Source organism: Chitinophaga sp., from assembly GCF_039596135.1.
GTDB lineage: Bacteria > Bacteroidota > Bacteroidia > Chitinophagales > Chitinophagaceae > Chitinophaga.
The window spans coordinates 1-52,348 of record NZ_JBCNKH010000047.1 but is presented as its reverse complement, the minus strand read 5'-3'; the positions used below and the strand labels follow the sequence as shown (position 1 = coordinate 52,348).

The following is a 52,348-nucleotide window of genomic DNA, read 5'->3' as shown; positions in this document are numbered from 1 at the left end:
CTCTCGCTGTACCACCGTCATCCCCTTCATCTCATCCGGCAATTCCTCCGTCTTAATAGACGCTACCGATACTGACTTGTCCCTGTAACTCTCCAGCAACTCCTTCTTCCCATAATAAGCACCCTTCCCGGCCTTGCTGGAATTATACTCCGCCCGCTGCGCCTTCACATTCGCACCCACATTGGTACTGATATACTTACTCTTGGATACCTTCGCTGAGTAAGCCTCTTTCTCCGCTTCATTACCATAATACATTCTGCCATCATCTAACTGGTCTGACAACTGCGCAATCTGGTTATCATACGGCGTATTCACCTGTATATCATTCGCATCCATATTCACCTGCGTATAACTCCCCTGGTTACACTGCGCTATATCCTTCCACACCCGCATTGCCCGAAAATCACTCCCCATCAAAATCGTATTCAATACAATATCCTTCTGCGTCGCCAGCTTACAACTCACCGGGTACTTCACATCATCCCTGTAATCCATATGCGGCGGACAATCTCCCACCAAAAACACCGTCTTGTAAGTGCTGGCCGCCGTATCCCATTTAAACTTCGTAATCGCCTCATTCAGCGCCTGGTTCACACTTTCCGGGCTATCCCCGCCACCGTCTGCACTCATCTGCATCAGCTTTTCATACACTTCATCCATATCACCTGACAATGCCACCCTTTTTGTAATAAACTGATCGCCCCTGTCCCTGTAAAATATCAACCCTATCTCAATCACTGGCGCAGGCTCCGCCTGTGCAAGACTCCCCGCAATAGACCATATTTTTTCTTTGGCAGCCCCGATCAAACCGGACATGCTACCAGTTGCATCCAATGCAAAAACTACCTGGATTTTAGATTGAGCGTGGGGAGAATCTGTAACGACTGAAGGAGGAGGAGGAGCGGATACCGCCGCAGAATGCTTATGCACAGTGCCCATCAGGAATAAGGCACAGAAAAAAGTGCCAACTGGGATAATGTACCTTGGACTCATGGAAAATGGATTTTCTTTCATGATTCCCGGAAAATCCATTTTCCATAAATATAAATGTTAAGAAAAACCTAAAGGTTGCGGACTGGCTACTTTATAAACCGGTGTTTTCAACGCCGCAGCTTCCCGCAGGGTGATCATGCGCTTTAACTGCGGATCCCAGATTTTAAGCTTTAAACAGGCCATGATTTCCCTGATCCGCAGACTGGTTGTCTTTGCATGTTGCAACTCAGGAATCCCGGCCATTGCCTGGGGCAACCGGTAAAATGGAATACGCGCATTCAGATGGTGAATGTGATGGTAGCCAATATTCGCTGTCACCCAGTTCATAAACGGCGACATCACCATAAAGCTGGAAGACAGCAACGCTGCCTCATGATAACACCAATCCTCATTATCATTGAAAGTTACGCCCGGAAAATTATGCTGTGCATAAAACAGGTATGCACCCATACAACAGGAAATAGAAAATGGAACCACGATAAACAGCGCCCATGCCTGCCACCCCAGGAAATAAATCACCGCTGCACTGCCGCAGAAATGCAATACCAGTGCCAGCAAACTATCCAGGTGCTTCTTCGGACTACTCAGGAATGACTGCAGGCACATGCCAATCATAAACATAGACAGGTACCCCGCCAGAATCGTTAACGGATGCCTGGTAAAGAGGTAAGACCTTCTTTCCTTACGGCTCATCTGCTCGAACTTCTGCCTGGTGGCAATAGGGTAGGAGCCAATACTGGCGCTGAACAATTTTGAATTATGCTTATGATGATAATCGTGAGATCTTTTCCAGATGCTGGCCGGCGCCAGGATATAAATCCCGAAAACCGTCATGATGGCATCCGCCAGCCTGGAATTATGCAATATCGTATGGTGCTGATGATCATGATAGATCACGAACGTTCGCACAATCAGTAACCCTGCAAAAATGCTGGCCGTCAGCCTCGCTATAAAATAGGGCAATACCAGCGTACCGCTCAATGCCAGTATCAGCAAACCCAAAGTAGTAATGAGATGGAACCAGCTCCTGGACCTGATTTCATTGGCATATGGTTTTGTAGCCAGGATAAGGTCTTTCCCTTCGCGCATAGGATAGATAATTTTAACGTTGTGGTATAATTGAAATTATATGGTTGGTACCGCTTGCGGTTGTGGTTGGCGTTTGTGTTTCCATCTTCTGTGCGACCAGAGCCAGGTGGCCGGTTGCGCAATAATATCCCGCTCCAGCTGTTGGGTATGAATCTCTGTGATTGCGCCTTCTGCCTCGTTAGTGGGCGTTTCGATCAGCATAGAAGCTTCTACTGAATAATACCCCCTTTTCACCTTGTGCACAGATACATACACTACCGGGTAATTCATTTTTTGAGCGATCTTTTCGGTTCCTTTAAAAACAGGCGTGTCCTGGTGTAAGAACGTCATCCAGTGAGCTGTAGCCGGCTGTGGTGACTGATCGGCAATGAATGCCGTAGCGTTTATTTCTTTCCTGTTCTTCACCATTTCGCGAAATGTATCCTGCATGGCAATCAACTTCGTGCCGAAACGGGTCCGCATTTTATACATCAGGGCATCCAGGTGCTTGTTAGACAGTGGATGATAAATCACGTACAATTGCTGTTTGAGCAGGATGCTGAACGAATTGCCAGCCCATTCCCAGTTACCTTTGTGCCCCATTACCAGGATCACACTCTTTTCCTCCGCTGCCAGCTGGTTAAAGAGGGCGATGGTCTCCGGCGTAAATGCACAGCGCTTTATCATGGCCGCCTTGCTGATGGTAAGCGTCTTGAATGTTTCCAGGAACATGTCGCAGAGATAGTGATAAAACTCCCCGCAGATTTTTTTCAGTTCCTTTTCCGACTTGTCAGGGAAAGAAGCACGAAGATTACTCATAACTACCTTTTTCCGGTAGGAAAGAACATGGTACAGCAGCACGTACACAACGTCAGAAAGCAGGTACAATACGCTAAATGGCAATAGTGCTACTCCGTAAGTAACAAATTGTAGGAGGTAATAGGTAAAGGACAATTTCTTCTAAAGTTTATGGGGGTAAATGTATGTTAATTTATTAGTATTTAATAATTTCTGAGAATAAATATAAAAAGGTGAGCAAACGATTTTCGTTTACTCACCTAAGTTGACTATTTCCTGGATCCTTTTTAACCGGGTTTCCGGTCGTTTTGCTAGTACCAGTCGTTGCAGGTAGCTTTTTTGCACCGATCTGCTTAAAGTTGTAAAATGAGCTTTTGAACCGCGTTTGGATTTAAAAGCTTGCTCCAGGTCTTTGGGGATCTTTAGTGCTTCTACTTCGTCGAGTATAGACCAGGAGCCATTTTTCCTGGCCAGGCTAATGCATTGACGGCCAGCAGGCATCATCAAACCAGCGGCTGTGAGGCGCCTGATTTTTTCCTTGTTTATTTTTGACCAGACACTGGTGGGCTTTCTTTTTGTGAAGAATTGCATAAATTTTTCTTCATCAATGGGTCTTGCCGTACTATCTATCCAGCCAAAACAAAGCGCTTCGTCCACGGCTTCGCTCCAGGTAAGGGTCGGGCGGTTTGCCCGCTTTTTGTAGTACACGAGCCAGATAGATTGAGCACTGGCATGGTTTTCCTGTAGCCACTGCCGCCATTCCTGGCGGTTGGCCGGGCAAAATGTTTCCATTATTTCATTGCGTATTGACTGATCATTATATAAGTTTATACCACAAAGCTATAAACCGGTTATGACAACCCTATGTCAGTAGTAGATATCATCTTTGCAGAAATGCCTGCTTTGAAAGTTATAATTTTCACTTTGAATAGTTAAATTCTCCCTATATCCCTCAGGCTAACTTTGGTCTGTTAAAACAAATCATATGATTGCTGCCAAAGGATACGCTGCATTACAAGCAGGCGCTGAACTAACACCATGGACCTTTGAAAGAAGGCCCCTGACCGCTCATGATGTACTCATCGAAATTTTATATTGCGGGGTCTGCCACACCGACCTCCATCAGATCCGGAATGACTGGTTTCCCGGCATCTTTCCAATGATCCCCGGCCATGAGATTGTAGGACGAATCATAGAAGCCGGTGCGCATGTCACCAAATTCAAAGCAGGCGATATAGGCGGCGTAGGCGTAATGGTAGACGCCTGTATGGAATGCGAAGACTGCCGCAATGACCAGGAACAGTTTTGCCAGGTAAGCCCGGTGCAAACCTATAATAACCTCCAGCAAGATGGTACGCCTGCCTACGGCGGTTACTCCAACCTCATTGTAGTCCGGGAAGAATTCGTTTACCGCATTGCAGATACCCTGCCGTTAGAAGGCGTTGCACCACTGTTATGTGCAGGTATTACCACTTACTCTCCACTGCGCAACTGGCAGGTAGGCAAGGGGCATAAAGTAGCAGTAGTAGGCTTAGGTGGTCTTGGGCATATGGCAGTGAAATTTGCCGTTGCATTTGGTGCAGAAGTTACCGTACTCAGTACCTCTGCAGGGAAGCAGGAAGCTGCTTTAAAACTGGGTGCGCATCATTTTGTAGTCACCACCGATGAAGAACAGTTCAAAGCAGTACAGCGGTCATTTAATTTTATTATCGACACTGTCGCTGCAGATCATGATATCAATCCCTACATCGCCGCACTAAAAACAAATGGCGTTTATATCAACGTCGGAATACCTGCAAAACCCTGGTCCATTCCTTCCTTCAGCCTGGCCGCCGGCAATAAAGTCGTAGCAGGATCAGGTGCTGGTGGTCTGGCACAGACCCAGGAAATGCTGGATTACTGTGCGGAACATAATATTGTTGCCGATGTGGAAGTGATTAAAATACAGGATATACAAACTGCTTTTAACCGGTTGGAGAAAGGAGATGTGCTGTATCGTTTTGTGATCGATATGAGTACTTTATAATAATGAGAAGGCTGCATGAGCAGCCTTCTCATTGTTTCTTTAACTTGCTCGCAAAAAATGCATTTCCATCTTTCACCCACTGCTGCGTCTGTACTGTAAAATGATCCCCCGGGTAATATTCAAATATAACACCCGCTTTCAGCGCCTTCATTTTCTCTTCCATCAGTCTTACAGGATAATTCAATAAAAAATTATCCTGGTTTCCCACCGTAATTCTTATCTTCCCATCCAGCTTCCCTTTTATCTGCTCCCAGTTTTGCACGAGGTAGGCAGATATATCATACTTCTTCCAATGATTAAACACAGCAGTATCTATCTCGCCTGTATACGGCTCCACCAACTGTAACGGACTCCCATCAGCTCCCTTCGGCCCAAATACCGCATCAAATGAATGCATCTGTTCCCCCCTGTAAATCACTCTTTCCATCTGGTACGCATTCCGCATATAAATCCAGGGTATCTGCCCTGCAACTGTACCTAAGGGCTGTAATGTACTATCCTTGTCATAAAACATATTCTTATCCCTATACAAATCTACCTTCTGAAACCTGTGAAAATCTACCGGGTCAGGAGAACTGGACCAGCAGGCGGTAAACTGATCAGGGTACTGTGTCTGTAACCATAACACACTCCAGCCACCACTACTATGCCCGTGCAGGAACCGCACCCCATTACAACGATAAGCCTTTTCCAGTTGTGGAATAAACTCTTTAATGAGTGCATCGGCCCAGGGTCCATTGTTGTCACTATTCGCATATACGCTATGCCCCAACGGACAATTTCCATCCAGGTACACGCCTATGCACGGAGTCGTATCTATTGGTTCCATCGGATTCGGATACCCGGAGAAATAATGATAATTCCCGGTAAAACCAAATACCACAAACTTTAGGGGAAATTTCCGCTTAGGCGATGTATAATATTCCTTCGGCAGCCGGATAGCTGCATCGATGGAATAAGGTGTATGATGAAAATCACTCAGCAATTGAGAAGGCACCTTTAGCTCCCTGATGTATTGTGTTTCTTTAAAAGTATACGCCGGGATAATATTATCCGCTTTAATTGTAAAGGAACTGGAATTATGATCGAGTAGTATCTTTTGCGAAGAGCTGTATAAATTGCCAGGCGATTGCCCAATAAATTGTCCGCCCAGGTTACGATCCCATACTACCTGTACATAATATTGTCCCCGTTCCAGGTCAGCCAGTGCTACGGGAAAAGCGGGTGCATTTGCCCTGATCAGTACCGGTTCGCCAGGATGAATATTTTCAACATTCACCCTCACACAAGGTGCATTTTCCAGCAGCGACGATACCAACCTGGGCTCCTTCGAATTTTTGGAAAGATATACGAGAATGCTGCCGGTAAATGGGGTGGAAAGCAGGCTGTCTGGAAAACTGACGCTGAACTGCTGGGCGAAAGAATGAATGCAAAAGAGCATTGAGCAAACAAAAACGGAAAATGATTTCATATTAGAATGGGTGTCTTCAACCTAAATTAAAGAGAATTTCTATATCTTTTGCAATATTTAAAGTGCAGGACATGAGATTTGCAGTAATAGACCTTGGTACCAATACATTTCATTTGCTGATTGCAGAAGGAGTAGATCGTATTTTATATAAAACCACCGTACCAGTATTGTTAGGGCAGGGGCGGATCAATCAAAATATAATTATCCCCGAGGCGATGGAAAGGGGCATTCGCACGCTCACCCAGTTCAAAGCGACAATTGATAACTACCAGGTAGATGTCATCAAAGCAGTAGCTACATCTGCAGTACGCAGTGCGGAAAATGGACATGAGTTTGTGGCCGGAGCCGCAGCAATAGGCATTCATATAGAAATGATTACCGGTGAGGCAGAAGCAGGGTATATATTCAGGGGGGTAATGGCTACGGGCCTGATCCAACAAACGAGCCTTGTAATGGATATAGGTGGTGGTAGTACGGAGTTCATTATTTGTAATCCCGAAAAAGCGCTCTGGCAGAAGAGCTATAACATAGGTGCCGCCCGGTTAATGCAGGCTTATTTTCATTCAGATCCGCTTAGCAATACCGAACATCAATCCATTATTCATCACCTTGACAATACATTAGCGGATTTAAAAACTGCCTGTGCGCAATACAAACCTTCTCTGTTAGTAGGTTCTGCAGGTGCTTTTGAATCCTTTGCCGCCTTATTGAATGATGGGAACGAGATAGGAGAGGTAGCTGCGGCAAGTCTTGATATAGATAAATACAAAATAATCTCCCGCCGTTTAATGAATTCTACACACAATGAAAGAGCAAACATGAAAGGTTTAATTTCACTGCGTGTAGATATGATAGTGATTGCTGCTATTATTACCGACTATGTATTGGAGCAATTTAATTTACAGCAACTGAGCCTTTCTGCTTATGATCTTAAAATGGGTGTTTTAGCCAGCCTTCGGGAAGAAATACAGGAGTAACCAGACCCTTACTCCTGTATGCTTTAATCTCAATCCTCCGTGCAAATCCCATTCGTCCCATTCCCTGCAAACGTATTTCCCCACTGTCCAAAATTCGTGACCAGTGCCGGATGCCGCTCACTAATTGCACAACCCGTATTATTCGTAATTGTATTATTATAAATCTGACAACCGTCATCCACCACATTCAGATTATTCTGAAACCTGATCCCATGCCCATTGGTTAAATCTATCGTACAATCATGAATCTGTGCACCATTAGATGCATCTATACCAATACCACCTACACCTCTTGACCCGGTATTATTCTTATAAATCCAGATATTGCTCACGTTGCAATTATGAGAAAATACATCAATCGTCAATCCTTCCGCACCATTTTCGTACAACTGACTATTAATAATATCATTGTCTGAACAACCGGACTGAGAGATGCCACACATGTAATTGTAATAACACTTCACGCCCTCTACCCACAAATTATTCGCCTGGTGCAACAATAAACCGGTATTGCCACTATTCCTGAAATGGCTGTTGTAAATTTTGGTATAATTACCAAACACCCGCATGCAAGGTTCTGGCAGATTCCCACCATCAATATAGATCCAGTCTATATTTGTATTAATCACCCCGGCATCCACATCCAGCACAGACACGCCTGAACCTGAGCTGGTAGGCGCTTTTCGCATGTAATTAGTAGGAGCCGTAGTACTGTGCTCGCCGGCAATATACAGGCCGCTTTTGTTAATATGGACCGTACTCTTAAAATAATGATTCCCTGCCTGTACAATGATCTGATCACCGCTGGAAGATTGATCAATCAGGCTTTGAAAAGCAGTCGTTTCGTCCGCACCGTTCAGTGCCGGCAAATACCGGGTAGTAGCGGCCTGTGTGGCTGCCAATGTAGACAGATCTGTAGGTAGTTTTTCGGTAGACTTCTGACAGGAAAACAAAGAAATAGCTAGTGCTAAAAAGACGGGTCTTTTCATAATGATAATTTTGAGTTTTAACGTGAAATATGCGCTCTCGTAATAATAGGGTCGTATAAAGATAAAAAACTCCGGCAGAGATTTATCTGCCGGAGTAAAAAACTATTCACCATATTTTAATAAGAATTCAGGATTGATGGCTTTAAAGGTCACCCTGTTATGCACAAAGTGATCGTTGTACAGCTCTATCCTTTCTTTGACAGGACGGATCACAATTCCCTCTGCCCATGCATCAGGACAGATAGTACTCCTGATAGTTGCCTTCCTCACCAGTTCCTCAATGTCATTTTCCAGCACGTAGTCAGTAGTCAACACAGGTACGGTGCTCAGTTCCAATGAAGACATCAGTGTGGTAAACCCTTCAAAATCCAGGTATGCGGAGTTGTCAATGTCAAATACATTGAAAAAGCGGATATGCTGTCCGCGCAACTTCATCTTATTGCTTTGTATACCTTCGCCAACCAGTTCGCCCTGGAATGCAAAATTACCATTCAACGATCGCAGTTTGTTTTCGATATCCTGTTCCCGGGCCACTTTCCACATGCTATTCCCCTCATCTTCCAGCAATTCCAGGTTACGGCTGCATACCCCGAATTCACCGTTGTTGATGAAGTAAGTAGTAGAACTACCATCCAGCTTTTCAGTGATGTAGCAGGTCTCGCCCACATATTTGTCAAGAATGTCCTGTAATACCTGTACCCTGGTTTCATCAGTTTTGGGAATGAAGCCGGGAAAAGCGCCTTTTGCCACTCCATTCAAACAGGCAGGCATAGGCGGGTCGTATTTCGTAATGCCCAGCGCATCTGTGCAATCAGCGCCTTCAGCTGCCTCAAATCCTGCAGGCAGGAAGGAGAGCGGAAACGCAATGCCCTGAGATATCTGGCCTCTCAGTCTGGCAGTCTTGATGCGCATGCCCCTGGGACGCAGAAACTCAAATTCAGGTTTAGCGGGCATCAAACTATCAATCTCGCAATAGATGCAGAGATCACCGGGTTTAAATTCATCTTTCTTTACAACTAACTGCCAGCCAAGCACATAGGCTTTCTCTATGGCGTCAGCACCTTCGATAGGTTCCAGTTTTTTGATCCTTTGGATACTTGCTAGTTTTCTCATGTTTAATTTAGGTTGGGATTAAAAAGAAAAAGCCCCGCAATTGCTTGCGGGGCTTGTATTATACAGAATAAGGTAATCCTTTATTTATCAGTACAATAAGCCCCGGATAGCGCATATTGGCGATATACGCCTGCGCTGATCATTGGTGCTGTATGTTGTACTTGTTTCATTTTAAAGTTTTGCGGAGGCAAAGATATAGGAAAGTTTTGATATCATCCAAACTATAGCATGACTATAGTATTAAAAGGGGATCAATAGATCACCAAAAGGGCACCTCAATATCCCCAGGGATATTGAAGTGCCCTTTTGGTATCCTTATAGTGCCATTTTAGAAGTGAAGCTTCACTGACTCTTTGATATGAGCAAACTCCGGCTGTTGCTCGTATCGAACCTTATCCTTAAAACCATTGTTTACTGCCTGCTGCAATGCTGTTTCAGCATGCGCTGCATCTCCTGCCCGTGCATACAATATGGCAGAAAAATAATAAGCTTCGCTATTGGTAGGATCTGCCAGCTCATACAAATCCACAAAATGCCTTGCCACATCGTCTGTATGACTGGCTATATAATGATTGCTTACAGAATAGAACATCAGGGACAAATAAGCTAATAACCGTTGATTCATAGCACCTTCGAACGAAGGAAGCTGTGCCCCTGCATTCAGTGAACGAATCGTTTTGGGCCAGTAAGCCGTATCCTGTGTGCCTAAATTCGCATTATAAGCCGCTTTGGTATTTTGTTCCTTTACCAACACCGCCATCTGCTCCTGGGACTGTGTTTTATACGCAGGATTACTCAGAATAATATCCAGCTGATTTTTAAAGAAATTATCATTCGGCATATAACTCAGTAATAACCTGCACTCCGTTTCCGCTTTCAAAAACTGGTTCGACTGCACATCCATTTCCATCCTTGTTCTGCTTCTCGCCATAAAATCCGGCGGCGCAGCTCCCTCATCTGCCTTTATGCCTGCAAATGCTATATCCATAGCTGTAGCCGGCGCCCACTCATGTTTTCCATTGTAAGGAATCAGGTGATGCTTCGTGTTGGTTTTATTCAATGCCATATGATACCCCAGCAGATCTGTCAGGTTCAAATCTCCCTCGCCCGCCAGCGTGGTATAGGTAAATGGAAAATCCGCCGGCGGCGTACCATCCGGTAACCCTGCTCCATTGACAATCACGGCTTTAATACCCGGATGATTCAGCGCTACATATCCCGCTACTTTTGCCCCTCCTGAAAATCCAAGGGCATACACATGACTGGTATCGATGTGTAGCCGCGCCCGGGTATCTTTTTCCAGCGCCTGCCAGATGTTTTCCGTAGTACCCCAGTCATTCCCGTTCTTCGAATTATTGCTCCCCACCAGTATATACCCATACTTATCTGCCAGCGTCTTATAATTATTTAATGGCAATACCCCCGCGCCATGGGCATCAAAACAGTAAATGACCGCCCCATTGTTGCCAGGGGGAATATACAGGGCGTATGTCTGCGATGGATCGGCCTTACAGGCTACGGTGTCTATGACTTTCCCGGTAGGAAAGCTCTCTGGATGACTACAGGCTGTTGCCTGCAACATAAAAAGGAGCAAAAAACATCTCATGACATAAATTTAAAACATTTATTAAAGTGATTATCTTCACAGTCTATAAAAACCATTATTTTGAACTTCAAGACCTTGCCACTAAGAGCAGCCCTGGAAAACGATTTGTTAGACTCCCTTACGACTGACTACGATCTGTTCGAAGAAAACCTGGATACCCTGCAAATCAGGATCTACGAAGGGGATACTGTACTGAATGAAATTGTAGACCTCTATGACCTATATTATGAACAAAACATTGCAGGCATTATTGTAAACGGACACCTCACTGTCAATGCTCCCATCATCGATTTTGAACCGGATACCTACAGTTGTTTTTTGCAGGTACATGGTTCCCTGACCTGTACACGCCTGGTAGCAGGTTGTGCAGAAATTATTGTCAATGGAGATGTGAATGTTGCCGATGTAATGGTTGCTTACTACAACCATGGCAATGTTGAAATAGCCGGCGACCTGAATGGGGAGTTATTGATCATTGATGACCATGGTGCGCGTATCAAAGGAAAGATCAATGCGGCCACCTATTGTCGTGGATGGCAGATACCGGCTGCTGATTATACCGATTGGAAAAAGATCCTGATCCCGGATATTGCCGCTCAATTACTCGACGAAGACAATTATCTCTTTGCCGGTGATGTACGCCTCCTGAAACTATTACAGGCAGGTGTACCCGTTTTCAAACCCTCATTGAGGCATATCTCTGCTGATAATAATCCTGCGCCGCAGGTTGTAGGCTTTGAAGCAATTAAACCGCTGGTACAACATTTACCTGCTAAGTATGAAGACTACCCCTTTGCCCTGGCAGAGAAAATGCCGGAACGCGATGACCTGAAGTTCCTGCTCTACAGTGGTACCACTGTACTGGAGTCATTGGACCTTGATATACCTGATTACTTTGGCATCGTTGTAACAGGCGATCTCATTGTGAATGGCAATATCGTGAATGAGGAAACAGACGGTGCCTGCTCCCTGATCGTATTGGGTAATTTAAAAGCAAAAAACGTCATTGTAGGTGGCCAGCTTATTTATGTGACGGGTTATGTAGCAGTGCAGGAACTGCTGATGGGAATCTATAACCATGGAGAATTTAATAGCCAGTCCTATGTATGGGCGCCGGTGGTGATAGCAGATGATTACCGTTTCCATTTCTCTCATCTCGCCACTGTGAAAGTATTGGATTTTAATGATGACGACGACAAGGAAATCATCAGGGAAAAAGTAATTGATGAATTGTTTGACCAGGAAGACTGGTTCTTATATTATACTACAGTCAAAGAAGGCATTCCTTTGTTAAAGCCCGCCCTTCAGCGAAATGTTATTACAAAGGAAGATTTTCTCAACCTGCTGCATGTCCCTTTGTTCGGGCCGGATCATTTACGGTTGGCGATTAATGAAGACGGCTGGCATATTGCATTGAACAAAGGCGGGGAGATCGATGAAGACGGGGAAGCTGTGCCCGGTTCTATTACCGCTATTCATACGGAAAACGAAAAGAATTATTTCTGGTACATCACCGATGAAGATACCATCGGTACCCTGATAGAAGATGAAGCGGAAAACTGGGTGAACGTGCCGAATGATGCAGAAGTATTGAAAGCCTTCACCACCATCGAAGGTTATGTAAACAGGAAGATCAAATGGAATAATAAACTCATCAAAACAATCGATAAAGACCAACTCTGGAAACTGATCTGGATGTTCAGAAATACACCGGATGAAACCATCTTCCAGGGATTGGCTGTTTCAGTATTCAGAAGAGTGTTGTATGCAGCGGAGTTCCCTTATGCCTACATCTTTACTAAGTACCAGGAAGATAGCCAGCATCGTGGGCTGGCTGATAGCCCTTACTGGCTGGTGGGTGCTGCGCTGCTGGACGGATTGATTGCAGCAGGATTAGCGGGTGAAATTACAAGATCAGTGCCGCTATCCGAAAGAGTGCAGGAATTAAATAGTATTTTAGACTATTACTGGGGCGTGCATATTACACTGCATGAGCGGTTTGTACACGATCCGATAGACAAGAGTTTTATGTGTGGCCTGAATGGTATGCTCACTGAGCAGCAGGGTGCTTTGTTAAGACTGGATGCAGGTGTTGGTTCATTCATTATAGCAGGCACGCATGTGAAAGATCTGGATATACTGAATGAACTCATGCATCCATTTGGTGTATTCCCTAAATATTTTACTGATGCAGATGAGGAAGAAGAAACGGAATTAAAGAAGATAGCGGAAACATTAAAGTCAGCCGATATTACTCAATTACATGAAGCCCGCGTACATCAGCCAAAGTTATGGGATTATGTATACAATGAAAGGGGAGATGTAAAGTACTGGCAGGAATGGATAGATGACCTGAAAAATAAAATTGAACTGGCGGGTGGATCTGCTGCTATATTCAGGGGGGAAGATGATGCACCGCCAATGGAGCCTGAGTTAGATCACTGGCTCACCTGGTGTGAAAAGTATGAGGCGATCAGCGAAGAATGCAATATTATTCCAGAATAAGATAAAGGGAGTGCGATACGCACTCCCTTATACTTTTTTTACCTGATCATTGGCAGATACTTCTTCCAGTTTTCAATAATAATCCAAAGCAAGATCGCCCAGATTACAAACACCATCGGTAACCCACTTGGTGCCACCGTAGCATGCGTGAGCGCTACCCCAACCATCACCGGGAAAATAACGATCGCACCCAGCGCCCTTGTTTTAGGAATAATGATTAATACCCCACCCAGAATTTCTGCAACGGCTATGAGGGGCATTAGCCAGGAGATCTCCATGAAAGCTGCATTGTCAGCCATCAAAGCAGGCGGCAAATCTTTGGGTTCAGGCATATAATGAAAGAACTTGGCGAAGCCGCCATTAAGGAGCAATAGCCCGAACAATACAGACAGAATGTTATAGATTATTTTCTTCATATATTTTGGTGATTTATCATCCAGTTGATCCCGAACTTATCTGTAAAGCTACCAAAGTAAGCACCCCAGAACATATCCTGCAAAGGCATCGAGACATTTCCCCCGGCAGATAATTCGTTAAATAACCTCGCTGCTTCTTCTCTTGATGAAGGCTCTACATTGATATGCATATTGTTGCCTTGTGTCACCGTGAATCCCATTTCCTTTGGTGCATCTGTACCCATCAGGATATGCCCGCCTGGCAATGGTAATTCCACATGAATGACCAGGTTCTTCAATGCCTCATTTACTTCTCCTGGTACATCTCCAAACCGCTGTATACCATTTACGAACTCAGTCTTAAAAACAGATTTATAAAAGTTAAAAGCTTCTTCCGTATTGCCGGGAAAATTCACATAAGAAGATACCCTGCTCCTGTTGTCCGGCTTCTTTTGCTTACGCAGGTAGAATTGTGTACTGATATAGTGATCCAGGTTTTCAAGCCCTGCAGTAAATCCTTCCTTGAAGCCCATCTTTATCAGTGTTTCCAGGTCTTCCAGCGCCTTGAACTGTAACTCACAGGTCACCGTTGTACTATCAACATCGGTAGCAGCAAAATTGTTTGTCCAATGTGTACTCGGAAAGGAAGTATTCAGCACCTCGTTTTCATCACAAAAGGCATCCCTGCCTGCATACATTTTTTCTGGTTGAATGGTCTCATAGTCGAAGATGCACCAATGCTTTTCGTTTTCAGGGCTTACCATGGCATAAAACCACCTGCCGCCTTCCCTGAAGTCCATATACTTTGTCTCTACCCTATAAGGCTTTGGCGCCCACCACTGGTCAAGGATGTCAGCTTCTGTCCATGCCGCCCACACAAGGTCCAGGGGCGCATTAAAGGACCGCTCTACCTTAATCTTTTTGTTTGCCTTGTCTACATCAAAGTTAAAAAGGATTGCCTTGTTCATCGTTTATTTTTTTTTAGATTCGCTAATACTTTATCTAGCTGGTCAAAACGTATTTCCCACAACTTGCGGAACTGTTCCAGCCATTTGTCAATTTCTTTCATACGCTGAATTTCAAGGTGATAATAAATCTCCCGGCCCTGGTACTCCTGTTTTACAACCTCGCATTCCGTCAATATCCGCAGGTGCTTCGACACTGCCTGACGCGTGGTCTGAAAGTGCTCCGCAATGCCGTTTGGCGTCATAGCCTGCAATGCCAATAATCCTAGAATTGCTCTTCTGGTCGGATCCGCAATGGCCTGGAATATGTCTCTTCTCATGGGTTTGGTTATTTGTGAAACCATATGGTTGCAAATATATATGAAACCATTCGGTTTCACAAAATATTATTCAAAAAAAAAGCCCTCCATCACTGGAGGGCCCCTCTATAAAAGGAAAAATTTAATATCCCTGGTTCTGCGTAAATGCATTGCTCGCATCCATAGCAGACTGTGGAATAGGATAGATTCTTCTGAAAGTCTCAGATGCTGGCTTTGCTGAAGCTGGCAGTGCCGCTTCAAACTTACCAAAGCGGATCATTTCTTTTCTTCTCCACTGCTCCCAGTACATTTCAAATGCAATCTCGTTGTACAGGGTATTGGCATCCAGCGAAGTAATTGCTACACCGGGTGCGTTGTTATATAATGCTTCACGTGTTCTGGTAGTACGCAGCTTATTGATATCTGCCAGTGCCAGGTCCGTCTTACCACTACGGAAGTAAGCTTCCGCACGCATACAGTACATACCACCCAGGCGGTACAATGGAATATCTACATTGCTGGTACCGTTATCCTTTTCAGGATCGAACTCAAACTTGAAGATACGTACACCACGGTTGATCTGTGCCTGTGTAAATACAGACTGTGCCGGGTTGTCGAAATTCAGCTCAGGCGTAAAGTCCATTGCCAGCGAAGTGTTCTTTTCGCAATACAGTTTTTCTACAGCAAGTCTGCCATCGCTGGTCTTCTTCAGGGTACTGTTTGAAAGCAGGATCGGACCATATTGCTGACCTGCCAGGAAACCACGGTTAAAGTGGAACCAGGGCAGTGATGCACTGTTAGCCACGATGCTGGTAGCAGGTACGCTTACATCAGTACCATCGTTCATGAACCAGGTACCATCATCATACTGGTACTTGCGGGAAAAACGGGGATCGTCATGATTGTTAGCCCAGGTAGCATAGAACTCAGGCGTAGTACATACCGCATTGGTACCCCTGTTTGCCGAAGAAGGCTTCTGGTTTCTTTCCATCGGCATATAGGCGAAGTCGTTATCGCTGCTGCGCAGGGAATTGATGTCCTGCGAAACCACGAAGATCAGCTCTGGTCTGCCGTTATTGTCGATATCAAAGTTTCTGAAGTAGTTTGTTTCCAGGGAGAACATGGTGTTGTCTATCAACTGGGTAGTATAATAGATCACCTTGTCCATATCTGTACCATTACCGTCCACAGCTGCTTCTGTGAAGTCAAAACTTGCACCGTAACGGTTTTTGAATACTGCACGGTTCATGTACATATCTGCCAGTAAACCATAAGCAGCCTGTTTGGTAAAACGGCCATTGTGTGTACCCTGTTCTTTCAGGTTTGCGAGGTTAGGAATGATCGCCTCTACTTCTTTGATCAGGCCATCGATCGCAGTATCTGCTCTCTTTATTTCCAGTGGCGCATTGGTTACATATGGATTTCTGTAAGGTGCCTGACCATACAGGTCCAGTGTGTGGAAGGTATAGAAAGCGAGCAACCCTCTTGCTTCAGCAAGGAACAGTGCCTGGTTGGCATTGCCGTTTGCCTGGTAGGCGCTGGTTACCGCTGTCAGCGATTTGGTAATACCACTGTTCAGGTTATTCCAGCCATTTGCTACGAGTGAGTTGTCAGGACCCCAGGTGAACTCATGGATGGCACGGTATATACCACCATCACCCCAGTCACTACCACGGGTAGGCAGCATGGCTTCGTCGGTAGAATACTCCTGCAAACCAAATACGTTCGCATGGTCTACAAAGGTGGCGCTGCCCAGCTGGCCATAAGCAGCAGCAATAGCATTTTCAGGATTGGAGTTGTTAGAACCCAATACCTCATCAATTACTTTTTCTTTCAGGTCAGTACAGCTTACCATCGCTACAGTAAGCACAATACCCATATATGTATATAACGATTTCTTTCTCATGTTTCTTAGAATTTAACAGTTGCACCTAACAGGAATGTCTTAGCAGCGGGGTAAGTGGTATAATCAATACCCAACGACTGGTTACCACCTACGGTCTTGGTAGTATTCACTAACGGATCGTAGCCGGAATAATTACTGATGGTCCACAGGTTCTGTGCACTCACGTACAGGTTTACAGATTTCAGCCAGTCCTGGTGCGGGATCGTCAGCGTGTAACCCAGGCGGAGGTTAGCCAGACGGATAAAGTCTGACTTCTCCAGGTACAGGCTTGACAGCTGTACGGGGTTGGTTGTGCTGGCGCCTGCATCATAGAATTTTCTCAGTACGTTACGGTCAGATGCAAGGCTGTTGATGTTCAGGTCCAGTGCAGTATTGTTTACCAGTAAACCACCGGTCTGGCCAATGAAGTTGAAGCCCAGGTCAAATGCCTTGTAACGCAGGTTACTGTTGACACCGAAGTTGAAGTTAGGCAGTGCACCCTGGAAGATTTCCCTGTCGTTAGAGTTGATTACGCCATCACCATTTTTATCTTCGAAGATGTCTTTACCATCCTTGTCATAACCCAGGTGTTTCAGCATAAAGAAGGAACCTGCTTCGTAACCATTCTTGTAGATGTTTGCATTTACACCAGACAAACCAGGACCGGAAATACTGCCGGAGTAGAGTTCAGATACAGGCAGGTCTTTGATGGTATTGCTCAGGGTAGAACCATTTACGTCCAGCGTCCAGCTGAAATCTTTGGTGCGAACCAGTTGCGTACCCAGTGTAAATTCAAAACCTTTGTTCACGATACTTGCATCTACGTTTTTCCATACAGTCGTGGTTGGGCTGAGTGGACCTGAAGGAATGTTCAGGATAGGATCTTTCGTAGTCTTGTTATAATATTCTAATGAACCATACAGTTTACCTTTGAAGAGGGTGAAGTCCAGACCGATGTTCAGCTGTTCTACCATTTCCCATTTCAGGTCTGGGTTTGCAGTACGGTTTACAGTTACACCATTTACCAGGGTCTGGTCATTGTACAGGTAGTAACCAGATGCACTTGACAGGGAGTAGCTCGCCTGGGTGATCTTGTTCGTTACTTCCTGGTTACCTGTCTGACCCCAGCTGGCGCGGAGTTTCAGGTCCTGTACCTGGGAGATGTCTTTCATGAAGTTCTCCTGAGAGATGGTCCAGCCCAATGCAAAAGATGGGAAATAACCGTATTTGTTATTGTTACCAAAACGGGTAGAACCATCCGCACGTAAAGAGGCGGTGAGCATATAGCGGCTATCGTAGTTGTAGTTTACACGACCAAAGCCTGATTGTAATTCATTTTCCTGGGCATAACCACTTGGGCTGGTACTCGTACCGGAATAACCAGGATTGTATTCAGGAGCAACGCCTACACCCTGTGCAGCAATACCCTGCAGACCATAGGTGGTACCGGAAAAAGAGAATTTCTGGTAAGAGAAACCACCCAGTAATTCCAGGTTGTGCTTGTTGAATGACTTGTTATAAGTCAGGTAGTGCTCCACCAAAGTAGTCAGTGATTTCAGGTTGTTTTGCTGATATGCACCGGTGGGTTGCCTGTCGGTATAGTTAGGATAAATAGTAGTATTACGCTCAGAAGTAGACTTGTCTACACCATAGTTGAAACGGTAGTTCAAACCTGGCAGGATCCTGAAAGCAGCTTCGATGTTACCCAGTACACGGAAGGTATTGGTATGATCATCCCATATGCTCAGCAGGTACGCAGGGTTGTAGTGTGCGTTCATGTTGAAGTTGGTGTAAGCGCCGGTGGAGTCACGCAGGGAGCGGGTTGGGTTGGCCATCAGCGCATGAATGATGAGCTGACCATCGGAACCTGCGGTGTTACCGTTAGGTATACCGGTTTCGTTGATATCGCTCGCAGTCAGGTTCATTTTTACAGTCAGACGTTTGTCATCGAGGAAAGACTCTTCGGCATTCAGTCTGGCAGTGGTTCTTTTGAAGCTGCTTTTTTCAACGATACCATCCTGGTTCATGCGTGACAGAGACGCGAGATAGCTACCGGAGTTGGTCGTCTTACCAAAAGACACGTTGTGGTTCTGCACGAAGCCATCGCGGTAAATTACATCCTGCCAGTCAGTGTTACCACCGTGATCGTAGGCAGGAGAAACCAGTGCCTTGCGGTATTCCGCAGCATTGAGTACGTCCAGTTTTTTGATCACTTTTGAGGTACCTACATACATATCGTAAGTAAGGGTAGGGGCACCTTTGCTACCGTGTTTGGTAGTGATCAGGACTACACCGTTAGAACCTCTGGCACCGTAAATAGCTGCGGCAGAAGCATCTTTCAGGATAGTCATGGTTTCGATATCGCTGGTGTTGAGGAAGTTCAGCGGGTTCTTAGGTTCAGAAGAACCAAGACCGAAGTCCGGACCACCTGCACTCACGTTATCATTACTCAGAGGTACACCGTCTACAACGAAGAGTGGTGTACTACCGCTACGGATAGAGCCCACACCACGGATGAAGACATCCACACCGGCGCCGGGTTCACCGCTGGACTGAGCGATACGTACACCGGATACTTTACCCTGCAGCATATTGTCTACAGAGATAGGAGCACCCTGTCTGATATTATCCGCTTTCAACTGGGTGAGAGCCCCAGTTACGTCAGCTTTCGTCTGGCTACCATAACCTACTACCACTACTTCGCCCAGCTGACTGTTGCTGCTGGTCAAAGTTACTTTCATAGGTGTGCTGGTGGCTGCAATAGTTTGTTGTGTGTAGCCGATGAAGGTGAACACCAGTTGGTCACCAGGAGCGGCATCGATAGTGAATTCTCCGCGATCATTGGTTGTTGTGCCTTTGTTTGAAGAGACAGCTTTGATAGATACGCCAGGAAGTGGCGTGCCGTCTGCTCCGACTACGATCCCCTTTACAGGCGTTTGGCGGGCTGCCTGTTCATAGATACTGTGGGTAGCTGCATTGGCCACGGAAGGGCTGGCAGCCGAAAGCCATACGGCTAGCATTAAAAGTAATTGATTGTTCATTGCAATCTGCTGTTATGCTTGATTTTAAAAGACATTGTAAGTCCTGACCCGGTGGGCAGTGATTAATTATTATCAGGCTGTAAAGAATGCGTAAAGTGGGTATGCTACAAAAACGATGCACAGCTTAGTAAACCCCATTGGAAATACCTCAATCAGAACGCAAGGTGATATATTTTCAAATACTCAATTTCTCATTGGCACTACCTTCTATTAAAACAGGGTGTAATGATAGTGCGCTTTCCGGAATTTGTTGTTAATTCAAGGTTATGTTTATTTTAATTTAAAATTTTCAGGATGGATGTGTCACCTTATTAGGTGAATATCCATAGTGTTTTTTGAAAGCAAATGAGAAGTGGGACAGGTCTTCAAACCCTGCATCCAGGTAAACTTCTGCTGGCCTTTTGTTTTTTTCCCGGATCTGGTAGTGCGCTAATTCCAGCCTTTTTCGGGTGAGCCATTTTTGAGGGGAAGTATTAAACTTCTTTTTGAAATCCCTGTGAAACGTGGATAAACTTCTGCCCGTAAGATAACCGAATTTTTCCAAAGTCATATTAAACATATAATGTTTCTCCATGAAATCGATGAGGTCCAGCTTATGAGGGTCCTCAAAATTAGCGAGGGTATGATCGATGGTGGGATCGACAGTTCTGAGGATGGTGATAGCTTCTGTGAGCTTTAATTCGGCGATATTTTCAGGAAAAGGGTCGTTTATATCAAAGTAAGGTAATAAAGAAGAGAGACAGCTTTGCAGCAGGGGATGAGGGGGAAAGTGACGGATGGTGGGGTAAGCGGGTGATATTGCTACAGGAGGTTGTTGTGCGTAGAAGGCTTTGAGCCGGTCCACTGTCAGGTGCATCACCACGGATTGATAGGATTCGTTGTAGACTGTAATAAGCAGGTTTCGGGGAATAAGAAATATATCACCCGCTTTGAACACGTAAGTAGCATCCGCCTGTGTCACCTTCGTTTCGCCGGAGATAAACCAGATGAGCATGTGATGATCGAAGGAGACTTCGGTGGAGAAATGCTTTTCTGTTTGGGTGGAGAGCTTAATGTCGGGGGTGATATATTTCATATCGCTACATTTATTCTACATTAAATTGGATCTCTGCGAGGGTTTCGGTCAGTCGCCATAATTTTTCGGCATTGTCTGTGTCGATAGAATATGGTTTTATACCGTGTAGGGTAGCAGGCATAGCATAGTCATGGGTAATCTGGCCATTATCTATTTCTGCCACATCGCAGTCTTCGCAATATACGCCACCTATATTATTTAATAAAGGGCTGGTGGCACACCAGATGGTGGTAGCGGCACCCTGCGGAACGGTTTTGAGGCTGGCGGCTACTTCGGGTTTTATTTTACCATCTTCGCCAAAAGTACCCATTTCCTGGAACATGGAGATAGGTGCTTCCCGACCCAGGTCGGTGTCATTGACAGCGCCCGGGTGCACGGCATAAGCCCTGACTCCAAAGGCTTTGGCACGGGTATCTAAAGCTACGGCAAACAGGTTGTTGGCTGTTTTAGACTGCCCATAGCCCTGCAATGTTTCATAATCCCTGTGCAGGAAATTAGGATCTTCAAAATTGAAGGGTGCCATCTGGTGACCAAAGGAGGATACACTAATGACCCGGGCGGCACCGGCACTTTTGAGCGCTGGCCATAGACGGGCGGTAAGGCGGAAGTGGCCCAGGTGGTTGGTGGAAAGCTGAGATTCATTGCCTTTTTTGTCCCGGCGGAGGGGCACCCACATGATGCCTGCGTTGTTAATAAGGAGATGTAATGCACTTTCAGCGGCCAGGAAACGGGCAGAAAAGGCGTCGATGGATGCCGGGTCCATTAAATCCATTTGCCAGATTATAACCCCTTCTATACCCTTTAAATTGCGGGTAGCCTTCTCTATATCCCGGGCAGGAACGTATACCTTTGCGCCAGCATGTACGAGTGTTTTAACAGTTTCGAGGCCGATGCCGGCATAGCCACCAGTGACGATGACGGTTTTGCCTGATAGATTGATGCCTTCAATGAGTTCACGGGTGGTGGTGGTTGCGTGATATTTGCTGTTGAGCGGATGTTGTTGTTCCATCTTTTTTTTAGCAAATTTAGGGGCGTAGAAGAGAGGGAGCTTTGTTTAACGTGTCAGATTTACTTTGTTTAAAATGTCAGGCTGCACCTGGTTTAGATGCAGCCTGTTTTGTTTATTGAAATAACCATAACTGGTTACTCCCGCCATTATTCTCATACTGCTCCACCGCCGTACCGGGTGTTGCAGAGAGGGCAGGGATTTCCAATACCTTACCGCTTTGTACCCCGGTGATGGTATAATAGCCGTCTGCACTTTTAGTAATGATCCATTGCTGGTTCTCACCACCATTGTAATCATACAACTGTAATGCAGCGCCATTGGCCAGGGATTGGCCTTTTATATCCAGCGATTTTCCACTCTGTACGCCAACGATCTTATACCGGTTATTTCCTAAAAACGTCACCTGCCAGCGTTGATTCGCTCCTGCATTATCCGTCCATTGCTGTATGGCTGTACCTGAAGCCGTACCTTGTCCGGCGGCGTCCATTACCAGCCCGCTGTTTTTATTTACGATAGCGTAGGTGCCATCGGGAATTACACGCGTGCCTTTTACATACGGAGCTAATATAGCCTGCAGTAGTCCTGCGATTTTAATATGCCCTGATTCGCTGGGATGTAGATTGTCTGGCAGGTAATCAGCAGTAGATTGGGTAATCCAGCCATCTGTATTTACATAATGCACCTTCTTGTCTCCCGCGGCAATACGTGCTGCTACAGCTGCAGCAGTAGGTTGTGCCCGGATGCCCAGGAATGTTCTCAATACAAAAATCTCCGCCTCCGGAAATTTAGTCCTGATGCCGGTTAACAAATACTCATATACCGCCTGAAAGGTGCTGTCTGAATCCTCATAATCACTATCATTCGTACCCAGGTTCAACACAATTGCCTTTGGCGTATACTTTGTAAAATCCCATGCCACACGGGGTGTATAATTGGGCGGCTGTAATTTAAAATACTGGCTATCCATCGCCACGCCATGTCGCGGACTGCTTACCAGTGCAATACCGGGATAGGCGATTTGTGTATGCTCAGTGTTGAGTGCTTCGGAACAGATCCATGCATAATCCGATACATTTGCCTGATCATCCAGGTAACCGGCTGTAATAGAATCGCCGATGTATTCGATGAGATAGTCAGACGCTGCAGGTTTGCTGGTAGTAGCACCGGCATCCAGTATCAATCCCTGAAAACTAAACAGGTAGTCGTAATCCCTGCCCTGGGCAACGCTAAGCGTGTGATTACCTGCCGCTAATGGAGTAGCGGTCAGGTCTATAATACCACCTGCGTTTTTGTAAGATACCCATGGACCACCATCTATACTTGCATAGAAATTGCTGGTATTGGCGGTTTGTAGTTTTATAGTAGTACCTGTAAAGTTTACTTTGATATAAGCACCTCCCCACCAGGCATTGAATTTCGTGCCGTCACTAAAATCCCATCTGCCAAAGTACAGGATGTTGGTATCTTTCAGGCTACCATACCCTGTAGTGGGAGCAGCATAAGCTAATTGATCTGCTTTGAGCATATTGTCTTCATTTGCGCCCTTCGGGGTGCAGGCACCAATGAGAAGGGTGAGCAATATTAGGATATAATTGCGTAGCATGCATTAAAGTTTAGTAATTATCCACTGTTGGTTAGCACCATTATTCGCCTGGTACTGTTCGATCTTTGTGCCTGCTGTAGTAGAGAACGCCGGTACTTCCAGCAACTTGCCACTCTGCACGCCCTGAATAGTAAAATATCCACCGGTAGCAGGAGAAATAATGAACTGTTGATTCGCACCGCCATTGTAATCATACAATTGCAGACCAGCGCCATCCAGCAGTGATTGCCCTTTAATGTCCAATGCTCTGCCACTCTGTACACCTATTATTTTATAATGATCACCACCTACACTTGTAAGGGTCCACTGCTGATTGGTGCCACCGCCATAACTCCATTGCTGTATTGCTGTTTCATTGGCAGTACCCTGACCCGTAGCATCAAGAGAAAGGTTACTGTTCCTGTTAATGATCTTATATGTACCATCTGCCAGCGGACCGCTACCACCAATAATATGTTGTGTAGGATGTGTGGCCTGGTAAGGAATTGTTCCTTTAATCATTTTACCTGCATCATTCACCAGTCTCAGGTAAAAGTCAGCAGACACGGCTACGCCATCCTGGTCCAGGTTTACAAAGCTGGTGTTGACAGGCGTCTGGCTGGCATTCTCCGCTACTTTGAAGATGGCAGTTCCCTCATTCACCTCATCGAACATGGCAATGTACAGGCTATGCACACCTACCTGTTTCATTACGGCAACCTGTGCCCACAGGAAATCGCCATGATTTCTTGGAATTTCATTCAGCGGACTGGCAGCATTGGAATTATGGAAAGAAAATCCGGGGTAAGCAATGGGTTGATAATCGATACCATGTGCTTCACAGTAATCAAAATCTCCCTGTATCCAGGGTTGATAAGTAGATACCACCTGGGCTGCTACGGCCCACGGTGCCAGCATGTTAAACGAATTGTACACGGTAGTAAAGTTGCTCCGTGAAAATACATTCGGTTCACGCCAGTCCATCGGCACACTACCAATCACATAGTAGCCCTGATTTTTAAACCAGTTGATGACGTCCAGGCACTGTGCAGAATCGCCGGGCCCCGGTGCGGGTGCACCCTGGTAGCCCATACCGAAAATACAGATCACCGGTTTGCCATTTTGTTTGGCATAGGCAGGAGAGGAGAGGAGATTCAATGTACCCAGGATGGTATTGGTAAAATCTGATTTTAAACGCTCCTGCATGTTGACATCGCCCGAAACATCGTACATAATATAAAACTTGCGGCCGGTAGCTTCCGCAGCAGCTCTCACTTTTTGCGCCATGCCATCCCGCATGGATTTAAAGGCAGGGTCTGCGAGCTCGCCGGAGAAACGTTGGAGTGCTGCGGCATCAATGCCATTTTCCTGCATCCATCTGAAATGTGTGTTTACCGTAGACTGGTCATAAGAAGAGAACATCTTTGCAGTATCTCCATTTGCAAGATTGGGAAAGGTGCTGGCGTAGGTGATTTCATATTCACGCATATCCGGCCACATATTCAGGTTCTGGTGTGTCCATCTGTTTACAGCCGAGCCATCGCCGGGAGCGTTGAACCAGCCCTGGTAGCCAACGGTCACTTTGCCGACTACATCTCCTACGGGAGAGCTGGCAGCAGCAGCTGCTGCAACAGAAGGGGCTTTTTCATTGAGTTCTTTTTTTGTACAGCCAGATAGAAGGGCAAGCAGTAGCCCATAGGCAAGAAGGGTTTTCTTCATAAAAATAATTGGTTATTTCTGGTTGGGGGGAGGCTATTATTATGCCATTTTATAATTGGGCTGTCAATGAGTAAGTTGTGGAAAAATGGGTAGGGGTAAACGTTACGGTATTTCGTGAATTTAATAGTTGCTTGTACTATATATCATAATTTGGCAAGTTTTTTCCGGATGCGGCTCAGGCTTTCGGCTTTCATACCGAGGAAGGATGCAATGTATTGAACGGGAACATTGTGTAAAATGCCCGGGTAGTGATTGATGAGGTTTACATACCGTTGTTCAGCGGTGAGTGTAGCCAGTTCTTTGGACCGGTTTTCATTATAGGTAATAGACTGTTGGAATACACGGATACTAAAGTCTTTCATCACTTCGCTTTCAGCGGTTAAATGATCCAGGTCTTCTTTGGTGATTCTCAGAAGCTCACAATCTGTCACGCATTCTACATTTTCGTCAGATCGTGTTTGATGGATAAAATTGAAATAAGAAGTAAAGAATCCTGGTGGGCAGTTGATGTGCGTAGTAACTTCGTCTCCGTTTTCATTATAGTGAAAGAGGCGCAGATAGCCAGATACAATGTAGTACAGGTATACAGGAACTTTCCCTTCTTCCTCCAGGATACGGTTTTTGGGATATAGCACTGGTTCGAAATATTTTTCTATCAGTGCTATATCCTTTTGTTGTAAGGTTATATTAGAAGCGATGTATTCCAGCAGTTTTTTGTGCATAGTCAAAGTTACAATAATTCCCTGTGTTCCATGAGATAAGCGAATGCTTCGGTGACAGCCTGTTTAGGTGATTTGGGATTAAAACCCAGTTCCCTCCTGGCTTTGGAGATGTCGAAGTTTTGTTGCAGGCCGGAGAACATGGCGATGTCTTTCCTTGTTAGTATAGGTGCTTTATTGCTCATGCGGGCGGAGAATTCCATCATACCTGCAATGGCGAAGAGCATGAATTTAGGTACGGTGCCGGGGATTTTGAGGTGTAGTTCAGGGTATAGTTCCCGGGCGAGTTTAGTGGTGTCGGTAATGGTCATGCATTGCTCGTTTGCGAGGATGTATCGTTCACCGGGTCTACCTTTTTGGGCGGCGAGGAGGCAGCCTTCGGCTACGTCTTTTACATCTACCCAGTTCAGGGTGATGCGGGTATCCATGGGGATTTGTTTGTTCAGGATGAGTCGCAGTACGCCGTAAGATACGTTGAGCGGCAGGAAGGCATCGCTACCAATCATGGCGGATGGCATGACGGAAACGAGTTCAATACCGAATTCCCCGGCTAGCTGGAAGGCGAGAATTTCGCCATCATTTTTAGAGTTGTAATACATGTCGCGGCGGTCGGGATTGTAGCCGTTGCTTTCTTTGGTAGGAAGATCATGATAGTTCAGGGCGGCGATAGAGCTGACGTATACGATGCGTTTTACACCTGCGGCCGCGGCGGCTTCGATGGTATTGCGGGTGCCTTGCATATTTACATCGTAGATTTCTTTTGTAGGATCTTTTGCCCAGAGTTTGAAGGAGGCGCCTACGGCGTAGAAGGTGTGGACACCCTGTAATGCTTTTACAAAAGATGCTTTGTCGGTGATGTCGGCTTGTAGTACTTCACAATCGAGGCCATGGAAAGGAGTTTTGTTATTGATATTGCGGACAGTGGCTCTGACAGGGATGCCTTTTTTAATGAGGAGTCTGACGAGGTTGTTGCCCAGATGTCCGTTTGCGCCAGATACGAGGGCGAGGTTCTTTTGTGCCATTGCTGTTTTGTTTTTGATAGCACAAATGTCAGGGTTGGGGGAGGGAGTCTGCTTGACTTTTGTTAGTTAATAAAAGTATTACAATAATGATTTTACATCATAAGCCTTTTCCGGAAATAATTAAATATTTTATTATGGGAAAATATTCATATATTCAGAATATTGTTTGAAACCTATAATAATGAAGTTTAATGGTAACCCTATACCTGTACTACAGCAATTGTGGTTGGTCATCCTATGTTTGTCATTTCCCGCCGTTTTACAGGCAGGTGTCGTGTCAGATACAAACTATGTAGCAGGTATATTCAAAGAAATACAGGATAGCGGCCGCTATGTCAATGTGCTTGGTACACAGGAAATGGGCCGTCTGCCGGTGGGGCTTGTCCGTGAGATCAATGGCAGGGTATATGTCATTGCGATTGACAGTGCACGGTTCACCCCTACGGGTGCTTATCTGAATGCTTATTTCAGGTTTCCTTTTCCGGGTACGGATCAGGAATTGATTTTTGGCGGGAAGGATATTGCTTTTACTCCCGGAGGGATTGGTATGTCGGGTAATACAAGATTGGTATTACTGAAAGATCAGCATGTCCCCCTGAATGAGCATGTACATCTTCTTTTGCCGGGGGATGGGCGTAATTATATTGAATGGAATTGTAACGGCTTTAATGGGGCTGAATTGAGTGGTGTATTTGAATTTGATAAAGGATGGTTTACACCGGAAGATCCATTGGCAGATCAGCTAAAAGCCACCTTACAGGTGCACGTTTCAGATCTCAGTGATATGATGGCTGGTGTAGATTTGCCTGCTTTCCATATAGCTGGGCTGAAAGATTTTTCTTTTAAAGTACGGAATGCAGTAGTGGATTTGAGTGATCTGGCTAATCCAACAGGTTTGAAAGACACCGATGTATTATGGAGAGGATTTTATTTGCAGGAACTGGAAATTGGGTTACCTGCCCAACTTGGCCGGCCATCAATAAAAGTAACTGATTTTATCATTGATGATCAGGGTGTCAGTGGTTCATTAACAGCTACAGATGTGGTGCAGTTAGGGGATGCAAATTTAAGTGGATGGCCAATTTCAATCAATAAACTAGGAATTGGTTTTAGTAAAAATAAGTTGAACGGAGGTACACTGGGGGGCCAGTTGCAAATAGGTTTCCTGGGCAAAACACCTGTCGATTATGAAGCGTCTGTAAATATGCGGGGCAGTGATCCTTATTATTCATTTGCCTTGTCCATAGCAGAAGATAGAAAGTATGCATGTTTTGCAGGTGAAATAATCTTAGACAAAAATTCCCGCATTGAAGTAAGAAATTTTGTACCGGTAGCCACCCTGCATGGAAAAGTCAATATTAATAAAGGGGTACTGAATATACAGGGTGTCGCATTTCAGGACCTGGTGCTCTCTACAGAACAGCCTTATGTACATAGCGGCACTTTTTCTTTGAATAGTAATAGCAGTAAAATGGCTGCTTTCCCAGTTTCATTTGATAGTATCCGGTTAGGTATTTCCGAAGGAAAGATCGCTATTGGTGCAGGTGTGAAACTGAACTTCATGAATGCATCAGACAAGGGTTTCAGTGGATCTACCTCATTTGTAGTGACGGATGGAAAAGTCAGCATCAGCGATATTCACCTCAGGGTAGCGGTAATGGCTTTTAAAATGGATGGAATACTGACCCTCTTTGACAAGCATCCTGTATACGGCAATGGTTTCAGGGGATATCTAAAATTCAGCCTGCCGGGACCTATCCCCGAGGCAAAGGCCACTGCTTATTTCGGTTCAAAAGATGATTATAGGTATTATCATGTCGATGCTTATGTAGGTACAAATATTCCTATTCCACCTATGCTCAATCTCACAGGGTTAATGGGCGGACTATCCTATCATATGGAACGACCGGGTAATTTTGACCCATATGCCTCGCGGAATGCAGTAGATCAACGAGGAGGATTGAAAGATGTAGACGAAATCTTTCAATATATTCCTTCCAGAGAGGCGGGGTTGGGTTTTATGGGTGGTGTATCACTGGCACTCGTGAAAGAAATGATCGTGAATGTCAATGCATCGCTGGAAGTGCAATTTGGTACAGATGGCGGTTTCCGTTATGCGCAATTTGATGGAGAGGGCTATGTGCTGCATTTACCTGTAAAGGCGCCTGCCAGCGACGAAGGTGCGCCCATCCGTATCACCCTGAAAATGCGCTATGATAATGTGAATAGTACATTCGATGCAATTGCAAAGACCTATATCAATTGCTTTATGAAAGGCAATGGAGAAAGTGCATTGCATATAGGCCCGGATGACTGGTACTTTTATATAGGTCGTCCTTCACAGATGTTTAACCTGGACATTGCAGGACTAGCCACGGTAAAAACTTATTTCATGACCGGCTCTCAGCTGGAAGATATGCCCCCGTTACCGAAAGAGGTCAGTGACGTATTGGGAGAATATAATACAATGGATTTCCCTTTACAATCAGGAGGTGGCCTTGCCTTTGGCGCACATTTCTCTACGGCATTTAGTTTTGACTATGGCGTATACGGAGACTTTGCCATTGGGGCAGGCGCTGATATTTGTTTGCGTGATTATGGAGCTGCCCGTTGCAAAGGCAGTAATGAGGTCATTGGCATCAATGGCTGGTATGCCTCCGGACAGGCCTACGCTTACCTGAACGGAGAAGTGGGTATGCGGGTAAAAGTATTTGGTAAGAAAAGAGGGTTCCCTATCGCAAAGCTGGCAGCAGCGGTATTGTTACAGGCCAGGATGCCGAACCCCAGTTGGATGAAAGGAATGGTAGGTGTGAAATATTCCGTATTAGGAGGGATGGTCCACGGCACTGCCAGTATCAAAGTAGAACTGGGTACGGAGTGTGAGATAGTGGGAGGAAAGGAACTGGATCTGCCTGTTATCAATGATATCAGACCAGGCGATCAATCTACTGAAGTCAGTGTATTTGCTACGCCGCAGGTGGCTTTCAATATTCCCATTACAAAACCATTTGCTATGCTAAATAATTATGATGAAGTAGAAACGTACCGGGTACAATTGGATGGAATCACCTTATCCAACAATAAAATGGTTATTACAGGTACAACCGAAATTGCAGCAGATGGTACAACGGCCTTGTTAAACCTCAAAGATATATTGCCGCCGACAAGTACGCTGTATGCAACAGCAAAAGTGCATATTGAAAAACAGAATGGCGCTGGGTGGATGGCACTGGAAGATAGCGAAACCAAATCAGTTTCCTTTACAACAGGCACTGCACCGGATTATATACCATGGGAGAATGTAGCCTATGAATACCCGATAAAAGATCAATATCATTTTCTGCCAAAGGAATTCCCTGCTGGTTATATCAAACTAAAACGGGGGCAGCCATATTTGTTCTCAGATGAAATAGCGGTAGATATGGTTGCAGAAAGCGGGCATTCCATAAAAGCTTCCTTTGTCTATGATTCAGTGATGGCCCAATTGAATTTCGCTATTCCGCCGGGTATGATGAAGGAAATGGCTTATACATTGCGTGTATTACGTGAGCGCAAAGCTACCACTGACAATGTGGTGGCTGGCAGTAATATGATCACGGCTGCAGATGGAGACACGACTATCATTACACAAAATACCCTGAAAGGCGATGCCACTGCTGCTGTCAGCAAGGAATTGATAGGCTATGGATTCCGTACCAGTATGTATAACACATTCATTGAGAAAATGAGTAGCGCAACCCATCCACGTGATTTCTTTGATGTGGGTACTGGTTATATCAGTGTAATCGGTCAGCGCTGGGATATGCAGGAGACATTTGATCAGTTTGAATTAAACGGGCTTGTCTCCCTGAAAGCAAATATCAATAATAGCTGGCTGCAAAACCAGATCATCCCATTGATTTACGGTAAAACCACTCCGCCATTGGATGCTGTTTATCTCGCCAATGATACTTACACAGCTGGCCGTGCCCGTATGATCTATTATGTATCCTGCGAAGCAAATATTGACTATCATGAATTGCTAAACAGCACCGCCAGATTAAATCCAACCTCACCATTGCTCACCAGTCTGTACCCTGATTTACAGCAGAATATTTATTATCCTGTCGATATTACCTACCGGCTACCGGGCACAAACCATATCACCTCATCTATCACCAAATCTATTTATTACAAACCATAATAGCTCATGTACCGTATCCTATTGATTTTACTATTCTATAGCCAGTGGGCGATAGGGCAGGACTACCATATCGCTGCCGTGGCAGATGTAAAGCCGGGCCTTATCAGGTTGCGCTGGGCGCCTTCCAATATTGTTTGCTGGGAAATGGGGATCAGGTATGGCTATACTATAGAGCGCTTTACTATCGGCGAAAACGACCTGACCCTTTTGACACCGCAACCCATCAAACCCTGCCCACTTTCCCAAATGGATACCATTGATGAACGTGTGGCCATAGTGGCCGAAGTTATTTATGGGGAAAAACCAATTTCCGAAAATGGGGGCTTTGGTGCATTTTATGAAACACAGAACCGGAATGAATGGCGCATGGCGATGGCATTATTATCCTGTGACCTGTCTCCGCTGGCAGCCAGGAGTGCCGGTTTGTATTTTGAAGATACTGGAATCCAGAAAGGTAAGCGTTATGCCTACCGCATATCATTGGCACGACAGCCTAAAAATATGCGGATTGACACAGCTGTAGTCATTGCTGTTCCTGCCTTGCTGGCAAGACCCCGTGAACTCACCATCATATGTGGGGGTAAAACAGCTGCCCTGGCATGGAGAAAGGATACATATTCTGCCTATATAGTAGAGCGTGCCCCAGATGGTAAAAACTTTCAAAAGATTTCAGAGCTCCCTGTTGTCTCACCTCATTTCAAAGATACCCTCCCCGAAAATGATCATCAATATTCCTACAGGATAAAAGGGATCACTCCATTCGGTGAATACGGTCCCTACTCCGAAACAGTCGCCGGCATGGGCATAATCGCAGTAAATGACAGACCCCAGCTGGATACGATCATCATTCAGGATAATCAAAGCATCCAGATACGCTGGCTCCTGCCTGGTCAGCTCCCCACCCAGTTATCAAAGATCATTATCACAAGAGCCAGTAATAGCAAGGGGCCATTCATTCCCATTGCTATGCTGAAAAGTACAGCTCATTCATATACAGATCCAACGCCTGCTGCCACCAACTATTACCGTATCAAAGGGATAACCAGACAAGGCAAGGCTATCTATTCATTTCCTTACTTTGCGCAATTAACTGATACTGTTCCGCCACGTACGCCTACAGGCGTAAAAGGATTTGTAGATTCTTCCGGTATTGTTTCCCTTCAATGGAACGCTGATACAGAACCTGATTTATTGGGCTACCGGGTATTCCGCGCCAATAGCTTAAAAGAGGAATTTGTAGAAGTTACCAGTAAGGTGATTCCAACTCCATTATTCAGTGATACAATTACATTACATACGCTCAGTACCAGTGTGTACTACGAAGTGATCGCCGTAGATAAGAATCATAATACCTCGCCTTATTCTATTCCCGTACAATTAAAGCGACCTGATACAATCGCTCCCGCTGCTCCCTTATTTACAAAAGTCTTCAATGCTGATACGGCTATTATACTGGAATGGAATAACAGTGCCAGTGAGGATGCGGTACGATATACCCTTTACAGGATCAATACAAAAGACAGCATTCGCAGGCAGGTGGCCAGCTGGGATACAGGGCATTTAATCACTTATCAGAAGGATACGAATTTAAAACAAGGTAATACCTACTTCTATCAAATAGAGGTGTGTGATGATGCAGGTAATAAGGCAATTGAAACCAGTGGCGATACCTGGTTTGAATCCGGTATCCGTTCTCCTGTCACCACCTGGACCGCCAATAAGCAAAATAACCGGATTGTCTTACGCTGGCAATATAATGCTATGAATGTAAAGCAATACCGCATTTACCGCGCTAAGAATAATGATTTGTTTACCCTATACACCACACAGGACGGAAGTAAAACTGAATTCTCAGACAACTTCCTCTTCCTTGGAAATGTATACAAATATAAGATCACAGCAATACTGCACGGCGATATAAAATCTGCCATGAGTAAAGTAATTGAAGTGATTTATTGATCCTATGAAATACCTGATCCTCACCATCCTGTTTGTTCAGCAGGCATCTGCCCAGGCAATTGACCAGCTGGGGGTTAAAAAAGGCATCACCATGAATGGGAGTATCAATGCCAGTACCACCGCTTACAAAGCCTTTGGTATGGAACAGCGCCGTGACCCACTGGTCTGGTACCTGAATGGCAATATCAATATGAACCTTTTTGGCTATGCTATGCCCTTTTCATTCAGCTATAGTAACCAGGGTGCCCGTTACTCTCAACCTTTTAATCAATATCGTTTTGCCCCTTCTTACAAATGGGTAAAATTGTACCTCGGCACCAGCAGTATGCAATTCTCTAATTACACACTGGCCGGCCATGTCTTCAATGGGGCAGGAGTGGAGTTGACGCCTGGCAGATGGCGTATTGCAGCCATGTATGGTATGCTGGAAAAAAGCATGAAAAGAAGCGGTTATGGTACGAAACTGGGTTATGAAAATAATGGGAACAGCTATAGCATTGCCTTATTTACAGCCAAAGATGCATTCAATCTAAACCATACTGCCGCATTTGCCATCAAACAGCGCATCACTAAGCACATTTTTGCAGATGTTGAATATTCAGTTTCATTGCTGAACGACCTGTATTATGATGCGATACAAGGGGGATTGGGATATACGGGAAATACCTGGTCTATTCAACTCCGCTATGAACGGGTTGCACCTGATTACACCACCTTAGGCGCCTATACTGTCGTGAATGATATGCGTAATATCACAATCGCTCCGACATTGCAGTTATTCAAAGGAAAAGTCGCCCTGAGTGGTAATGCGGGTATGCAGGTGAATAACCTCAATCATAGCAAAATGAGTGATACCCACCGCTGGGTGGCTAACATCAATACCTCCATCATCCCCGCTGAACATTGGACCATGAACGTTGGTTATTCCAATTTCAACACCTTCACCCGTGTGCGCCCGCTGGCAGATCCCTATTTTACCAATCCATTAGACACACTGGATTATTACCAGGTAAATACTACTTATAATGGCATGCTTATGTACAGGATAAACAAGAGCGCTATTACACTGAATACTTCATTTCAGCATGCAAGCGACAGGAGTGATGCAACTGATAACCTGGGCAGTTTCTTCATGGGTAACCTGAGCTATACGTATCTCCTTACAAAACAGGAAATGTCATTCACAGGTACAGTCAATTATTATTTCAACACCTCTACGGGAATGAATACTGAATTCTTCGGCCCGAATGTAAATGTCAGTAAGCAGTTCTTTAATAAGACATGTAAAGTCGCATTCTTAGCTACCTATAATATAACAAGGGTGGCCCTGACCCAATCAAGTCTCTTCAATACAGGATTGACTTTGGGATATACACCGAAAGGAAAGAAACACAATATAAGTAGCTCGTTACTATATCTACAAAAAGGTACGGTAAGGGAATGGACCGGATCCATGAATTACGCCTATTCATTTTGACCAAATTACAGGATTATCCAGCCGGATATAGGACTTTTCGGCGCAGCCTGGTCAGGTATTTTCTTACAGGCATATCATACAGTACCATCACCAGCCATGCAAATGCAGTCAACACCACCAGCCCGGTCACCACAATCCACACCAGCAGCCCGGTTCCCGGCTTATACTGATTGTAATAATTCGCAAATGAAAACATCACCATATAATGCGTCATATACAAAGGATACGAGATTTTCCCCGAAAAATTACAAATCCCCCTCGTTCCTGCATGCAATCCGGCACCTGCCCCCAATGCTATCAAAAATGGGAAATACACGATCACTACCAGTGCCTCTGCCAGCCAGTTCCACGTAGTATACGGCATCATCAATGCTGCCAGCAGCATCACTGAGAGCCCTAAAAAACCTAACTTATTTCTGATAATCAAATTATACCTGTATACCAGCATTCCTGCCAGAAAACTATACGCAATGCGCGCACCTCCCTGCCAGAAAGTACCGCCACTCCATCCCCCCATCAGGTTACCAGCACTATGGCTCACGAATAGTATCCCAACTGCTGCAATGATCAGCAACCCCACCAGCACCCGCCTGCTCAGCCGCCACAACACCACGCCATACACTATATTTGCGACATATTCCCAAAACAATGACCACGCCGGCGCATTCAGATTAAAGAGGTTAAAATACCTTTCTGCTACTACCGGGTAAGGAATCATTAAAACAGAACTGACGAAGATCAGTGTAAGTTTCCCAAACCCATATCCGGCAGGCAGACTCATAAACGGATCTATCAGGAAACTCACCAATCCCAGTATAGAACCCAGTACTACCAGCGGATGTAACCGTATCACCCGGGTTGTAAAGAACTCCTTCAGGCCCATACTGCCTATACGACTATCATATGCATATGCAATCACAAACCCACTCAGGCAAAAGAAGAAGTCCACTGCCAGGAACCCGTGCCCGATAAAGTTTTTACTATAATCAGAATAGATGATTTCCATAAAATGAAATGTCACCACGGCAATGGCGGCCACACCTCTCAAGCCATCCAGCAATTCGTAATGCTGCTTTGATTTCAGTAAGTCTCCTTTCATACCTGCCGAAAATAGTCATCCGTACTTAGAAATACAAATTCCCTAACCGATGGATTATAAATAATTTGGAAAGAATCACATCCAGTCATAAACGATTTTAAAAAATAAAGGACTATTTTTATTACCTTCCCCCGACTTTTATTTAAATCCGTTATGAATGCAAATCCATTACCATCCAAACCACATTACCAGATTCTGGATGGATTAAGAGGTGTAGCTGCTTTAATTGTAGTCGCCTTTCACATTTTTGAAGCCCATGCCACTAGTCACCTGACTCAGATCATTAATCATGGATACCTGGCCGTTGACTTTTTCTTCCTGCTTTCGGGATATGTAATTGCCTACGCCTACGACGATCGCTGGCATAAAATGTCTATCGGCAGTTTCTTCCGCCGTCGCCTGGAACGACTGCAACCTATGGTGATCATGGGGATGATCATTGGCGCTGCCTGCTTTTATTTCAGCGATTCACCTGCATTGTTCCCCCAGATTCATACGGTGCCAGTATGGCAACTGTTATTGACCATGCTCGTAGGTTTTACTCTCCTGCCCATGCCTGTCTCTATGGACATCCGCGGCTGGCAGGAATTACATCCGCTGAATGGTCCGGGTTGGTCTTTATTCTACGAGTATATTGCCAATATTTTATACGGATTAGGAATCCGCAGGTTTTCCAAAGGATTATTGACTGCATTGGTGGTACTTTCAGCAGCTGCATTGATGCATTACACGGTTACCAGTAAGAACGGTGATATTATCGGTGGCTGGTCCCTCACACCGGAGCAAATAAAAATCGGGTTTATCCGGATGATGTTCCCCTTCTTTGGCGGGTTATTACTGGCCAGGGTGACCAAACCAGTACGTATAAAAAATGCGTTCCTATGGTCAAGTCTCCTGCTGGCATTGATCATGTTCATGCCAAGAATAGGGGGGGCTGAACACCTGTGGGCCAACGGGTTGTACGAAGCCCTGGCTATTATATTTGTATTTCCCCTGGTGGTTTACCTCGGTGCCGGTGGCCAGACCCACAGCGCCAAAGAATATAAAATATGCAAATTCCTGGGAGACATCTCATACCCTATTTACATAACCCATTACCCATTTATTTACATTTACACAGCATGGGTATTCGACAACAGGCAGGCAACTCCGTCACAAGCCATCGGCTATGGACTGCTTACCTTTGCGGTATCCGTTCTTGTGGGCTATGCCTGTCTCAAGCTATATGACGAACCCATACGGGCATGGCTGAAAAAGAAATCCATTACATAATGAAAAAAACAACACGGGCCGAAAAGGCCCAGGAGACCCTGCAGATCATAGACCAGGGCTATTATCGTGTGAAAGAAGAGGTTGTCAATATCAAAGCATCCATTGGCACTACGCTCGAAGCTAGCAAATTGTACACCCCAGACGACTTCACCACCCTGATGCCGGAGGTAGCCCAAATAGCCGCCGCAGCCAACGAAGTAACTACATTCGAAGTGATTAACACCACCGTGCTCGATGCGGCGGCTGCCATGATCGGGCAAAACAAAAAAATCGGTTGCCTCAATTTTGCCTCCGCCAAGAACCCTGGAGGCGGCTTCCTGGGAGGTGCCGTTGCGCAGGAAGAGAGTCTTGCCATGTCGTCTGCATTGTACGCCACCCTCTCAAAACATTTTGAGATGTACGAGTATAACAGGGCCAGACCTACGTTGCTCTACTCGGATCATATGATCTGGAGTCCGGATGTAGCCGTGTTCCGCAACGATAACGGCGAACTGTTGCCAGATCCCTATCCTGTCTCGTTCATCACAAGCCCTGCAGTGAACATTGGCGCGATCCTGAATAATCGCCCCCACGAAAAAGCACAGGCGGAAGATGTCATGCTCCGCAGAATGGACAGGGTGCTGGGCGTGTTTGTACATCATCATATCGAACATCTCTTACTTGGCGCCTGGGGATGCGGTGTGTTCCGAAACGACCCAAAGGACATCGCGCGTTACTTCGGCTCGTATTTATTGAACGATGGAAAGTACAGTAAATGCTTTAAATCAGTCGTTTTTGCCGTGTTGGATAAGAGCGCTGCTACGCCAAATTTGAAAGCATTCCAGGGAATTTTTACCTGAATACAGGGAGTGTTAAAATTATTTGAAAAACAGGTTGGAGAATCTCTATCTTTGCGCCCGCAAGCGGAATCCTAATTAACGCTCCTATACCTTTTTATGCTAAGTGCCAGATTCAAGAAGTCCTCTTGGAAAGCATTGAAAGTTATTTCTTTGTCTTTCGGAGGAGTATTAGTATTGCTATTTATCCTGCCTTTGCTTTTTCCAAAGGCTGTTTCAAACAAGATTAAAACCTGGGCCAATAATAGCATCACCAGTGAGCTGAATTTCTCGAAGGCAAGATTATCCTTCTTTAACCATTTTCCATCTTTAACACTCACGCTTTACGACTTCAGTCTGAAAGGGTCTGCACCTTTTGAACAGGATACGCTGATCGTGGCCTCCGAAGTGTCGTTGGGTGTAGACTTATCTACCGTCTTTTCTAAAACAGTTAAGATCAATGAGATCTACCTGACCAAAGGACAGGTACATGTGCAGGTGGATACGGATGGCCGGCCTAACTACAATATTTACCAATCCACTGCGCCGGCAAAAGCTTCGAAGCAGGATACCAGCGGTGCGTCGTTGCACATAGACCGGATCCAGCTGGAACACTGCCGTATCGTTTACAACGACCGCTCACTCGCATTGAATATCAAGGCGAACGATGTGAACTATGTAGGCAAGGGAAACCTCAAAGCCAACAAGTTCGATCTCTTTTCCCATATCAGGATCAATTCATTCGACCTGTCTTATGGAGGTGTACCTTATATACAGTCAAAAAAATTAAAGGGCGATCTGATTACACGGATCAATACGAAGTCGCTCGACCTGGTGTTTGAAAAGAATGATCTGAAAATTAACCAGTTGCCCGTACAGTTCAAAGGCGAATTCAGTTTTCTCCGGAATGGTTATGAGATGGATTTCCAGCTCGGCTCCGGTGCTTCTACGCTGGAAGCGCTGTTCAGTGCCCTGCCAGCCAAGTACCTGACCTGGATGGAAAATACAGATATAGAAGGGGATGCAGAACTGTCTGCTTCACTAAAAGGAAAGTACATCGCGAATGCGAACAGGATGCCCGATTTTACTTTTAAGATTAAAGTAAGGGACGGGGAGATTTCCAGTTCAGGTGCCGCCAGCAAGATTGAGAAATTAAGGTTGGATTTCATTACCCGCCTGCCGCAGATGAACCCGGACCGTCTCAATATCAGCTTAGACTCTTTGTCATTTCAATTAGGCAAAGGGCACCTGAATGCAGATATCGACATCACAGGACTGAACAGACCACTGGTGAAAGCCAGGATGGATGCAGACATCGATATGGAGAAGTGGACCAAAGCAATCGGTTATGATAAATTTAACCTGAAAGGACACCTGCTGGCAAAGCTCACGGCCGATGGCCGGTATGTGCCAAATGTAAGTGTGCCGGCCTTTGATTTCCATTCTACCTTCAGTGATGGAGCGCTGCACTTTGAAGATGTACCTGAGCCGATCAAAAATATTGGTTTTGAAGTAACAGCTTATAGCAGGGATAACAGTTATTCCAATGTGCACCTCCAGGTAAACAGGATCAATGCACAGGCGTTGAACAATTATATCAAAGGATATGTACAGGTAAACAATGCACTTGCACCACAGATCGATGCGAACCTGACGGGCTTACTGCACATGGAAGAGCTAAAGAACTTTTATCCCATCGATGGGATAGACCTGCATGGCGATGTGAAGGTAAACATCCTCAGTAAAGGGCCATGGGTGCCTTCGCAGAAATTGTTCCCGGTCACTACTGCTTCCCTGAAGATGAGCAATGGTGTGGTAAAGACAAAGTATTACCCGCATCCGATCGAGAAGATCAATGTAGATGCCATGCTGGTAGATACAACGGGCAACTTCCAGGCATTGAGATTTGATATTAAACCGGTGGCTTTTGAATTTGAAGGACAGACTTTTAATTTGAAAGCAGCTGTAGACAATTTCAATGATCCGCATTATGATATTGCAGCAAATGGTGTGATTGACCTGGGTAAGATTTACAAAGTACTGGGTAAGGAAGGATATGATGTGGATGGCATGATCAAAGCAGACCTGTCGCTGCATGGCACACAAAGTGATGCAATGTCTGGCCAGTATGCGAAACTGAATAACAGGGGTACACTGACGGTAAAGGATGTGACAGTCAAAGCGAATATTTTCCCATTGCCATTCCACATCAATAATGGTGTATTCCGCTTTGCAGACGATAAGATGTGGTTCGATAAGTTCGATGTACACTATGGCAAATCAGACCTGCACCTGGATGGGTACTTCAATAACCTGATCGGTTATATGACGCAAAACGATCAACATCTGCAAGGTGCCCTGGACCTGAAGAGCCATTATATCCAGGTCGATGAACTGGCAGCTTATACCAGCAACAGTGATCCTGCGGATGCTGCCGCCGGTGTGCCGGGTGTGGTCATTATTCCTGCCAATGTATCCCTTACTGTTAATGCAGCTGCTGACAGGGTCAATTATAATAGCATTGACCTGCATCGTTTTCGTGGACAACTGGCCGTAGGGAATGGAACGCTGAGCATGAGCAATACCGGCTTCAATATTATTGACGCACCGGTGGTGATGGATGCACAGTATACGAGTCTGAGTGCACAGCGGGCACAATTCGATTTTCATATCAGTGCAAAGGAGTTCGACATCAGGCGGGCGTATAAAGAGATAAAAATGTTCCATGATATGGCTACTTCAGCTGCGGCAGCAAGTGGTATAGTAGGACTGGATTATCATATCAATGGCCGGTTGAACGAGAATATGAAGGTGTCTTATCCATCCCTGAAAGGAGAGGGGGTATTGACATTGAAGCGCATCAAGCTGAAAGGGTTTAAGTTATTGAATACGGTGAGCAGCAAAACGGGCAGGGAGGATATTAAAGATCCGAGTCTGTCGGAAGTCAACATCCGCAGCTCTATAGCCAATAATATCATTACCATCGAAAGGACCAAACTGCGGATAGCAGGAATGCGCCCCCGTTTCGAAGGCCAGGTAAGTTTTGATGGCCGCCTGAACCTAAAGGGGCGTTTAGGACTCCCGCCATTAGGAATCTGGGGTATTCCGTTTAGTGTGACGGGCACCCAGCATAATCCAAATGTAAAGCTGGGTAAGAATAGAGACATGGATTTGCAGGAGGGGAAAGAAGAATAAGAACTAATTTCGACATTTATTGTCTAAATGTCGAAATTAGTTGTACCTTTGTATGGTATGCCAGAGGATATAATACAACAGCAGATTCTACAGGCCGCTCAGCAGCTATTTCAAAAACATGGTTATCAGAAGGTGACCATGGATGATGTAGCGAAGGCAATCGGCAAGGGAAGAAGTTCCTTGTATTATTATTATAAGAATAAGGACGAAGTCTTTGACGCTGTAATGGGTGCTGAAATTGACGAAATCGTTGCGGAGATCGCCCGCATGGTAGACAAGGAAAATACAGTAGCAGGGAAGCTCCGTGCCTTTGGCATCACCAAAACAAAGATCGGCCGTAAGAGAAAGGTATTCTTCGACGTATTGGAAACGGGCATGAATGCTGATGAGCTCTCACACTATACACAGCGCAAAAAGATCATTCAAAAGAAGATCCGGAGGGATGAGCTAACCTTGTTGAACCGGGTACTGGAGGGAGTTCAATCAGAGGACAAGGCCGATATTATATTTGTATTTACGAGCAGCCTGCGCGGTATAAAACGCGAGTTGGAGCTTGAAAATAGTTATGCGCGTATGGAACCGGCTATCGATGCCCTGGTACGTATGACGATGCTGGCCATTGGAGGTTAGCTTTTTTTTTGTTTTTATTTCGACATTTTATCACAATATGTCGAAAGGTCAATAAGGGAAATATATGATACAATATGATACAAGCTGTAAAAAGCAACGCTTTCAGGGCATTTCGTAACAGCAACTATGCTTTATTTTTTTGTGGGCAATCTGTTTCGCAGATTGGAACCTGGATGCAGCGAACGGCGGTGAGCTGGGTGGTATATTCCATTAGTCATTCAGCCTGGATGCTGGGGCTGACAGTGTTTATGCAGCAGTTTCCTTCGTTTTTATTTTCATTGTTAGGCGGGATAGTTTCAGACAGGTATAGCCGTCGAAAGATCTTATTGGTTACGCAAACAGCTTCGCTGGTACAATCTTTACTACTGGCGATGCTCACATTGACCAATCACTACCAGATCTGGCAAATCCTGGCGCTGAGTGTGGTATTGGGCATAGTAAATGCGTTTGACACACCGGCGCGGCAACCCATGGTACATGAATTAGTTAATAACAAGGAAGATATTACGAATGCCCTGGCCCTGAATTCTGCGATGGTAAATATTGCGCGGTTAATAGGGCCGGCGCTGTCAGGTATTGTATTACAGGCGTACGGTGCGCATACCTGTTTTGCCTTGAATGCTGTGAGTTTTCTGGCAGTGATTGGGTCTTTATTATTAATGAAGTTACCGCCATTCGAGGAGCCTCTGCATAAAAAGGATGCACTGACTGAATTGTCAGAAGGGTTCGTATACCTGCGGCAAACACCCCGTATCGGTATCATTATTATTTTAATTATGTGCATGGGATTGCTGGTATTGCCGTACGATACATTGATGCCAGTCTTTGCAAAAACTATCTTCCGGGGCGATGCCCGCACCTTTGGGTATATCGCCAGTGCGGTGGGATTGGGCGCTATAACGGGTAGTTTATTTTTAGCCTCTTTGAAAAAGAGTGGTCACCTGACGGGTATCCTGCTTGCAAGCATAGTAATACTCGGTATAGGATTAATAGGTTTTTCCCGCTGTACTTCTTTTTATGCCGCGATTCCTTTTGCCGTGATAGTTGGGGTGGCTTCACTGGTGCCTATGACGGCAAGCATCACTATTATACAGGTGGAGGCCGCGGCGCATATGCGGGGGCGGGTCATGAGTTATATAGCTATGGCCTATTTTGGAATGCTGCCATTAGGTAGCTTACTGGCCGGTACGGCATCACAACGCATATCAGCACCAATGACAATGCTGATGCAGGGTGGTATTGCCCTGGTCATTGCATTCATATTTTCAAACTATCTCAAAACAAAACAATGAGTAACACCGCTTTATTAGTAATGGATATGCAGGCTGCGATGCTGGGCATGATTCCCAATGGAGCTGCGGTAATCAGCAGTGTGGCGAAGGCAATAGCCAGTGCACGCAGTAAAGGTATCCCGGTGATTTATGTAGTCGTAGGTTTTAGACCTGGGGCACCGGAGATCAGCGCGAACAACAAGGGATTTTCCGCGGCCAGGCAGATGTTTGGCAATGTAAGTCCGGAAGATTTTATGAAGATCCACCCGGACCTGGCACCACAGGAGAATGAAGTAGTGGTGGTAAAACGCCGTGTAAGCGCTTTCTCCGGCAGTGACCTGGAAGTATTGCTGAGGGCATACCAGGTGGATCATATAGTATTGACAGGTATTGCTACCAATGGGGTGGTATTGTCAACACTGAGAGAGGCGGCTGATAAGGATTACCGTATTACTGTATTGTCTGATGGCTGTGCAGACAGGGAAGAGGATGTACATGAGTTTTTGACGACGAAGATCTTTCCGAGACAGGCAGAGGTATTGACAGTGGCGGAGTGGGAGAAATAATAGGGAAAGAGGCTGATCAGCTATCTGGCTTTTTGGAGCCATATTATCGTCAGCCTCTTTTTTTCTTATATTTACAGTATGCAGGTGTTGCCTTCCATATCGCTTCGCCCATTTATCCGGCATTATCTATTCATAGAGAATCCAGCACGCACACCTATTCGTTTCTTTTCAGATGGTAATCCTGGTATTGTATTTTGCAATGGGGAAATTATTCTCGAAGGGCAATGTTTGCCGCCGGCATTTGCATATGGGCAGATCTCCCATTACAAAGATTTATATTACACAGGGTCATTATTGATTGTCGTATTCCGGCCTTATGGGTTGTATGCGCTGACGGGTATTCCGGCTGCGGAATTAAAGGACCGGTTCATAGACCTTTCTCTTATTTTTAAACAACCACCTACAAGAGAGAATGTCAATGAATTTTTTAGTTCATTACAGCAGCATACCTGTTCGTTGACGCGGGCGACAGTTGATTATATTGACCAGCAAAAGGGGCAGTTGTCCCTTGCGCAGTTGCAGGACTTTACCGGCTACCAGGAAAGGCAACTGGAAAGGCGGTTTAAGGAGAGTGTAGGTATTAGTCCTGCTAAGTATTGTAATATTGTAAGAACACATACGTTTCTGAAGTCCCTGAAAAAAGACGAAAAAATCACCCCATTGGTCTTTGAGAATGGTTATTGTGATCAGTCGCATGCCATCAAGGATTTTAAAAAACTCACCGGGTTAACGCCCCGCCATTACCTGCATAACAATTACCCTTTGGCCAGTAACTTCCTAAGTCGGAATTGTACAATTTAAGTTTGGTGCACCGGGGTACCTTCGTGATATGAAAGTCACTACTGTACAATTTGAACATCGCAGTGGGGATAAGGATTACAACCTCTCCATCATTGAAAAGTATGCAGCAGCAGCCGGATCAGATCTTATCGTATTCCATGAGTGCTCCATTACGGGGTATACATTTGCCCGTCATTTGTCGCGTGAGCAATTATGGGAACTGGCGGAACCGATTCCCGCAGGTGGGTCCATTATAGCTTTGATTGAAATAGCCCGCAAATACAATATCGCCATTGCTGCCGGTTTATTTGAAAAAGAAGGGGATCACATTTACAAAGCCTACGTCTGTGTAGACAAAACCGGCCTCCTTGCGAAATTCAGGAAATTGCATCCATTTATTAATACGCACCTCACCCCCGGAAATGAATACTGTATATTCGACTTGCATGGGTGGAAGATCGGTATCCTGATCTGTTATGATAATAATATCATTGAAAATGTACGGGCCACCAGGTTATCAGGGGCTGAAATTATCCTGATGCCGCATGTCACTATGTGTACCCCTTCTACACGCCCGGGAGCGGGCTTTGTAGACCCCAAATTGTGGGAGAACAGGTTGAGTGATCCAACGAGTCTTCGTATAGAATTTGACGGGTTAAAAGGCCGAAAATGGCTCATGAAATGGTTGCCTGCCCGGGCATATGATAATGCGGTGTATTGCATCTTTGCAAATGCCATCGGGATGGATGACGATCAGCTTAAAAATGGTTGTTCCATGATCCTCGATCCTTTCGGCGATGTTATTGCAGAATGTCGTGCACTTGACAATGATATGGCTACGGCATGGCTCACAAAGGAAAAGCTGGTACAGGCAGGGGGATATCGTTATCTGCAGGCAAGAAGACCGGATTTGTATAGAGATATTATTGGTGCTCCGCACACTTCTTCGCAGCAGGTTGTATGGCTGACGCCGAAAAAATAATTACCTTCCGCCAATGGATGAAGATATACTTGCAAACCGCATTCGCGAACGCCTCGAAGATCTCCCTAATGTTAAAGAAATACGTATGATGGGAGGACTAACATTTATGTACAATGATAAAATATTGGTAGGGGTGTATAAGGGAGATATGATGGTACGGATCGATCCGGCTAAACAGGAGGAGGTGTTGGAAAGGAATGGGTGCCGGCAGATGGAGTTCAATCGGCCGATGAAGGGGTATGTATTGGTGGATGAGACGGGGATGAGAACAAAGGCGGAGTTTGATTACTGGATTGAGTTGGCGCTGGCGCATAATCCGAATGCAAAGTCGGCTAAGAAGAAGAAAAAGTAGGGTTAATAAAAAGAGCCTGTATCTTTTGGGTATTTGATACAGGCTCTTCAAATTTATTATGCATCTGTAATATCGAAGTAGATTCTATCAAATCCACCTCCATGGATATTGCATTGATACAGGCTCTTCAAAGTTATTTTTCGTAATACTCAAATGCATCTATGATATCCAGGTAAACCCCATCAAACCCTGCATTCAATATCTTTTTGGTATAAGAACTATCATTTCCATAAATGATTTTCTGCCAGTCGCTATACCAGTACTTCACTTTATAATTCCCCGGCCAGTCAGGATTCTCCGCATCTAACCAGGCGGGTTTTGTCTTGGTCCAGCTGGTCTGCCAGTAATACCTGTAGTTTTCAGCTTCTCCGATAGACATGTATGAAATTACAAGCCTCGTACCCCCATTCGCTTTCTTCTTCAACGCTGCAAGTTCAGAAGCCGTGAATGCGCTGGTATCAAAATACAGATCAGTAATCAGCAGGTCATAATTCGTAGCTTTTACCGCGTTGATAAAAGCAGTTTTAGAACTGAAACCACTTGCCGGATCAATCAGGTAGAGGAAGTTCTTTACCTGTCCTATGCTGGTCACAGCCGTGGTATTCTCTGCATAAATCGGAGACGGGAAAGCAGGAATATCATCCAGACCACGTGAATCTGCTGCAAATGAAATATACCCCTGTGCATTGTTTTTAGTATATGAATCCGTCATCTTGGAATGCGTAGAGCAATAATCAGTAACAAGGATGGTATTTCCTGCATTCTTCGAAATTTTCAGCAGGGGATTCAGGTAATTGATTGTGGACGTAGGGGTAGCCACATCATCGTCATCATACCCATAATACAGGTCTTCCTGACCATTGGCATCAATCGCATTCAGATAGGCGGTATCAGGTGTACCGGAACTTTCGCCGTTCTTAGTTACCAGCTCAATACCATTCTGTGGCACTACAATAAATCCGGCATGTGCTGCCTTGGCATACTTGCTGATGCCAATGACAAAGTCGCGCATAGATTGTTTGTAATCGCTGGGAGTAGTGTCGGCAGCGGCGGCAGCGCTGTCATTGTTGGATCCTGAAGTCGTATCAGTATCATTGTTCTTGCTACAGGCGCTTAAGACAAATAGCGCGAATGAAATTAAAAGTATAGGTCTCATAAGAATACGGTTGTCGGGCAAAAGTAAATTAATTTTTTCTACCCTTCAGCCAGGTAAGATTTTACTAAAGTGTTTTAACAAAGAATCAGGAGTGGGGCGTTCGTGATTTTCAAGGTAATAGCCAAAATAGCTGCATGTTTTTTTGTTCTTACATGTGGTAAAAACTGTTGAATCATCCATCCAGGTCCTGGTAAATTGATGTTGATTTCACGGGGTAGGTGCTGCATATCCATGCCTTACGAAAAATATAGGCAGGACTTTTGTACCACAGTTTGTAAAAGAAAGCAATGATAGAGATCCTTCCATCCATGCCCAATAATATGGTTGGCTTCAAGGCCACCGGCGAAGTTACGCAGGACAATTTTCTCAACATCGTAGACCCGGTAGTGAGAGAGCTGGTTAGCCGTACGGGTGAACTCAATTATCTCATGATTATAGAAACTCCTTTAAAAAACTGGACGATGGGCGCCTGGTTGCAGGATGCATTGCTGGGTATTATGGAGATTTCGAAATGGAACAGGGTGGCGATCGTATCCGGTTCTGAATTGCTGAATAAATTCACTGATGTGTTCAGCATGTTCGTACCTGGTACATTTAAAGGTTTTCCGGCAGAGCAGTTGTCAGCGGCCGTACGCTGGGTGTCAACGGGAAAGTAGTTAACGGAAATTTCAGCCCTGGGCTTCCTGATTCCGAATCAGTCAGTTCGGAATAAAATCCCTTACGCGCTATGAATCAAACCTTCCATGAAATTATTTTTTAAATATATACGACAAATATTTATATATTTGCCTTTTAGGTAACTGTCAGGCCCCTAATCTGTACGAAAATTTCGGGTTGCTTTTACCACAAATGCATTGTTCAGTAAAAATTCGCATTGTTCGTGATGTCATCTCATCACCTGTATTTTCTTTGGGCCAGGGTATGTCTTGACCACCTCTATGGTACAACACTCACCTGAAATCTATGAAATAACTGGCTTCACGTCCGCGCACTTTTTCGCATACCTATGAAAGAAAATTTCATTAAAGTAGCGTTAAGCATTAGCATCTGCTTAATAGCATTCCCGTTTCTGGCAAAGGCCCAGTTACCTTACAGTCCATGTAGTCCAAGCGGCGGTAAAAGAGCCGACGTATTAGGTTTTGAGACCAAATACAGAGCTCCCGGAGGCGCTGCACCTACGTTTACAATTCCGACCGGCACTAAGTCCATCGCGGTGTATGTTTCTTCCGAAACAGGTATCACCTCCGGTGTTTCCGACTATGACCAGGGGGATGAGGATTTCATCACTATCAATGCCATCATTGATGTGGGCAACAGTACCTCATCCGGATATGTAAATTATGCGAAGAATACCAATACAGATGGTTCTGGTACGAACGTATATGGATGGAAAAATGTAGCACTCGGTGATACGATTCTGCAGGCCAGCAAGGTAGGGGATGCATTGCCTTACCTGAACAACGTGAAATTTTCTATTTCAGGAAATACCCTGACGATAAAGGAAAATGCAACGGGTATCAACTCCTCTTATTATGTAGAATACCTGTCTCCATATAATAACTCATTGAGTCCACTGGGCCCCCAGATCAGGGCATTGTTGCATGGAACAGGTGCTACTGCTACCGATCTGAGTATTCCCATTCCATCAGGGGCAGAAATTGTACTCATCTCTGCAAAGGGTACCAACTCCAGTTATACCGACCTGAATTCAGCGGCCGGTACAGAGGAGGGTTATGCCAATATGCGATTTGGAATGGACCTGGGTGCCGGTACAATGAATGGATTTGTGACATTGGCAAATGGTGGCTCCACTACCAGGAGGTCTACTTATGTAATCAGTAATAAGTCTGTTGCTGCTACCGCAGCGATGCTTTCTTCCGGTGTGATTACTGGTGATTACTCCGGCAAACTGACTACTGCAGGAGCGGTGGGGGTATATGATCCCCAGATTTATGTATCCGGAGGAAACCTGATAATAAAAAGAGATGCCAACTATGCAAGAGATTTTGACGATGCGTATGTAGTGGAATTTTATTCGCGGGTGGGATTGGGTATGAGTACCGAGTTTATCGACTCGGATATTTCAACCATATTGGATGGTAGTTATACCTGGGGGGTAAAGCGGACATTCTCAATTCCTTCAGGTACCAACTTTATTTACTTTAATGAAACAGGTAATGCGATAAATACAGATAGGGAAAGTAATGAGAACTCGCTGGCTGCTTATGGTTATATTGACCTGACAGCAGGTACGGTGACAGGATATTATTATCAGCAGGTAGGTTTGAGTGGTACGACAAGAAGGGATGATAACTATGCCTTTAAAAATGTACCCTTAGATAGTACCAGCACGCGTACCGCTTCAGGTACTGTAGGCTTTAAAAACACTGGTGCTGTCTATGATATCAGCTTCTTTCTGTCTTCAGATAAGAGTCAGCTGACAGTAATCAATAAAACAGGGTTGGCTAACCCTAGTTACCAGTTCCTGCTTTCGTGTGATTATTATGGTTCACGTCCGGATGTGGCATTTAGTACGGCAGGAATTACCTTCTCGAAAGGTAGTTCCTGTAATATTGTAACGGCGTCTGTGAATGTATGTAACCCCGGTTCCGGTAATAGTAGTGGTGGTATGCCGGTATCTTTCTACTCCGGTGATCCGACCACAGATCCTGCTGCGATATTAGTATATACGGGAACCTTCAACCAGAACATTCCACAGGGAGAGTGCCGTACATTCAATTTTAACCTGGACCTCAGCAGTTTCAGCAATGTGAATATTCCGCTGACCATGATCCTGAATGACAATGGTTCATTTGTAAGCGGTGGGGTAGGGCATGCAGTGGGAACGCCTTTCACTTTATCCAGCCTGGCTAACCAGAATAGTAAATATAAAGAGTGTTATTACGACAATAACCTCATCACCGCTACCATTGCAGTGAACAACTGTCCGGTAGTGAACCTGGATGCAGATAACAGCTCGGGTGCCAGCTTAAAAAATTATATTAATTACTTTGCAGCAGGTAGTGCTACTGGTTCCAGTGTGACAGACAATGATGTAACAGTGACAGATCCGGATGGCGATAATATCTCTGGTGCAACGATCGTATTGACCAATGATAAGGATGGTGCTTCAGAGTACCTGATCCTGAATGGAACGCTGCCTTCCGGTATTACAATTACCGGTGCGAATACAGATACGATTCGATTAACGGGTGTAGCATCAGCAGCAACTTATGTGGAAGCGCTGAAGCTGATTCAGTACATGAATACAAAGGGGTCGCCCAATACAACGACCCGTACCATCACCGTAGAAATGAATGATGGTAAGGAAACAGGTCCTGCTTCTACTACCAGTATATATATATTAACTACTCCGAGAGTCAATGTATCAGGTAATGGTTCATCTATTGCAGATGGCAAGACGACGACTTCTACCACAGATGGTACCAATTATGGGATTCTGACGACAACGGGTGGGGTCGTGAATACTACCTTCACTGTACAGAACATAGGTACAGGAACGATTGGTCTGACAGGTACACCTATTGTATCGATCAGCGGAGATGCTGGCTTCAGTGTGACGACCCAGCCATCAGGTACGACAGTTATAAGTGGCTCCGGACTTGGCTTTGTAGTGACCTTCAATCCTGCATCGCATGCGATTGGTACTTATACTGCTGTAATTACTATCCTGAATAATGATAGCGATGCGGGTCGCGCTACCTATACCTTTACGGTATCGGCGGTGGTGAACAACCTGCCGGTGGTAGCTGATAATAGTGTATCAGCAGCAGAAGACAATGCATTGACCTTTACAGCGGCAAACTTCACCAGTGTTTATACAGATCCTGATGGAACGGCGTTGTCGAAGATCCAGATTGTAAGTCTGCCACAGAATGGCAGTTTCAAGCTGAATGGTGTTAATATTACGGCGGGTCAGGAAATTGTTGCGGCAGATCTGGCAAAGATTGTGTTTACCCCGACAGCGAATTGGAATGGTACGACATCTTTTCAGTGGAGTGGTTCTGATGGTACATCTTATGCTACCACAGCAGCGACCATGACAATTAATATTACGCCTGTAAACGATGCGCCTACTATTTCTTTGCCTACGGGTCTGGCAGTGACAGAAGATATTCCTGCTTCATTGAAGGACGTGTTTTTTGCAGATGTGGATGCAGGTACGGGTACGGTAACAGTGACATTCTCAGTTCCGACTGGTTGGTTCAATACTGCAACGGTAGCGGGTGTGACGGTGAGTGGTACAGGTGGTAACATTACGTTATCGGGCACATTGTCTGATATCAATAGTTATATTTCCGGAGGTAACCTGACTTATTCTGCTTCACATACACCTCCTGCTTCGGAGACGATTACAGTATCTGTTTCAGATAATGGTAATATTGGTAGTGGAGGTACAAAAACAGCGAGTGGTACTATCGCCCTGGGTATTACGGCGGTGAATGATGCGCCAACAGGGCCTGATACCAACGAGGAAACCAACCAGGATACAGAGCTGGATAGCCAGGTAACTGCTACAGACCTGGATGGGGATGCGATTACTTTCGCAAAGGCTACTAATCCTGCACATGGTACGGTGACGGTAAATAGTGATGGTACATATAAATATATACCAACTACTGGTTATGTTGGTACGGATGTGTTTACGGTAACCGTGAGTGATGGTAATGGTGGTTCTTCCACGATTACTGTAAATATCACGGTGAAGAAGGTGAATCATGATCCGGTAGGAGGAGTTGTAAATGTGACTATTAATGAAGATGCGCTGCTGACCAGCAGTGTGTCAGCAACAGATGCGGATGGCGATGTGTTGAGTTATAGTAAGGGTACAGACCCTGCTCACGGATCAGTAGTAGTAAATAGTGATGGTACTTATACTTATACACCGGGAGCTAATTATAATGGAACTGATAGTTTCACAATATTGGTGAGTGATGGCAATGGTGGTACCGCAACGATTACGGTGAATATTACTATTAATCCTGTAAATGATGCGCCATCAGGTCCGAATACCACCGAGGCAACCAATGAGGATAGGCCACTGACTAGCAGTGTGTCAGCAACAGATGTGGATGGCGATGCGCTGACTTATGCTAAGGGTGCCGATCCTTTACATGGTTCAGTAGTAGTAAATAGTGATGGTACTTATACTTACACACCATCAGCTAACTATAATGGTCTGGACAGCTTTACTGTTACCGTAAGCGATGGTAAAGGAGGTACTACAACTATCACAGTAAGCATCACAGTAAATCCTGTAAACGATGTGCCATCAGGTCCGAATACCACCGAGACAACCAATGAGGATACTCCGCTAAGTAGCAGTGTGTCAG

The 52,348-nt window shown here is 45.1% G+C and carries 38 protein-coding genes; 17 read left to right on the top strand and 21 right to left on the bottom strand.

Annotated features, from left to right (window positions below; genetic code table 11):
• The 4 genes from ABDW16_RS22650 to ABDW16_RS22635 all read right to left on the bottom strand — a co-directional run.
• Window positions 1-993, bottom strand: a 993-nt coding sequence (locus tag ABDW16_RS22650; RefSeq protein ID WP_343672943.1) for a vWA domain-containing protein, incomplete at its 3' end; no start/stop codon positions are given.
• A gap of 57 nt (window positions 994-1,050) precedes the next feature.
• Window positions 1,051-2,082, bottom strand: a complete 1,032-nt coding sequence (locus ABDW16_RS22645; protein ID WP_343672942.1) for a fatty acid desaturase — start codon at window positions 2,080-2,082, stop codon at window positions 1,051-1,053.
• A gap of 36 nt (window positions 2,083-2,118) precedes the next feature.
• Window positions 2,119-3,015 carry a lysophospholipid acyltransferase family protein gene (locus ABDW16_RS22640; RefSeq protein ID WP_343672941.1) on the bottom strand — a complete coding sequence of 299 codons (897 nt, stop codon included), beginning with the start codon at window positions 3,013-3,015 and terminating at the stop codon, window positions 2,119-2,121.
• Window positions 3,016-3,111: 96 nt separating this feature from the next.
• Complete coding sequence (locus tag ABDW16_RS22635; RefSeq protein WP_343672939.1) at window positions 3,112-3,651, bottom strand: YdeI/OmpD-associated family protein; 540 nt, start codon at window positions 3,649-3,651, stop codon at window positions 3,112-3,114.
• 193 nt (window positions 3,652-3,844) lie between these two features.
• On the opposite strand from ABDW16_RS22635, the gene ABDW16_RS22630 reads away from it, so the two are divergent.
• Window positions 3,845-4,885 (top strand): NAD(P)-dependent alcohol dehydrogenase, encoded by a 1,041-nt coding sequence (locus tag ABDW16_RS22630; protein ID WP_343672937.1) that lies wholly within the window; start codon window positions 3,845-3,847, stop codon window positions 4,883-4,885.
• 28 nt (window positions 4,886-4,913) lie between these two features.
• Here the strand turns inward: ABDW16_RS22630 and ABDW16_RS22625 are convergent, their stop codons facing one another.
• The gene (locus ABDW16_RS22625; RefSeq protein WP_343672936.1) at window positions 4,914-6,356 is read right to left on the bottom strand and encodes an alpha/beta hydrolase-fold protein; all 1,443 of its coding nucleotides are present in this window, start codon (window positions 6,354-6,356) and stop codon (window positions 4,914-4,916) included.
• Window positions 6,357-6,427: 71 nt separating this feature from the next.
• Here ABDW16_RS22625 and ABDW16_RS22620 point away from each other — a divergent pair, with 71 nt between their 5' ends.
• On the top strand, window positions 6,428-7,333 hold the full coding sequence (locus ABDW16_RS22620; protein WP_343672935.1) for an exopolyphosphatase: 906 nt from the start codon (window positions 6,428-6,430) through the stop codon (window positions 7,331-7,333).
• A gap of 29 nt (window positions 7,334-7,362) precedes the next feature.
• On the opposite strand, the gene ABDW16_RS22615 is transcribed toward ABDW16_RS22620, so the two are convergent.
• The 3 genes from ABDW16_RS22615 to ABDW16_RS22605 form a co-directional block, all read right to left on the bottom strand.
• The gene (locus tag ABDW16_RS22615; protein WP_343672934.1) at window positions 7,363-8,322 is read right to left on the bottom strand and encodes a right-handed parallel beta-helix repeat-containing protein; all 960 of its coding nucleotides are present in this window, start codon (window positions 8,320-8,322) and stop codon (window positions 7,363-7,365) included.
• A 102-nt stretch (window positions 8,323-8,424) separates the two neighbouring features.
• A complete protein-coding gene (locus ABDW16_RS22610) occupies window positions 8,425-9,435 on the bottom strand; it encodes an RNA ligase (ATP) (RefSeq protein ID WP_343672933.1) in 1,011 nt (336 codons plus the stop codon).
• 328 nt (window positions 9,436-9,763) lie between these two features.
• Window positions 9,764-11,041: a hypothetical protein gene (locus ABDW16_RS22605; RefSeq protein ID WP_343672932.1), complete on the bottom strand. Its 1,278-nt coding sequence runs from the start codon at window positions 11,039-11,041 to the stop codon at window positions 9,764-9,766.
• 60 nt (window positions 11,042-11,101) lie between these two features.
• Here ABDW16_RS22605 and ABDW16_RS22600 point away from each other — a divergent pair, with 60 nt between their 5' ends.
• Complete coding sequence (locus ABDW16_RS22600) at window positions 11,102-13,546, top strand: hypothetical protein (RefSeq protein ID WP_343672930.1); 2,445 nt, start codon at window positions 11,102-11,104, stop codon at window positions 13,544-13,546.
• 38 nt (window positions 13,547-13,584) lie between these two features.
• Here the strand turns inward: ABDW16_RS22600 and ABDW16_RS22595 are convergent, their stop codons facing one another.
• The 11 genes from ABDW16_RS22595 to ABDW16_RS22545 form a co-directional block, all read right to left on the bottom strand.
• The gene (locus tag ABDW16_RS22595) at window positions 13,585-13,962 is read right to left on the bottom strand and encodes a DoxX family protein (protein WP_343672928.1); all 378 of its coding nucleotides are present in this window, start codon (window positions 13,960-13,962) and stop codon (window positions 13,585-13,587) included.
• Window positions 13,959-14,909, bottom strand: coding sequence for an SRPBCC domain-containing protein (locus ABDW16_RS22590; protein ID WP_343672926.1), 951 nt, complete (start codon window positions 14,907-14,909; stop codon window positions 13,959-13,961). The genes ABDW16_RS22595 and ABDW16_RS22590 overlap by 4 nt, the downstream gene beginning before the upstream one ends.
• Window positions 14,906-15,226: a metalloregulator ArsR/SmtB family transcription factor gene (locus ABDW16_RS22585; protein ID WP_343672924.1), complete on the bottom strand. Its 321-nt coding sequence runs from the start codon at window positions 15,224-15,226 to the stop codon at window positions 14,906-14,908. Before ABDW16_RS22585 ends, ABDW16_RS22590 begins: the two co-directional genes overlap by 4 nt.
• A gap of 121 nt (window positions 15,227-15,347) precedes the next feature.
• Window positions 15,348-17,111, bottom strand: coding sequence for a RagB/SusD family nutrient uptake outer membrane protein (locus ABDW16_RS22580; protein ID WP_343672922.1), 1,764 nt, complete (start codon window positions 17,109-17,111; stop codon window positions 15,348-15,350).
• Window positions 17,112-17,116: 5 nt separating this feature from the next.
• Entirely contained in the window at window positions 17,117-20,131 is a 3,015-nt protein-coding gene (locus ABDW16_RS22575) for a TonB-dependent receptor (protein ID WP_343672920.1), read from the bottom strand.
• A 289-nt stretch (window positions 20,132-20,420) separates the two neighbouring features.
• The gene (locus tag ABDW16_RS22570; protein ID WP_343672919.1) at window positions 20,421-21,206 is read right to left on the bottom strand and encodes an AraC family transcriptional regulator; all 786 of its coding nucleotides are present in this window, start codon (window positions 21,204-21,206) and stop codon (window positions 20,421-20,423) included.
• A 10-nt stretch (window positions 21,207-21,216) separates the two neighbouring features.
• Window positions 21,217-22,215, bottom strand: coding sequence for an SDR family NAD(P)-dependent oxidoreductase (locus ABDW16_RS22565; RefSeq protein ID WP_343672918.1), 999 nt, complete (start codon window positions 22,213-22,215; stop codon window positions 21,217-21,219).
• A gap of 112 nt (window positions 22,216-22,327) precedes the next feature.
• Window positions 22,328-23,818 (bottom strand): RICIN domain-containing protein, encoded by a 1,491-nt coding sequence (locus ABDW16_RS22560; protein ID WP_343672916.1) that lies wholly within the window; start codon window positions 23,816-23,818, stop codon window positions 22,328-22,330.
• A gap of 3 nt (window positions 23,819-23,821) precedes the next feature.
• Entirely contained in the window at window positions 23,822-25,516 is a 1,695-nt protein-coding gene (locus tag ABDW16_RS22555) for an RICIN domain-containing protein (protein ID WP_343672914.1), read from the bottom strand.
• A 143-nt stretch (window positions 25,517-25,659) separates the two neighbouring features.
• Window positions 25,660-26,238, bottom strand: coding sequence for a Crp/Fnr family transcriptional regulator (locus ABDW16_RS22550; protein ID WP_343672912.1), 579 nt, complete (start codon window positions 26,236-26,238; stop codon window positions 25,660-25,662).
• Window positions 26,239-26,246: 8 nt separating this feature from the next.
• Window positions 26,247-27,257, bottom strand: coding sequence for an NAD-dependent epimerase/dehydratase family protein (locus ABDW16_RS22545; RefSeq protein WP_343672910.1), 1,011 nt, complete (start codon window positions 27,255-27,257; stop codon window positions 26,247-26,249).
• Between the two features lie 181 nt (window positions 27,258-27,438).
• On the opposite strand from ABDW16_RS22545, the gene ABDW16_RS22540 reads away from it, so the two are divergent.
• Genes ABDW16_RS22540 through ABDW16_RS22530 form a run of 3 tightly spaced genes read left to right on the top strand, consistent with a single transcriptional unit; the run spans window position 27,439 to window position 34,876 of the window.
• Entirely contained in the window at window positions 27,439-31,440 is a 4,002-nt protein-coding gene (locus ABDW16_RS22540) for a hypothetical protein (protein ID WP_343672908.1), read from the top strand.
• 6 nt (window positions 31,441-31,446) lie between these two features.
• Window positions 31,447-33,399 carry a hypothetical protein gene (locus tag ABDW16_RS22535; protein ID WP_343672906.1) on the top strand — a complete coding sequence of 651 codons (1,953 nt, stop codon included), beginning with the start codon at window positions 31,447-31,449 and terminating at the stop codon, window positions 33,397-33,399.
• Window positions 33,400-33,403: 4 nt separating this feature from the next.
• On the top strand, window positions 33,404-34,876 hold the full coding sequence (locus ABDW16_RS22530) for a hypothetical protein (RefSeq protein ID WP_343672904.1): 1,473 nt from the start codon (window positions 33,404-33,406) through the stop codon (window positions 34,874-34,876).
• 13 nt (window positions 34,877-34,889) lie between these two features.
• Here ABDW16_RS22530 and ABDW16_RS22525 read toward each other — a convergent pair whose 3' ends face one another.
• Entirely contained in the window at window positions 34,890-35,975 is a 1,086-nt protein-coding gene (locus tag ABDW16_RS22525) for an acyltransferase (RefSeq protein ID WP_343672902.1), read from the bottom strand.
• Between the two features lie 153 nt (window positions 35,976-36,128).
• On the opposite strand from ABDW16_RS22525, the gene ABDW16_RS22520 reads away from it, so the two are divergent.
• From ABDW16_RS22520 to ABDW16_RS22480, 9 genes are all read left to right on the top strand, one after another.
• Entirely contained in the window at window positions 36,129-37,247 is a 1,119-nt protein-coding gene (locus ABDW16_RS22520; RefSeq protein WP_343672900.1) for an acyltransferase, read from the top strand.
• Window positions 37,247-38,086, top strand: a complete 840-nt coding sequence (locus ABDW16_RS22515; RefSeq protein ID WP_343672898.1) for a TIGR02452 family protein — start codon at window positions 37,247-37,249, stop codon at window positions 38,084-38,086. The genes ABDW16_RS22520 and ABDW16_RS22515 overlap by 1 nt, the downstream gene beginning before the upstream one ends.
• A 96-nt stretch (window positions 38,087-38,182) precedes the next feature.
• A complete protein-coding gene (locus ABDW16_RS22510) occupies window positions 38,183-41,257 on the top strand; it encodes an AsmA-like C-terminal region-containing protein (RefSeq protein WP_343672896.1) in 3,075 nt (1,024 codons plus the stop codon).
• Window positions 41,258-41,284: 27 nt separating this feature from the next.
• Entirely contained in the window at window positions 41,285-41,887 is a 603-nt protein-coding gene (locus ABDW16_RS22505; RefSeq protein WP_343672894.1) for a TetR/AcrR family transcriptional regulator, read from the top strand.
• 74 nt (window positions 41,888-41,961) lie between these two features.
• Entirely contained in the window at window positions 41,962-43,179 is a 1,218-nt protein-coding gene (locus ABDW16_RS22500) for an MFS transporter (protein ID WP_343672892.1), read from the top strand.
• Complete coding sequence (locus tag ABDW16_RS22495; RefSeq protein ID WP_343672890.1) at window positions 43,176-43,724, top strand: isochorismatase family cysteine hydrolase; 549 nt, start codon at window positions 43,176-43,178, stop codon at window positions 43,722-43,724. Before ABDW16_RS22500 ends, ABDW16_RS22495 begins: the two co-directional genes overlap by 4 nt.
• A gap of 78 nt (window positions 43,725-43,802) precedes the next feature.
• Complete coding sequence (locus ABDW16_RS22490) at window positions 43,803-44,525, top strand: AraC family transcriptional regulator (RefSeq protein ID WP_343672888.1); 723 nt, start codon at window positions 43,803-43,805, stop codon at window positions 44,523-44,525.
• A 28-nt stretch (window positions 44,526-44,553) separates the two neighbouring features.
• Window positions 44,554-45,486 carry a nitrilase family protein gene (locus ABDW16_RS22485; RefSeq protein ID WP_343672886.1) on the top strand — a complete coding sequence of 311 codons (933 nt, stop codon included), beginning with the start codon at window positions 44,554-44,556 and terminating at the stop codon, window positions 45,484-45,486.
• Window positions 45,487-45,499: 13 nt separating this feature from the next.
• Window positions 45,500-45,838 carry a TfoX/Sxy family protein gene (locus ABDW16_RS22480; protein WP_343672884.1) on the top strand — a complete coding sequence of 113 codons (339 nt, stop codon included), beginning with the start codon at window positions 45,500-45,502 and terminating at the stop codon, window positions 45,836-45,838.
• Window positions 45,839-45,971: 133 nt separating this feature from the next.
• Here ABDW16_RS22480 and ABDW16_RS22475 read toward each other — a convergent pair whose 3' ends face one another.
• Complete coding sequence (locus tag ABDW16_RS22475) at window positions 45,972-46,994, bottom strand: endo alpha-1,4 polygalactosaminidase (protein ID WP_343672882.1); 1,023 nt, start codon at window positions 46,992-46,994, stop codon at window positions 45,972-45,974.
• A gap of 287 nt (window positions 46,995-47,281) precedes the next feature.
• Here ABDW16_RS22475 and ABDW16_RS22470 point away from each other — a divergent pair, with 287 nt between their 5' ends.
• On the top strand, window positions 47,282-47,650 hold the full coding sequence (locus ABDW16_RS22470) for an STAS/SEC14 domain-containing protein (RefSeq protein WP_343672880.1): 369 nt from the start codon (window positions 47,282-47,284) through the stop codon (window positions 47,648-47,650).
• 350 nt (window positions 47,651-48,000) lie between these two features.
• Window positions 48,001-52,348 (top strand): tandem-95 repeat protein (locus ABDW16_RS22465; protein WP_343672878.1); only part of this gene is annotated, 4,348 nt, incomplete at its 3' end.

Excerpts from the sequence above, each read along its gene's own strand:
- ABDW16_RS22535 (WP_343672906.1), top strand. The coding sequence starts at position 31,447 with ATGTACCGTATCCTATTGATTTTACTATTCTATAGCCAGTGGGCGATA.
- ABDW16_RS22635 (WP_343672939.1), bottom strand. The coding sequence starts at position 3,651 with ATGGAAACATTTTGCCCGGCCAACCGCCAGGAATGGCGGCAGTGGCTA.
- ABDW16_RS22470 (WP_343672880.1), top strand. The coding sequence starts at position 47,282 with ATGATAGAGATCCTTCCATCCATGCCCAATAATATGGTTGGCTTCAAG.
- ABDW16_RS22580 (WP_343672922.1), bottom strand. The coding sequence starts at position 17,111 with ATGAGAAAGAAATCGTTATATACATATATGGGTATTGTGCTTACTGTA.
- ABDW16_RS22515 (WP_343672898.1), top strand. The coding sequence starts at position 37,247 with ATGAAAAAAACAACACGGGCCGAAAAGGCCCAGGAGACCCTGCAGATC.
- ABDW16_RS22480 (WP_343672884.1), top strand. The coding sequence starts at position 45,500 with ATGGATGAAGATATACTTGCAAACCGCATTCGCGAACGCCTCGAAGAT.
- ABDW16_RS22620 (WP_343672935.1), top strand. The coding sequence starts at position 6,428 with ATGAGATTTGCAGTAATAGACCTTGGTACCAATACATTTCATTTGCTG.
- ABDW16_RS22590 (WP_343672926.1), bottom strand. The coding sequence starts at position 14,909 with ATGAACAAGGCAATCCTTTTTAACTTTGATGTAGACAAGGCAAACAAA.
- ABDW16_RS22615 (WP_343672934.1), bottom strand. The coding sequence starts at position 8,322 with ATGAAAAGACCCGTCTTTTTAGCACTAGCTATTTCTTTGTTTTCCTGT.
- ABDW16_RS22585 (WP_343672924.1), bottom strand. The coding sequence starts at position 15,226 with ATGAGAAGAGACATATTCCAGGCCATTGCGGATCCGACCAGAAGAGCA.
- ABDW16_RS22540 (WP_343672908.1), top strand. The coding sequence starts at position 27,439 with ATGAAGTTTAATGGTAACCCTATACCTGTACTACAGCAATTGTGGTTG.
- ABDW16_RS22525 (WP_343672902.1), bottom strand. The coding sequence starts at position 35,975 with ATGAAAGGAGACTTACTGAAATCAAAGCAGCATTACGAATTGCTGGAT.
- ABDW16_RS22485 (WP_343672886.1), top strand. The coding sequence starts at position 44,554 with ATGAAAGTCACTACTGTACAATTTGAACATCGCAGTGGGGATAAGGAT.
- ABDW16_RS22505 (WP_343672894.1), top strand. The coding sequence starts at position 41,285 with ATGTCGAAATTAGTTGTACCTTTGTATGGTATGCCAGAGGATATAATA.
- ABDW16_RS22630 (WP_343672937.1), top strand. The coding sequence starts at position 3,845 with ATGATTGCTGCCAAAGGATACGCTGCATTACAAGCAGGCGCTGAACTA.
- ABDW16_RS22550 (WP_343672912.1), bottom strand. The coding sequence starts at position 26,238 with ATGCACAAAAAACTGCTGGAATACATCGCTTCTAATATAACCTTACAA.
- ABDW16_RS22560 (WP_343672916.1), bottom strand. The coding sequence starts at position 23,818 with ATGCTACGCAATTATATCCTAATATTGCTCACCCTTCTCATTGGTGCC.
- ABDW16_RS22545 (WP_343672910.1), bottom strand. The coding sequence starts at position 27,257 with ATGGCACAAAAGAACCTCGCCCTCGTATCTGGCGCAAACGGACATCTG.
- ABDW16_RS22490 (WP_343672888.1), top strand. The coding sequence starts at position 43,803 with ATGCAGGTGTTGCCTTCCATATCGCTTCGCCCATTTATCCGGCATTAT.
- ABDW16_RS22625 (WP_343672936.1), bottom strand. The coding sequence starts at position 6,356 with ATGAAATCATTTTCCGTTTTTGTTTGCTCAATGCTCTTTTGCATTCAT.
- ABDW16_RS22520 (WP_343672900.1), top strand. The coding sequence starts at position 36,129 with ATGAATGCAAATCCATTACCATCCAAACCACATTACCAGATTCTGGAT.
- ABDW16_RS22595 (WP_343672928.1), bottom strand. The coding sequence starts at position 13,962 with ATGAAGAAAATAATCTATAACATTCTGTCTGTATTGTTCGGGCTATTG.
- ABDW16_RS22495 (WP_343672890.1), top strand. The coding sequence starts at position 43,176 with ATGAGTAACACCGCTTTATTAGTAATGGATATGCAGGCTGCGATGCTG.
- ABDW16_RS22645 (WP_343672942.1), bottom strand. The coding sequence starts at position 2,082 with ATGCGCGAAGGGAAAGACCTTATCCTGGCTACAAAACCATATGCCAAT.
- ABDW16_RS22530 (WP_343672904.1), top strand. The coding sequence starts at position 33,404 with ATGAAATACCTGATCCTCACCATCCTGTTTGTTCAGCAGGCATCTGCC.
- ABDW16_RS22610 (WP_343672933.1), bottom strand. The coding sequence starts at position 9,435 with ATGAGAAAACTAGCAAGTATCCAAAGGATCAAAAAACTGGAACCTATC.
- ABDW16_RS22570 (WP_343672919.1), bottom strand. The coding sequence starts at position 21,206 with ATGAAATATATCACCCCCGACATTAAGCTCTCCACCCAAACAGAAAAG.
- ABDW16_RS22555 (WP_343672914.1), bottom strand. The coding sequence starts at position 25,516 with ATGAAGAAAACCCTTCTTGCCTATGGGCTACTGCTTGCCCTTCTATCT.
- ABDW16_RS22575 (WP_343672920.1), bottom strand. The coding sequence starts at position 20,131 with ATGAACAATCAATTACTTTTAATGCTAGCCGTATGGCTTTCGGCTGCC.
- ABDW16_RS22605 (WP_343672932.1), bottom strand. The coding sequence starts at position 11,041 with ATGAGATGTTTTTTGCTCCTTTTTATGTTGCAGGCAACAGCCTGTAGT.
- ABDW16_RS22500 (WP_343672892.1), top strand. The coding sequence starts at position 41,962 with ATGATACAAGCTGTAAAAAGCAACGCTTTCAGGGCATTTCGTAACAGC.
- ABDW16_RS22510 (WP_343672896.1), top strand. The coding sequence starts at position 38,183 with ATGCTAAGTGCCAGATTCAAGAAGTCCTCTTGGAAAGCATTGAAAGTT.
- ABDW16_RS22565 (WP_343672918.1), bottom strand. The coding sequence starts at position 22,215 with ATGGAACAACAACATCCGCTCAACAGCAAATATCACGCAACCACCACC.
- ABDW16_RS22475 (WP_343672882.1), bottom strand. The coding sequence starts at position 46,994 with ATGAGACCTATACTTTTAATTTCATTCGCGCTATTTGTCTTAAGCGCC.